Below are 57,671 nucleotides of genomic sequence, written 5' to 3'. Positions count from 1 at the left end.
ACCGATGAACGGCACGCCGACCGCCCCGACCTCCGCGGTCCTCACCGCGGCCCTCACCCTCAAGCCGGCCCAGCCCGAGCACTTCGACCTGGCCTTCACCGCCACCACCCAGCCCTGTCCCTGGCCGAAGGCGTACGGCGGCGACATGGTCGCCCAGGCGGCCGCCGCCGCCATGCGGTCGGTCGAGGGCAAGACGCTGCACTCGATGCACTCCTACTTCCTGCGGCCGGTCGACATCGGCGCCGAGGTCCGTTACGAGGTGGAGCTGCTGCGCGACGGCCGCGGCTACGCCACCCGGCAGGTCCGCGGCTTCCAGAACGGCAAACCCGTCTACGTCTGCCTGGCCAACTTCGCGGCGGGCGAGCCGGGTTCGGCCGCGTTCGCGACACCTCCGCCCGGCGGTGTGCCGGAACCCGGCGCGCTGCCCAGCTCCGCGTCGTACCTCTCCGGCACCGGTCCGCAGGCTCCCCGGGGCACGATGACCGACGAGTCGCAGGCGTACTGGAGCGGCGGCCGCAGCTTCGACATGCGGCACGTGCCCGGCCCCGTCTACCTCACCGTCGAGGGCGAGCGCCTTCCCCAACAGGCCGTGTGGGTAAGGCCGTTCGACCGGCTCAGGTCGGTCGACGGGCTGACCGACGCACAGCGCGACCTCGCCGCGCTCGCCTACGTCTGCGACTACACGATCCTCGAACCCGTCCTGCGGGTGCTCGGCCTCGCCTGGGCCGATCCGGGACTGGTCACCGCCAGCCTCGACCACGCCATGTGGTTCCACCGGCCCGGCCCGGTCGACGGCTGGCTCCTCTACGCCCAGGAGGCCGTCGCCGCCGAGTCCGGCCGCGGTCTCGCCACCGGCAGGTTCTTCACCGCCGACGGGGTCCACCTGGCCACCGTCGTCCAGGAAGGCCTGATCCGCTCCACCTCCTGAACTCCTGCCCTCTGCACGGCCCGCACCCGGTGCACGGGACCCCGGCAGCCCCCGCAGAAAGGAATTCCCATGGCTCTGTCGCCGTCCGCCTACCCGGACACCTTCGCCCGCGACCACCTCCCGCCGCACCGGCTGTGGCCGGTCATCGAGTTCACCACGGACGAACTCCAGTACCCCGAGCGCCTCAACGCCGCCGCCGAGATCATCGACGTGCCCACCGCCGCCCTCGGCCCCGACCGCCCCGCCCTGCGCACCCCGGACGGCGAGGTGTGGACCTACGGCGAACTGCTGCGCCGCGCCAACCAGATCGCCCATGTGCTCACCGACGACCTCGGCCTGACGCCCGGCAACCGGGTGCTGCTGCGCTCCCCCAACAACCCCTGGACGGTCGCGGCCTGGCTCGGCGTGCTCAAGGCCGGCGGCATCGTCGTGACGACCATGGCGGCCCTGCGCGCCCGTGAGCTCACCCCGATCGTGGCGAAGACCCGGCCGGCCGTCGCCCTGGTCGACCACCGGTTCACCGAGGACGTCGCGGCCGTCCGCGACACCACCGCGCCGGACCTCACGATAGTGGCGTACGGCGGTGACGCACCCGACGACCTGACCCGCAGGGCGGCGGCGAAGCCGGCGGAGTTCACCGCGGTGGACACCGCCGCCGACGACGTCGCCCTGTTCGGGCCCACGTCCGGCAGCACCGGCGTACCGAAGATCACCACCCACTTCCACCGGGACATCCTGTCCATCGACAACACCTTCGGCCGGCACGTCCTGCGGCTGCGGCCGGACGACCTGGTCGCCTGCACCGCGCCGTTCGCGTTCACCTTCGGCCTCGGCATCCTCGTCGTCTGCGCCCTGCGGGCCGGCGCCTGCGCGCTGCTGACCGAGGCCGTCGCACCGGAGCCGCTCGCCGAACTCGTCGCCGGGGCCGGGGTCACCGTCCTCGCCACCGCGCCGACGGCGTACAAGCAGATCCTCAAGGCGGGCAAGGCCGACCGGCTGCGCGGCCTGCGCACCGCGGTCAGCGCCGGGGAGCACATAGCGGACGAGGTGTGGCAGCGGCTGCACGCCGACACCGGGATCAAGGTCATCGACGGCATCGGGGCCACCGAGATGATCCACATCTTCATCTCCGCCGCCGGTGACGACATCCGCCCCGGAGCGACCGGACGGCCGGTACCCGGCTACCGCGCCACCGTCCTCGGCCCCGACGGCGAGGAGGTCGGCCCCGGTGTCGAGGGGCGGCTGGCCGTGATCGGTCCGGTCGGCTGCCGCTACCTCGACGACCGGCGCCAGGAGGACTACGTGGTCAACGGCTGGAACGTCACGGGTGACACCTATGTCCGCGACGAGGACGGCTACTTCTACTACCGCACCCGTACCGACAACATGATCGTCTCCTCCGGCTACAACATCGGTGGCCCCGAGGTGGAGGCCGCGATCGACACCCACCCGGACGTCGTCGAGTGCGCGGTGGTCGCCAAGCCCGACCCCGAACGCGGCTCGGTCGTCTGCGCCTTCGTCGTGCTGCGCGAGGGGGTCACCGGCGACGACGCCAAGGCCAAGGACATCCAGGACTACGTCAAGACCCAGCTGGCGCCCTACAAGTACCCGCGCGCGGTGCGCTTCACCGACGCCCTGCCCCGCAACACCAGCGGAAAGCTCCAGCACTACCTGCTGCGCCGCCTGATCGAGAAGGAGAACCAGGCATGAGGATCGCGATCGTGGGCGGCGGCCCGGGCGGGCTCTACTTCGCCGCACTGACCAAACAGCTCAGCCCCGCCCACGAGATCACCGTCTGGGAGCGCAACGCGCCCGACGACACCTTCGGCTTCGGGGTGGTCTTCTCCGACGAGACCCTCGGGGGGATCGAGAACGCCGACACCGTCGTCCACGAGGCGATGGAGAGCCGCTTCGCCCGGTGGACCGACATCGACATCGAGTTCGACGGGCACCCGTTCACCGTCGGCGGCCAGGGCTTCGCGGCCATGGCCCGCAAGGACCTGCTGCACATCCTCCAGGAGCGGGTCGCGGAGCTCGGTGTCACGGTGCACTACCGGACCCTCGCCCCCGACGTGGACGAGCTGCGTCAGACCCACGACCTCGTCATCGCGGCGGACGGTCTCAACTCGGCCGTACGGACCAAGTACGCCGACGCATTCGGCCCGACGCTGGACCCGCGGGCGAACAAGTACATGTGGCTGGGCACCGACCGGGTCTTCGAGGCCTTCCAGTTCTTCGTCAAGCAGACGGAGTTCGGGACCATGCAGATCCACGGGTACCCGTACTCCGACGGCGGCTCGACCTTCATCGTCGAGATGGCGGAGGACGTGTGGCGCCGGGCCGGCTTCGACGCGAGCGAGGGCGAGGAGTTCCCGCCCGGTGTCTCCGACGAGCGGTCGGTCGCCCGCGTCCGTGAGATCTTCGCCGCGGAACTGGCCGGTCACGAACTCCTCACCAACAACTCCAAGTGGCTCAACTTCACCACCGTCCGCAACCGGCACTGGCACCACCACAACGTGGTGCTGCTCGGCGACGCCGCCCACACCGCGCACTTCTCGATCGGCTCCGGTACCAAGCTGGCGATGGAGGACGCCCTGGCGCTCGCCGCGTGCCTGCACGAACACCCCACCGTGGACGAGGCGTTGACGGCGTACGAGACCGAGCGCCGGCCCGTGGTGGAGTCCACCCAGCGGGCCGCCCAGGCCTCCCTGGAGTGGTTCGAGAACATCGGCAGGTACGCCGGTCAGGACCCCGCGCAGTTCTGCTTCAACCTGCTCACCCGCTCCCGCCGGATCACCTTCGACAACCTCCGGTCCCGCGACCCCGGCTTCGCCGAGCTGATCGAGCGCGGCTTCGCCGAGGCGCAGGGGCTGCCGGAGCCGGCCCCGGCGATGTTCCAGCCGTTCTCGATCGGCGGCCTGGAGCTGAAGAACCGGATCGTGGTCTCCCCGATGGACATGTACTCGGCGGTGGACGGCATGCCGGGCGACTTCCACCTGGTCCACCTGGGCTCCAAGGCGCTCGGCGGGGCGGGCCTCGTGATGACGGAGATGGTCTGCGTCTCGCCCGAGGCCCGGATCACCCCCGGCTGCACCGGCCTGTGGAACGACGCCCAGCGCGACGCCTGGGCCCGGGTCACCGCCTTCGTCCACGACCGCAGCACGGCACGGATCGGCCTCCAGCTCGGCCACGCCGGCCGCAAGGGCTCGACCAGGCTGATGTGGGAGGGCATGGACGAGCCGCTCGCCGAGGGCAACTGGGAGGTCGTCGGCCCCTCCGCGCTCCCGTACGGCGCCGGCTGCCACGTGCCCCGGGAGATGACCCGGCAGGACATGGACGCGGTCGTCGCCGACTTCGCGGCGGCGGCGCGCAGGGCCGCGGCGGCGGGCTTCGACCTGCTCGAAGTGCACGCGGCCCACGGCTACCTGCTCTCCTCCTTCCTCTCCCCGCTCGCGAACCACCGCACGGACGAGTACGGCGGCGACCTGGCGAACCGCCTGCGCTTCCCCCTGGAGGTGTTCGACGCGGTCCGCGCCGCCTTCCCGGCCGACCGTCCGGTCACGGTCCGGATCTCGGCGACCGACTGGGTCCCCGACGGCAACACCGAGCACGACGCGGTCGAGATCGCGCGTGCCTTCGTCGCCCACGGGGCGGCGGCCGTCGACGTGTCGTCCGGCCAGGTCACCAAGGACGAGAAGCCCGCGTTCGGGCGCTCCTACCAGACCCCGTTCGCCGACCGGATCCGCCACGAGGTCGCCGCCCCGGCGGGGGCGGCCGTGATCGCGGTCGGTGCGATCTCGTCGTACGACGACGTCAACTCGATCCTGCTGGCCGGGCGCGCCGACCTGTGCGCGCTGGGCCGTACCCACCTCTACAACCCGCAGTGGACCCTCCAGGCGGCCGCCGAGCAGGAGTACCGCGGGTCCGGCGCCGAGTGGCCGGTGCAGTTCGCCGCCGGGCGCCGCAAGCCGCCGACGTCACGGACGGACGCGGTCCGGCCGCGCCTGGCGCTGCTGCGCGAGACCGCCCAGGACACGGTTCACCTGCGGTGGACGCCCGGCCGGACGCCGGCCTGAGCCGCCGGTCCGGCGGCTGGCGCCCGCGGGGCGGCTCCTGGAGAGCCGGTGGACCGGTCGGCGTGCGGTGTCGGGACAATCGTGGTCATGACCGACCGAATGTCCGATGCCGAGAACCGACTGACCCGGATCGAGGGGCTGCTGGAGAGCGGCGAGCACGAAGTGGTGCCCGCGTGGCGCCGGGCGACGCAGGGCGAGCCGCGGTGGGCGGTGACCGCCGTGATCGGGGTGGCGATCGCGCTCCAGCTGATGCTGCCGCACCGGCTCGCCTTCCAGCCGTTCTGGGCCCTGCCGGTCCTGGAGGCGGCGCTGCTGGCCGGCCTGATCGCCGGCAACCCCCGGCGGGTCGAGCCCAGCACCCGGTGGCTGCGGCTGCTGGGGCTGGTGCTGATGGGGGTGATCAGCCTGGCCAACGGCTGGGCGGCGGTCCGGCTGGTGGCGGGGCTGGTGAACGGCACCGAGGGCAGCGACGCCGGGCCGCTGCTGCTGACCGGCGGCGGCATCTGGCTGACGAACGTCATCGTGTTCGCCCTCTGGTACTGGGAGTGGGACCGCGGCGGGCCGATGGCACGGGTCCTCGGCCGGCACCAGTTCGCGGACTTCCTCTTCGTGCAGATGCAGAGTCCGGAGACCGCGCCGCCGGACTGGGAGCCGGGCTTCCTCGACTACCTGTACCTGTCCTTCACCAACTCCACCGCCTTCAGCCCGACCGACGTGATGCCGTTGTCGCACTGGGCCAAGATGCTGATGATGGTGCAGTCCTCGGTCTCTCTGGTGACGGTGGTCCTGGTGGTGGCGCGGGCCGTCAACATCCTGCACTGACGGCACTGACGGCCGGGCTGCCTTAGGTTCGTCTCCATGAGCGAAGACTCCCTGCGCCTGGTCACGGTCGAGCGCACCGGCACCGGCCGCTTCACGGCCACCAACGCCCGTGGCGGCACGATCGACTTCGGCACCGGCGACGGCACGGAATTCACCCCGGTCGAGCTGCTGCTCGCCGCGATCGGGGGCTGTACCGCGGCCGACGTCGACGTCGCCACCGCCCGCCACGCGGAGCCGGTCACCTTCACCGTCACCGTCAGCGGCGACAAGGTCACCGACGAGGGCGGCAACCGGCTGACGGACCTCGCGGTCGCCTTCTCCGTCGCCTTCCCGGAGGGCGCGGCCGGCGACCGGGCCCGCACGATCCTGCCCCGGGCGGTCGCCGTCTCCCACGACCGGCTGTGCACGGTCAGCCGCACGATCGAGGCCGGGACGCCGGTCGCCGTGTCGGTCGAGGACGCCTGACGTCCGTCGCGGTACGGGCCCGGGCTGCGTGGCGGTGACAAGCGGGGCGCCGGGCGCTGCGCTGTTGTGAGCAGTTCCTGAAAGCTCCTGCTCAGCGGGCCTACGGTCCGGCCATGAGGACTACTCGCAACACAGGAAGGACATGGCGCGGCGCCGCGCTGGCGGTGCTGCTGGCCGCGGGGTCGCTCGCCGCGGTGGCCCCGCAGGCCCAGGGAGCGGACGCCCGGACCGAGACACCCGTGGCGTCGACGCATCCGGCCGACGGTGTGGCCGAGTCGGTGGTACGGGTGAAGGTGCCGTTGCCGCAGTCGTTCGGGACCCGTCCGGCGGCCTGCGACTGGCTGTCGTACCTGCGCTACCGCGCCGCCGACGGGCCGAGCCGGTCGGCCGACGCCGACCGGATCCTGGTGGCCCAGCCGGGCATCCTGGAGGGCGCCGGGGCGTTCGACAGCGTCGCCCGCGACACCGTCGCGCGGGCCGCCGCGCAGGGGCAGCACATCGAGTTCTGGGCCCTGGACCGGCGCTCCGACTGCCTGGAGGACCACACCGGCATCGAGTCGGGCGACGAGCACACCGCCGTCGACTACTACTACCGCGGCCGGGAGGTCGCCGGCCGCACCTTCGCCGGGTTCGTCGGCAACGACCAGCAGGGCTGGATGGCGAAGCTCGGCATCGAGCAGACCGTCCGGGACGAGTACGACCTGCTCACCGCCGAGTTGCCCGACCAGGGGCTGCGCAGGCGCAAGGTGCTGTGCGGCGGGCACTCGCTGGGCGGGGTGATCACCGGGTACTTCGCGGCCGCCGACTTCGACGGCGACCCCGCCACCACGGCGGACGCCGGGGAGAACCAGTGCGCCGGGTACTTCGCCCTGGACACCACGGTCTCCACCTCGCTGGCCGACCTGAGCGGCAGCATTCCCGACGACACCGACCTGCCGGACGTCGGCCTCGGTTACGCGGCCGTGCAGGCGGGCCTGGACAGCGGCCTGCTGTCCCGCTCGCTGTCCGCGCCCGTGCTGCTCAACCCCGAGACCATGACCCTGCTCGCCATCGCCGGCGTGGGGGCCCTGCAGGCTCCGGACGCCGAGTCCGACCTGCCCTCCTACCTCCCCTCCGACGTCGACATCGAGGCCACCAACAGGTTCCTGTTCTCCAAGGACACCGCCACGTTCCTCACCGGCTCCCCCGCGGTGAAGGACTTCCGGCTCACCGGCGACGCCGTGCTCGGAGCACTCATGGACGACGACTCCGTACCGCTGGCGTTCCTGCAGAGCAGCGTGGGCTTCTTCGACGGCGGCCCGATCACCGACAAGAACTTCCCTGCCGCCAACGGGAGTTCGCAGCCGACGCAGCTGTTCGGCGTGGAGTACAAGGCCATTCCGGCACAGCCGCACGGGCCCCTGTACACCTGGCGCGACTACGACCGGGTGGGCGCCGCCGACGACCCGGGGTACCGGTCGGCCGACCGCACACCGTTCACCGACGCCTCGAAGGAGGTCACCGACATCAGGGAGCTGGCCCGGAGCCTGGCGGAGCAGCCGCTGGACTTCACCGAGCAGTACTTCCCGACCAAGCTGGTCACCGACCTCGAACTGGCCGACTCGCCGCAGGTGAAGCAGCTCCTCGTGCACCCCGAGGGGCTGACCGCCGATCCGACGCTCACGGTGCTGGCCGGCGACGGACTGCTGGCCGGGCGGATCCCGGCCGGCCTGCATCCGGTGGTCGCCGCCGGGTACCAGCACCTCGACGTGCTGACCGCGGCGCCCGTGCAGAACAACGGCCTGCCCGAACCCGTCTCCACCAGCCTCGCGGCGTTCGCGCGGACTCCGCAGTAGCCGTCTCCGCACGGCAGGAGGGCCCGGGAGATCCTCCCGGGCCCTTCGCGGCGTGGTGATGCGGTACGGCTCAGACCTTGCCGGCGGCGAACGTGGCCGCCGCGTCGGCGTCGGACGTGTAGCCGAGGTGGGCCAGTACGTCGTCCCCGCCGTTCTGGCAGACGGGGTCACCGGTGGCGCAGAAGTCGATGGTGCGGCTCTGGTAGGTGCCGGTGATGCTCTTGCCGAGGGCTCGGATCGGGTTGCCGAACTGCAGCACCGCGGCGACCCTCGGCTCGACCGCGGCCGGGATGGTCGCCACGATGGGGCTGCCGACCAGGGCTCCGGCGCTGCTGACTCCCACCGAGTTGTCGACGACGTTCGCACCCTGCGAGTAACCGACCAGAATGAAACGCTGGGCGGGGCAGGCGGCCGCCTGCGCGGTGACGTGGTTCACCAGATCCGCGTTTCCCTGCGCGGCCGATGTCAGGGAAAGGTCCGCGGGATAGTCCACGGCATAACTGGAGAGGTTCTTGCCGGTCAGTTTCTTCTGCAGCGCCGAATACACCGGGTCGCCCACGATCAGGCCGAGGGTGCCCGGTTCGAAGGTGCCGCGGGCCGCCACGACGTCGATGTCCGAGCAGGTGGCGGCCGATGCCGTGGGCGTCGAGAGAGCGGTCAGTCCGGCCCCGCCGACCAGGGAGAGGGCGGCGAGACACAAGCGGATACGCATGGGGGATCCTTTGCGGGTCGGGCGCATTTGGCGCCTGCGGAAAAGGACGTTCCCGAAGGTATTCGCGTTTCCTGACGGGGTGTTATGGACGGTTATTCAGAAATCCGCCGGATTTTTGACCTGTGGTGAGTGGGACCTGGTTCTGCCCGAGGCGCAGCGAGAAGCGCAGGGAAAGGATCAGATCCAGGCGGGCGTCGGGGTCGTGGAGGCGGTCGCCGAAGAGTTTCTCCAGCTGGCGCAGGCGGTAGCGGACCGTCTGGGGGTGGATGTGGAGGCGGGCGGCGACGTCGGGGACGTTGCCGCCGCTCAGCAGCCAGGTCAGCAGGGTCTCGGCCAGCCGGGGGCGCTGGCCCTCGGAGACGGCGTCCAGCGGGGCGAGGACCCGGGACTCCAGCCGGGCGAGCAGCGGCTCGTCGCTGTGCAGGAGCAGGGTCGACAGGTGGTCGGCGCAGCGGACCACGCCCTGCCGGGGCAGGATCCCGCGGCCCATCAGGCCGAGGGCCCGGGTGGCCCAGCGCAGCGACTGCGCGGCCTCGGTGACCGGGACCGTCGGGCCGATCGCCGCCGGGCGGCCCTGCAGGCCGAGCAGGAGGGAACGGCCGCCGAACCGGCCGGCGCCCTCCGGGTCGGGGACCAGGACGCGCGGGGGCCGGGAGTCCATGTCCACGAGGGCCCCGGGCATCGCCGGCGGCCGCTCCTCGGCCCGCGGATCCGCCGCCAGGGCGACCACGGCGACCTGTTTCGGCACCCGCCAGCGCGCGCCGTGCGCCAGGTCCTGCACGGCCTCGGGGGCCACCGGTCCCTCCTCAAGGAGCAGAGCGAGCAGCCGCCTGCGCCGCCGCTCCAGCTCGTCCGTGCTGTGCGACCTGGCCTCCGCGTAACCGGCGGCGGCCGCCTCGGCGACCTCGTGCACCGTCCGGAAGGCCAGTTCACCGAGCGCGGCCACGATCGTCGAGTCCAGGCCGAGCTGCTCGGCCGTGCGCCCCATCAGCCGCCAGGCGTGCAGGCCGCCCACCCGTAACGCGGACTGCAACGCGTCGAGGCCGCGGCCCGCCAGCGCCTCGCCGCGCCCGAGTTCGTAGTACGTGGCGGCGATCGCGTCGCCCTGGCCGCGCGGGTCGGCGATGTGGTCGACGAACAGGGTGAGCGCCTGCACCACCCCGGCCCTGAGGTTGCGCCCGTACGCCTCGTCGGCCGGCCGGGCGTACTCGGGGACCTGCCGGCGCACCTCCGCCTCCACCTCGTCCGCGACCCCCTCCAGCTGGGCGCGCAGCAGTTCGGCGAGCTCGGGCGGGACCGGGGCGGTGACCGCGGCGGTTCCGGGTTCGGTGGGCATGCCGCGTGGGGTGGGGACGGCCACGGCGGACACTCCTTTCACCCGGAGGCGGCTCCCCCATGGGCCGTTGCCCGTGGGGCGAGAGGGACGCCCCGGGTTGGACGGGCGTCCCCTCCGCTCCGTTCCGTGCCCTGGCTGCGCGGACGTCACTCCGGCACTCCCAGCGCACCGGCGAGCATCGGCCACGAGGCGGTGAACTCCTGTTTCCAGTAGTCCCAGCTGTGTCCGCCGCCCGCGTAGAAGTGGGTGGTGGCCGGAATGCCGAGGAGGGCGAGGGCGGTGGTGAAGCTGTGCGCGCAGGGCCACAGCAGGCCTTCCAGGACCCCGGCCGACCAGTCGCCGACGGCACCGCCGCCGATCCCGCTGCCCTGGGACACGTACAGGGGTGTGCCGCGCAGTCCGGTGGCGCGGGCCCGCGGGTCGAAGTCCTGCCAGACGAGGGCGTTCAGGAGCGGGTTGCCCCAGAGGGAGTCGGGCAGCAGGCTCTCGCGGGCCACGATGGCGCCCACGAGGGTGGGCACGCCGGCCGCCGTGGTGTCGAGGATGCCGCTGTAGGAGGCGGCCGCGGTGAACGCGCCCGGGTGGCGGGCCGCGTGCGCCATCGCCCCGTAGCCGCCCGTGGAGACCCCGGCCACCGCCCGTACCCCGGACGCCCGGTAGTCGCGGGCGAGCAGCGCGGGGACCTCCTGGAGCTGGAAGGTCTCGTAGTCGGGGCCGCCGCGCCAGGCGCTGGGGATGCCCGTGGGGCCCGCGTCCGGCATCGCCACGATCAGGTCCCGGCCCTCGGTGAAGGTCTCGATGTCCGTCTCCCGGGTCCAGGACGTGTAGTCGTCGTGGGCGCCGTGCAGGAGGTACAGGACGGGGTAGGTCCGGGTGGTCTGCGTGCCGAAGTCCGACGGGAGGACGAGCCGGACCGGTGCGCTGCGGCCCAGCGCGGACGACGTGACGGACACGTCGAAGGTGCGCGGCCCGACCTGGGTGGCGGCCCGGGCGCGGCCCGCGGCGGCCGTGGCGCCGAACAGGGCGGCCAGGCCGGTGGCCGCCACGGCCCTGGCGGCGGCGCGTCGGGAGATTCCGGCGGCGCGTCGCGGGATCCCGGTGGTGCGCCGGGGGATTCCGGCGGCGCGCCGCGGGATTCCGGCGGAGTGGTGCGGCATGGCGGCTCCTCAGTCCGGTTGTGGGGGTCCGTCCGGCGCGGCGAGCAGCCGCCGCAGCCGGGCGGCGATCTCGTCGACGTGCGGCGGGTCGAGCAGGGACAGGTGGTGTCCGGGGACCGGTACGACCTCCAGCCGCGGGCACACCTCGTCCCAGCCGAGGGTGTCGTCGTCCCGTTCGTAGGCCGGGTCGCGCACGGTGTGCGGGGCGGGTTCGGTGGCCCGGAAGAGGACGACCCGGCCGTCGTGGCGGCCCGGACGGTGCGCCTCGCCGATCCTCAGGTCCAGGTAGGAGGCGCGCTGGTGGGCCAGCGCGGCGGGCGGCAGCACCGCGGCCTCCCGCAGGGCGCGCAGCACGCGGTCGATGCGCTCGCCGTCGTCGGCCGTGGCCACGAGGTCGTCGTACGGCAGATCGAGCCGGACTCCGTAGGTGTCGGCGATGTGCCGGGCGAAGCCGAGGAGATGGGCGCGGACACGGTCGGCCTCGGTGGTGCCGGGTCTCGGGAGCGGGCGTACGGAGTCGATGAGCACGACCAGTTCCACGTCCCGTCCGGCGGCGGTGAGCTGCCGTGCCGTCTCCTGGGCGAGGAAGCCGCCGAAGGACCAGCCGCCCAGCACGCACGGCCCGTCGGGGTGGGCGGCGTTGATCGCCTCGGCGTAGCGGCGGGCCTTCTCCGGCACGGTACGGGAGTCCTCCAGCCGCTCCAGTCCGTACACCGGGCGGTCGCTGCCACCAGGCTGCTCGGTGAGCCGTTCGGCGAGTGCGCGGTAGACGGTGGTGGGGCTGCCGGCCGCGTGGCACAGGAACAGGGGCGGCCGGGTGCCGGTGGTGCGGTGCAGCGGCCGCAGCGGGGTGGGCCCGACCGGCGCCGACTGCCGGATGCGGGCGGCCGCCTCGCCGACGGTCGTGGCGGCGAGGAGGTCGCGCAGGGGCAGCTCGGTCCCGGACTCCCGTTCCAGGGCGGTGCGGATGCGGGTCGCCATCAGGGAGTCCAGACCCAGGTCGGCCAGTGCGGTGCCGGGTGTGATGCGGGCGGCCGGATGGCCGGTGACGGCGGCGATGTGGCGGCGCAGGCGGGCGACGGCCGAGGTGCCGTCGAGCGAGGTGTCCTCGACCGAAGCGCCCGCGGCCGAAGCATCCTCGGCAGGAGCGTCCGTGGCAGGAGCCGGCCCGGGCTCGTCCCACCGCGCCGGCCCCGAGCCGGTGGGGCGGCCGTCCGTCCACCAGTACCGGGTGTGCCGCCAGCGTGGTGCGGGCAGGTCGACCACCCGGCCGGGCGGCATCACCAGGGGCAGTCCCGCCGTGTACAGGGCGCCCAACTGCTTCAGGAACGCGGCGGATCCGTCGGCGTCGCGGTGCAGCGTGCCCACCGCGAGGGCGCCGGGCACGTTGTCGGTCACGGCCCGGGTCAGCACCGGGTGGGGCGAGATCTCCACGAAGGCGGTGTGCCCGTCGGCCGCGGCCGCTGCCAGGGCCCGGTCCAGGCGCACCGGCCGGCGCAGGTTGGCGGCCCAGTGGGCGGCGTCGAACGCGCTGTCGCCGCGGGGGTCGTCCAGGACCGTGGAGTAGACGGGCACCCGGGGCGGCCGCCCGCGGACGTCCGACAGGGCCTCGGTCAGCTCCGGCAGCAGCGGGTCAACCCGCGGCGAGTGTCCGGCACCGACGACCCGCATGGCCCGCACGGCGCGGCCCTGTTCCTCCAGCAGGCGCACCAGCGGGGCGACCGCCGCCTCGTCCCCGGTGACGACCTTCTGCCGGGGCGAGGAGTGCACCGCGACCTGGACGCCGGGGAAGTCCCGTTCCAGCATGGGCAATTCGTCGTCGGTCAGGTCGGCCACCGCCATCGCGCCGCCCCGCAGCCCGCCGAGCAGCCGGGCCCGTACGGCGATGACCCGCGCCGCCTCCGGCACGTCGAGGGCGCCCGCGCACACGGCCGCGGCCACCTCGCCCATGGAGTGTCCGATGACGGCGACCGGCTCGCCCGCATACCAGCGCCACAGCTCGGCGAGCGCCAACTGGATGCCGAAAAGCGCAGGTTGGGCCACCTCCAGCCGGTCGAGCGCGCGTCCGGAGACGAGCTGTTCGTGGAGGGAGAAGCCGCATGCGGCGGCGAGCGGTGCGTCGAGCCGCTCGACGGCGGCGGCGAAGGCCGGTTCCTCGGCGAGCAGTCCGCGTGCCATGCCGGGCCACTGACCGCCGTAGCCGGAGAACACCCATACCGGCCCGCGTCCGACGCGGTCGCGGTCGCCGGTCAGTACGCTCGCGTGCGGGAGTCCGCCGCCCAACGCGCCCATCGCGTCGGCCAGTTCGTCGTGGTCGTGGGCGATGACCGCGGCGCGCACCGGCCCGCGCCCGGTACGGCCCGCGAGGGTGCGCGCCACATCGGCCGGGCGGGTCCGGCCGCCCTCGGGGGACCGGAGCCACCCGGCCAGCCGGCCCGCGGTGTCCCGGACCCGCTCGGTGTCGGCGTCGGACAGGAGGTAGAGGCGGGCGGCCGGTTCGGGCCCGGTCGGCGGCGGGGTGCCGGGGCGCCGCTCCGCCAGTACGGCATGGGCGTTGGTGCCGGCGAACCCGAAGCCCGAGACACCTGCGGTGGCCGTGCCGCCGTAGCGGGGCCAGGGCTCGGGCTCGGTCACCACCCGCAGCCGTACGTCCTTGAGCGCGCTGCCGTCGGCGCAGTGCAGCGACGGCGGAATGCTGTCGTGGTGCAGGGCGAGCACCGTCTTCACCAGGCCGGCCAGGCCGGCGGCGGATTCCAGATGGCCCAGGTTGCCCTTCACCGAGCCGAGCAGCAGCGGCTGTTCGGGATCTCGGTGCGCGCCCAGCACGGCGTCGAGTGCCGCCGCCTCGATGGGGTCGCCGAGCGGGGTGCCGGTGCCGTGCGCCTCGACGTGGTCGATGCGGGCCGGGTCCAGACCGGCGCGTGCGTAGGCGGTGGTCAACAGGGCTTGCTGGGCGCCGGGGTTGGGGGCCAGGAGGCCGTTGGAACGGCCGTCGGAGTTGACGGCGGTGGCCCGGACCACGGCGAGCACCCGGTCGCCGTCCCGTTCGGCGTCGGAGAGCCGTTTCAGCAGGACGGCCGCACAGCCCTCGCCGCGCCCGATGCCGTCGGCCGCCCGGGCGAACGGCTTGCAGCGGCCGTCCGGCGCGAGCGCTCCGGCCCGTCCGAACGCGACGCCGACGGCGGGCGACAGCAGTACGTTGACCCCGGCGGCGATCGCCGTGTCGCACTCGCCGGTGCGCAGAGCGGCGCAGGCCTGGTGCAGGGCGACCAGCGACGACGAACAGGCCGTGTCGACGGCGAGGGCCGGTCCATGAGTGTCCAGGACGTACGCCAGCCGGCCCGCGGTCACGCTCAGCGCCGCGCCCGCCGGGGCCCAGGGGTCCACGGCGGCCGGGTCGGCGCCGGTGAGCTGCCCGTACTCCGGGGCGGACACGCCGACGTAGATCCCGGTGGCCGTACCGGCGAGGGCGGTGACCGGGACGGCGGCGTGGTCGAGCGTCTCCTGGACGACCTCCAGCAGGATCCGCTGCTGGGGGTCGAGCACGGCGGCCTCGCGCGGTGTGATGCGGAAGAAGGCGGCGTCGAACCCCGCGATGTCGTCGAGAAAGCCGCCGGACGCGGGCGCGTCCGCGGGCGCGAAGGCGGTGACATCGCGCCACCGGTCCGCGGGGACGCGGCCGATCGCGTCGACGCCGTCGCGCAGCAGCCGCCAGTAGTCGGCGGGCCCGTGCACGCCGCCGGGCAGCCGGCACCCGACGCCGATGACCGCGACCGGTTCGGCCGTCGCAGCCGGTTCGGCGGGCTCGGCGGGCTCGGCGGGCTCGGCGGGCTCTTCGAGCAGCGGCGGCGCGGGCGCTGGGATGTGCTGCGCGGCGGTGTCGCACAGGTACGCCACCAGCGCGTCCCCGGTCGGCGCTTCCCACAGCAGGGTCGCCGGAAGCTCGCGCCCCGTCAGCCGGGACAGCTCCCCGGCCAGCACGACCGCGTCCCGGGAGGACATGCCGAGGTCGGCCAGCGGCAGGTCCATCGGCACGTCGGCGGGGGCGGTGCCGTGCCAGGCGGCCGCCCGTTCCGCGACCAGACGGCGTACCGCGGCCGCGTCCACGGCCGTCATGCCACCGTCTCCGGCGCGTAGGCCCCCGCCAGGTACCGGGCCCGGGTCAGCGCCCGTGACACCTTGCCGCTGGAGGTCCGGGGGACCGTGCCCGGGGCGACCAGGACGACGTCGGCCAGCCGCAGTCCGTGCCGGGCGGAGACGGCCGCGCGCACGGCCCGCACCAGGGCCGGTACGTCGATCTCGCCGAGGCCCGTGGTCCGCGCGTGCTCGGCCACGACCACCACCTCCTCCCCCGCGCGGCCCGGCACCCCGAAGGCGGCGAGCCGGTCGCGCCGCACGGCCGGGTGCGCGTTCTGGGCGGTGGCCTCAACGTCCTGCGGGTAGTGGTTGCGGCCGTCGACCACGATGAGGTCCTTGAGGCGGCCCGTGACGATCAGCTCGCCGTCCAGCACCGTCCCCAGGTCGCCGGTACGCAGCCAGCCGCCCGGCGCCGCCGCCTCCGCGCCCGCGCCGTCGCCCTCGCTGAGGGTGGCGCCGAAGACGCGCATGGTCTGTGCCGCGTTGTTCCAGTAGCCACGCCCCACGTTGGGCCCCTGCACCCAGATCTCGCCGACCTCACCGTCCGCCAGGACGGCTCGGGAGGCCGTGTCGACGATGCGGACGCGCTGTTCGACGGGGGTGCCGCAGCCGGCCAGGAGCACGGCCGCGGGGTCGTCGGGCCGCGCGGGCAGTGCCTTGCCGGCGGCCAGCGCGTCCCGGTCGAGGGCGAACCGGGCGATCGGCTCGCCCGGCCGGGCGGCGCTGACGAAGACGGTGGCCTCGGCGAGCCCGTACGACGGACAGTGGGCCTCCGCGGCGAGCCCCTGCCCGGCGAACGCGGCGTGGAAGCGGTCGGCGGTGCCCGGCCGTACCGGTTCGCTGCCGTTGATCAGCGCGGCGACACCGTCCAGCCGCAGCTCCGCCTTCTGCGCGTCGGTGACGGCGGCGGCGCAGTAGTCGTAGGCGAAGTTGGGCGCCGCGCTCAGCGCACGCGGATGGGCGGCCAGCAGCCGCAGCCAGCGCGCCGGCTCGTGCAGGAACGCCGCCGGGTCCATGAGGACCGACAGCAGACCCCGCACGACCGGCGCCGCGACGCTCAGCACCAGTCCCATGTCGTGGTAGAGCGGCAGCCAGCCCACGCAGGTCACCGGCTGTGTGTCGGCGCCGTAGGCGGTCAGCGCCTGGCGGGCGTTGGCGACCACGTTGGCGTGGGTGATCTCCACGCCCGCCGGGGTGCGGGTGGAGCCGGAGGTGTACTGGAGGTAGGCGGTGGACTCGGGCGCGGGCGCCGGCCGGTCGCGGGCGCCGGTGTCGGGGATCCGGTCCGCCACGACGGCCGGGACCCGCACGCGCTCGCAGAGGTCCCGGACCTCCACCGCGACCCGGGCCGTGGTGACGACGGCCGCGGGCCGCGCGTCGGCCAGCACCGCCACGAGCCGGTCACCGTGCCCGGGCAGGCCCGGCGGATACAGGGGTACGGCCACCAGTCCGGCGGTGAGGGCCGCCAGGAACCCGGTGACGTAGTCCGTGCCCTGGGGACACAGCAGCGCGACCCGGTCGCCCGGCTCCGCCACTTCGGCGAGCCGGGCGGCCAGCGCCCGCACCCGCAGGTCCAGGTGCTGCCAGGTGAGGGTGCGGTGCACGCCGCGCGCGTGCGGGGCGGGGTGGTCGACGAAGCTGAACGCCCGGCGGTCGGGGGTGGTTTCGGCCCAGTGCCGCACGTACTCGGGCAGGGTCCGGTACGTGGGCGCGAGCGGGGGGCGGCGGCTGTCCATGCGGGCGTGGCTCCTCACATCGCGGGTTCGGCTGACGAGCGGGACGAGCTGTGTGCGCAGGGAGATCGGAGCAGGCCGATCAGAGGGGGATGTTGCCGTGCCGGCGCTCCGGCATCGGGGCCCGCTTGCCGCGCAGGGCGCGCAGGGCGCGGCACAGGTGGGCGCGGGTGTCGCGGGGGGCGATGACCGCGTCGACGTATCCGCGTTCGGCGGCGGGGTACGGGGTCCCGTGAATGGACTCGTACGCGGCGACGAGACGGGCGCGCAGCGCCTCGGGGTCGTCGGCGGCGGCCAGTTCACGCCGGTGCAGCAGGCCGACGGCGCCCTGCGCGCCCATGACGGCGATCCGGGCGGTGGGCCAGGCGAGGTTGACGTCGGCGCCGAGGTGCTTGGAGCCCATCACCGCGTACCCGCCGCCGTACGCCTTGCGGACCACGACGGTGACCTTCGGGACGGTCGCCTCGGCGTAGGCGTACAGAAGTTTGGCGCCGCGCCGGATGATGCCGGCGCGTTCCTGGCCGACGCCGGACAGGTAGCCGGGGACGTCGGCGAAGGTCAGCAGCGGGATGCCGAACGCGTCGCAGAACCGGACGAAGCGCGCGGCCTTCTCGGAGGCGTCGATGTCGAGGACGCCGGCGGCGTGCAGCGGCTGGTTGGCGACGATCCCGACCGTACTGCCCTCGATCCGCCCGAGCGCGCAGACGATGTTCGGCGCGAACAGCTCCTGCACGGGGAGGAGTTCGCCGTCGTCGACGACCGAGCGCAGGATGCCGAGCATGTCGTAGGCGTGGTCGGTCCGGTCGGGGACCATCCGGTCGAGCGGGTCTCCGGCGGACGCGGCCCCGGGCGCGTACTCGGGCGGCCGTTCCAGGTTGTTGCCGGGCAGGTACGACAGGAGGTCGCGTACGGTGTCGAGGGCGTCCTCCTCGTCGGCGGCGAGGAAGTGGGCGTTGCCGTTGACGGCGTTGCTGGCGCGGGCGCCGCCCAGTTCCTCGGCGGTGGTGCGCTCTCCGGTGACCGTCTCGATGACGTCGGGGCCGGTGACGAACATGTGCGAGGTGCGGTCGACCATCACCGTGAAGTCGGTGATCGCCGGTGAGTAGGCGGCGCCGCCCGCGCACGGGCCGAGGATGACGGAGATCTGCGGGATCACCCCGGACGCCTGGACGTTGCGGCGCACCAGTTCGGCGTAGAGGGCGAGGGCGGCGACGCCCTCCTGGATGCGGGCGCCGCCGGAGTCGTTGAGGCCGATGACGGGGCAGCCGGTCTTCAGCGCCAGGTCCATGAGGGCCACGGTCTTCTCGCCGAAGGCCTCGCCCATGCTGCCGCCGAAGACCGTGGAGTCCTGGGCGAACACGCAGACCCGGCGTCCGTCGACCGTGCCGTACCCGGTGACGACCCCGTCGCCGTAGGGGCGGCGGGCGCGGTCCTCCGTCGGCCGGGCGCGGACGAACAGACCGGTCTCGGTGAACGAGCCCTCGTCGAGGAGCCGTTCGATCCGCTGCCGGGCGCCGAGCGCCCCGCGTCTTCTCGGCACCCCCGGTGCGCATGCCTGTGCCGTGCGGCGGTCCAGGTCGGCGATGCGTTCGGCGGTGCGGTCCGTGGCGTGGTCCGCGGCGGATCTCGCCGCCGCAGCCGTAGCCGTCACCGCCGTAGCCGTCACCGCCGCGGCCGCGGCCGCCGCCGCCGCAGGGGATGTGCTCGTCTCTCGCCTCACAGCCACCTCCGAGATTGTTCTCGAATGTGGCAGTGATGCGGGAGGGGAGCCGGTCGATTGCCGTGCTGTTTGCGGGAGTTGAGTGCCCGGAGCCGGAGGTTCGTGCGGACGTGACAAGGCCGGGGCCCCGCCGCCGCTACGGAGCGGGGTAGCCGTCCAGTTCGGCGAGATAGGCGTCCTTGACGGCGCCGGGCAGCCAGGCGATCTCGAACGCGTTGCGCTGGAGCCGTACGAGTTCCGCCGGCGTGAGCGGAGTGGCGGCCTGCACCGCGAGGAGGTTCTCGGTCACGTAGCCGTTCATGTAGGCGGGGTCGTCGGAGCTGACGGTGACGCGCAGTCCCGCGTCGAGCAGCTTCCGAACGGCGTCCTGCCAACTGGCGCCGCGCACATAGCCGTTGGAGATCGGACACACGGTCAGGCCCAGTCCGCGCCGCCTGATCTCGTCCTGGAGCTCGGCGCTCTCCAGGCAGTTCACGCCATGGTCGATGCGGTCGACGCCGATGTCGTCCAGGCACTGGCGGATGTGGTCGAGGGAGTTCTCCTGGTCCAGGTCGCAGTGCATCGTCAGCTGGTAGCCCTCGGCCCGGGCCCGGGCGAAGACGGCGGCGAACTTGGCCGGCGGGTTGTCCCGTTCGTCGGAGTCCAGTCCCACGCCGATGATCCAGTCCCGGTAGGGCAGGGACTCCATCAGCGTGGCCATGGCGAACTCGGCGGAGAGGTCCCGCATGAAGCACATGATGAGCTGGGCCCGTACGTCGAGCAGCCGGCGTGCGTCCATGACCGCCCGGCGCAGCCCGCGGATCACCGTGCCGAACTCGACGCCGCGGGAGGTGTGCGCCTGCGGGTCGAAGAAGATCTCCGCGTACCTGACGTTCTGCTCCTTCGCCCTGGTGAGATACGCCCACGTCAGGTCGTAGAAGTCGGCCTCGGTCAGCAGGACCGACATGCCCTCGTAGTACACGGCCAGGAACGAGGGCAGGTCGTGGAACGCGTAACTGGCCCGCATCCCGGCCGCGTCGGCGTACGGCAGCGTGACGTTGTTGCGTGCGGCCAGGTCGAACTTCAGTTCCGGTTCGAGGGTGCCCTCGATGTGCAGATGCAGTTCGCACTTGGGCAGGCGGGTGATGAACTCGGTCAGGTCGTCGTCGGTCACAGGTCCTCCGCTCGCAGGCTAGGCAGGCCACGGAGCCGGAGTCAACGAGGCTCGAGGGCACCGCTCCCGCACCCCCGCCCGGCGCGAACTGTCACCGGCTGATGGCCAAGGGGTTACCGTTCGAATCAACTCCTTTTTCAGCACGCCCAGTTGACACAGGATGGCGCTACGTTCGACGTGCGGCCGCCAGGGGAGGGCCGTACGGCGGTCTGCTGGGGGTGAGCGTGATGGGACGGGGACCGGTCCTGTCCGCGGCGGCAGTGGCACTGCTGCTCGCGGGCTGCACGAACGGCGGACAGGACGACGGCGGCGCGACGCCGAAGGACACGGCGGGTGCGACAGCCGGGGGGAGTCCGAGCGCCTCGGCGGGCGCGGGTGCTTCAGGGGGCGCGAGTGCGTCTCCGTCCGCGTCGAGCCGGCCGTACACGCTGTCCGAGGCCGCCGCGCCGAAGACGCGGGCCGAGGCCGTGGCGTTCGTCCGCGGGCTCACCGTGCAGCCCGACTACTTCGGCACCGGGTACCGCAGACGGGACCCGTACGAACTGGGGCCGACCGACTGGGCCGTGCTCGGCGAGGACTGCCTGTGGCGCCGCGAGGCGCTCCCGTCCACCGTGCTGGCCAGTCTGACCAGGTCGTTCGTCCGGCCGGGCACCGACGGCGCGGGCGCGGTGTACGTGTCCCTCACCGTCACCGTGCACATCTCGACGCGCCAGGCCCGCCGGGACATGGCGTCCTCGCTGGACGAACCGCTGCGCTGCCCGGAGGAACGGCTCAACGCGACCGACACCGTGCAGAAGATGACCTCACGCGGCGACCCGTTCGACGAACAGCGCAACGCCACCACCGACGACGACCTCACCGAGTTCGGCCAGTACGTCGTCGACGGTGACGCGAAGTCGCGCCGCTTCGACTGGTTCAAGCACCGGCTCGGCCCGGTGACCGTGGCGGCGACCGTGCGGCATGCCGCCGGTGAGAGCGACGAGGAGCAGACGGCCCTCACCGACGCCGCGCTGACGGGCGTCGGCTATGTGACGGCGGACGTGGACCGCTACGGCCGGGACCGGGCCTCCGCCACCCCGTCCACCGCTCCGTCCACCGAGGTGAAGGGAGCGGGCGATGAGTGAGGCGCTGCGGCCGTCCGACCCGTCGTCGGTCGGGGGCTTCCGACTGCTGCGGCGGCTCGGCGCCGGCGGTATGGGCGTGGTCTACCTGGGCCGTTCCGAGGCGGGTGCGCTGGCCGCCGTGAAGGTGATCCAGGCGCAGAGCGCCGCCGACGACGGCTTCCGGGCCCGGTTCGCGCGGGAGGCGGAGCTGGCGGCCCGGGCCGACAGCCCCTGGGTGGTACCGGTGCTCGGCGCGGACGCCACGGCCCGCGAGCCGTGGCTGGCGACCGGGTTCGTGGCGGGTCCCTCGCTCGCGGAGGCGGTCGCCGCGCACGGACCGCTGCCACCGGCCGCCGTACGCGTGCTGGGCGCGCTGCTCGGCGAGGCGCTGGCCGCCGTGCACGCGGCGGGACTCGTCCACCGGGACGTGAAGCCGGGCAATGTGCTGCTCGCGGTCGACGGCCCCCGCCTGATCGACTTCGGCATCGCACGGTCCGCCGACGACACCGCCCTGACCGCCTCCGGCATGGTGGTCGGCACCCCGGGCTTCCTCGCCCCCGAGCAGGCGCGCGGCGAGGCGGCCACAGCGGCGAGCGACGTCTTCGCGCTGGGCTGTGTGCTGGCGTACGCGGGCACGGGCCGCCCGCCGTTCGGCACCGGCGCACCGGACGCGCTGCTCTACCGCACGGTGCACGACGAGCCCGACCTCGACGGCGTCACCGGCGGGCTCCGCGAGACGCTGGACGCCTGCCTCGTCAAGGACCCCGGCGAGCGGCCGGGCGCCGGGGACCTGCGGCTGCGGCTCGCCGAGGACTTTCCGTTACGGCCGCCCGCCGGCGCACCGGAGTCGCCGTCGGCCTGGCTGCCGGACCCGGTCGCCCGCATGGTGGCGGCCCGGTCGGCGGAGAGCCTCGCCCTGCCGGACATCGAACCCACGGTGGTCGACGACCCCGGCACCGGGCAGCCGGCCCGCCCCTCCCGGCGGCGCCTGCTGCTGGCCGGGGGCGCGGTGCTGCTGGCGGGCGGCGGTACCGGGGCGGCGCTGTGGGCGGCGGGACGCGACGGCGGCTCGGGGCAGAAGACGGCGGCCCGGCCGTCGTACGTGCTCGGTGTGCAGGTGACGAAGAGCGGGGCGGCGGCGCCCCTGGCGCGGGCCTGTGAACGGGCCGCGCGACTGGCCGTCGCCCAGCACAACGCGACCGCGGGCCGCGCCTTCGACCTCGGCGTACGGGTCCTCGACGACCACGGCACCGTCGACGGGGCCACCGCGGTCGCCCACGAACTGGCCGCGGACCGCGCTGTCGTGGCCGTGCTCGGCCCGGTCACCGAGCTGACGTTGCGGGCTGCCTCACGCGTCTACGCGTCGGCGAAGCTCACCCACATCACCAGCACCACCGGGCAGAACGACTACTACGTCTGGTCGCCGACCGTCACCTTCCAGACCGGCACCGGCCAGCAGGCGGCGGGCACCGCGATCGCCCTGCAAGCGCTGGTGGGCGGCCTGGTCGCCCCGGCGGGCATCGTCATCGACCGCTCCGGGGGCTCTGTCGAGTACGACCAGGGCAGTGTCCTGGCCACCCAGTGGTGGAGTGCGCTGCGCTCTCAGGTGGTCCCGGAGGTCGTCGCCGAGGACACCGGCGACGCCCCGGCCGCCGTGGCCTCCGTCCTCGCCCGCAAGGTCCGCGACTTCGTGTACCTGGGCCCGCTGGACGCGACGGTCCGGGCGGCCCGGCAACTGTCGGCGGCCGGCTTCACCGGACCGCGCTGGATGTCCCATCTCCTGTACGGCTCCGACTTCCCGAAGCTCGCGGGCGCGGCGGGCGAGGGCTGGTTCGTGGTGACACCCGCCGTCGACGCGAGCGCCCTGAAGACCAAGGCGGCCGAGCGGTTCACGGCGGCCTGGCGCAAGCGGTACGGCGGCATCCCGGACCCGTACGGCGCCGAGGCGTACGACAGCGTCCGGATGGTGCTGCGCGAGTTCGCCCGGACCGTACCGTCCGGCGGCGGCCGCCCCGACCGGCTCGCCCTCGCCCTGCGTCTCCACAAGGCCACCTACCAGGGCATCGCGCGCACCTACACCTTCAACGACTACAACCAGTTCAACGCCGACGCGCGGACCATGGGCGGTGAGACCTACGTCCACCAGGTGCACGACGGGCGGTTCCGACAGGTCGGGCCGATCCTGGCCAAGCAGACGAAGGGGTAGCGGAGTTGGAGCGGCTCCAGGCCGCCGACCCCTCGTCGGTCGGCGGGCACCGGCTGGTGGGCCGGCTCGGGGCGGGCGGCATGGGTGTGGTGTACCTGGCCCGGTCGCCGCACGGCGCCTGGGTGGCGCTGAAGGTGATCCGCGAGGAGTACGCCGGGGACCCCGGCTTCCGGGCCCGGTTCCGCCGGGAGACGGAGCTGGCGTCCCGGCTCACCAGCCGCTGGACCGTACCCGTGCTCACCGCCGACGCGGACGCCCGCGCGCCCTGGCTGGCCACCGCCTACGTGCCCGGCCTGCCGCTGTCCGAGGCGCTGGCGCGGCACGGCCCCTGGCCGCCCGCACAGCTCCGGACCCTGGGCGCCGCCCTCACCGCGGCGCTGGACGACGTGCACCGCGCCGGACTGGTCCACCGTGACGTGAAACCCGCGAACGTCCTGCTCGCCGCCGACGGACCGCGCCTGATCGACTTCGGCATCGCCCGCGCCATGGGCGCCACGGCACTCACCACGGACGGCTCGGTCATCGGTTCCCCCGGCTATCTGTCACCGGAGCAGGCCCGCGGCAGGACCGTGGGACCGCCCAGTGACGTCTTCTCCCTGGGGTGCGTACTCGCCCATACGGCCACCGGACGGCCGCCGTTCGGCACCGGGGGCGCGGCGGCCGTCCTGTACCGGACGGTGCGTGAAGCCCCGGACCTGACCGGCCTGTCCGACGAGTTCGCGCCGACGCTGCGCGCCTGTCTGACGAAGGAACCCGGCAACCGGCCCACGGTGCGTCAACTAGGGTCTTTCTTCGGCGAGTTCGCTGCGGAGTCGTGGCTGCCTGCGGGTCTGCCGGCGGTGGTCGCGGACCGTGCCGCGCGGGTGCTCGACCTGCCGGTGCCGGAGCCCACCGCCCTCTCCGAGGTGCCCTTCACCGACGCCCCGGCCGCCCCGTCCCGGCGGTGGCTGCTGATCTCCTCGGCGGCGGTCGGCGTCGGCGCGGTGGGCGGCGGCACCGCCTGGTGGCGCCTGGCGCGGTCCGGGACGCCGAGGGCAGCCAAGGGCCTGCTGCCGACCCGTACGATCGCGCTGCTCGGCGACCTGTCCAGCGCCGTCGTCCAGGCCCAGGCGCGCGGCGCGGAGATGGCGGTCGACGCGCACAACGCCCGCTCCGACCGGACCTTCGAGCTGGCCCTGCGCACAGCCGACGATCGGGGCACCGCGGCCGGTTCCGCCGCCGCGGCCGCCCGGCTCGTCGCCGCCCGCGAGGTGTACGCGGTGATCGGCGCCGGCACCAACACGGCCGTGCCCGCCGCCGTGCCGGTGTGCACCGCGGCCGGGCTCTGCCTGCTGATCACCCGCGCCGACACGGACGCGCTCGACGTCACGAACATCACCAGCTCCCTGATCCTGCGCAGCACCCGCACCGCGGGGCCCGGCTCCGTGCTGAGATACCTCAACCGGGTGGTACGACCGGCCCGGACCGTCGTCGTGCACGACCTCACCGACGCCGACGAGGGCGAGGCCACCGTCCGGATCGTCACCGTGTACGGGGATCTGCTGGTGGGCACCGTCGAGGTGGCCCAGGTCGCCAAGGGTGCCGGCTTCACCGACGTGGCCCAGAGCCTCGCCGCCCACCCGGACACGGCCGTCCTGTTCGCGGGCGGCCTCCCGGCCCGCGCCGCCGCCTGCGCCCAGGCCCTGACCGACACCGGGCACCGCGGATTCCGCGGCGGCGACGAACACATCCTGGGCACGCCCTTCCTGACGGCGGGCGGAGGCTGGTGGATCAGCGCGGGGTACTGCGACCCGGCCACCGACCCGAAGACCCGGACGTTCGCCACCGCCTACCGCACCCGCTACCGCACGGCTCCGCCCCCGTGGGCGGCCGAGGCGTACGACGCCGTCGGCTACGCCGCCCACGGCCTCGCCGCGCCCGGCGGCGACCAACGCGAGTCCCTGCGCGCGGAGTTGCTGCGCAGGCCCTGGCAGGGCATCACCCGCCGGTACAGCTACGAGAGCCAGGACCAGTACCTGGAGACCGGCCAGGACGGGGGTTGGTTCCTCTACCGCGTCGAGGACGGCGGGGCCCGGTTCGTGGCCCGGTACGACGACATCGGGAAGAAGAAGTCGTAGGCCCTCCAGTGGGGACGCGGGACGGGCCGGACTAGAGGCCGTCCGATGCGCCGAGGCCGGTCAGCGCGCCCACCGGGTCCAGGTCGGGGGTGCCTCTGGGCCACCAGTCGTCGTGGCCCGGCTCCGACTCGTAGGCGTACCACAGGCCGTCGCGGCCGAAGCGGAGCTGGAGGTGGCCGCCGGGGTGGGTGAGGTGGTTGCGCCACGGCCGGAAGGCCGGGAGGTCGGCGGCGAGCAGCAGCGGCCGGGCCCGGTCGAAGCGGCCGGCCGGCGGGTCCCAGGGCTCCTCCAGCACGGCCAGCCCCTCCAGGCCGCCCTGCCGCCAGGCGGCGACCGCACGCGCCAGGTCGCCCGGGGTCCGGCCCACGGCGTCGGCGAGCGTGGCGTAGAGGGCGCGGGTGGACGCGGTCAGGCCGGAACCGGGGCGGGCCGCGGCGAGCCGCACCGCGTCCTGCCAGAGGGTCAGGTCGCCGACCGGGTCGCGTCCGGTGCTGAGCAGAGCGTGGGCGCGGGCCGACGCGTCGGTGGCCAGCTGGTCCAGCGCGAAGGGGTCCGGACCGCCGGGCACCCCCGGATAGACCGGGGGCTGCTCGGGGTGCGCAGGAACCGGCAACGGGGGTGGCAGCGGCGGGAGTTGACGGGGGACGAGGGCTTCGGTGGCCCGGACGCCCGGCAGCGAGGCCGGCCGCCGCTCCCGGGCCGCGCGGGCGGCGCTGCGCCGGGACAGCGCGTCGAGCACCTCGCGCTCCCCGCGGCCGCGCAGCAGGAGCAGCACGAACGGGTCGGCGTCCAGCAGCCGCGCGGTCTGGTAGCAGAGGGCGGCCGCGTGCTTGCAGGGGTGGCCGAAGTCCGGGCAGCTGCACCGGGGTTCGAGCTCACCGGGCCCCGGCAGCAACGGAACCCCGCTGTCGGCGAGGGTCTGCGGCAGCTCCTTGTCGAGCAGCGCGGCGATGTCGGCGGGCCGGTCGGCGGCGGCCTCCAGCAGCCGCTCCCACTCGTCCTCGCCGAAGGTCCGCAGCGGCAGCTGCACGCGGTACGGCCGGGGCCGGCTCCCCTGCACATACGCCAGGACCAGTCCCGGGGTCACGGTGATGGCGTCCACATGCCCGCGCTCGGCGTAACCCCGCCCCCGCGCGAGCCGCTTGACGTCCAGCGCGCCCTCCTCCAGCGCCCGCACCCAGGCATTGCCCCACCAGGTCTCCGCGAAGCCGGAAGCAGAGGAGGAGGCGGAGGCGGAGGCGGAGGCACGGGGCGAGAGGGAAGGGAAGGTGCGGCGGAGTTCGGTGTCGCGGTGCGGGGTGGCCATGGTGGAGGGAAGGCGGGGACCGGTCGGTGTGCTCCCGGTGGCCGGGGCGGGAGGCACGGCGGGGACGGGAGCGGGGGTGTTCGGCTCCGGGTGGTGCGAAGCCTCGGCGGGAGCGGGCGATTCGGCCGCCGCGGGCTGCCGTGAGGGAGCGGCTGGCGCGTCCTCGGCCGGCTCGGAAAGCGCGGAGGCCGAGGCGTGCGGCGGAGCCGCATCGGTGGCCCGGGGAAGCCGACCGAGCGTGGGCCGCACGCCCTCGGTGTGTTCCGCCGGAGGTTCCTGATCCGCCCGGACGTCCGTCTGCTCCGGCTCGTCCGGCCCATCCGGTTCGGCCGCCTCCCTCGGCATCAGGAACGCCGTCGCCAGGAACTGCTTCAGGTCGCGGGCGGTGCGGCCGCGAACCGCGGACGCCGGGGCCGGGGAGGGGGACGGCGAGGGCGGTCGGCGTACCGCGCGGGGCGGGGAGGATTCCAGGGCGTCCGCAGCGGCGGCCTCCTCGTCCCGCCGTGCCTCCGCGCGCGCCGCCCGCAGCGCCGCCCGCGCGACGTCCCCGGGACGACCGCCCGGCCGGACGACGGCGGAAGCGCCGATGTCGGCACGGTCGGCACCAGCCCCGGCACCGGCCGCGGCACCGGCCGCGGTTTCCGGGTCCGGCTCGGGTTCGGCGTCCCGCTGCTCCGCCTCCTTCGCCGCGGCGGCCACCCGCAGCGCCCGACGTGCCGCGTCCCCCGGCCTGGGCGCCCGCTCCGCCCGCTCCCCCGGTGCCCCGGCCGGAACGGTCCCGTCGCCCCCGGTCTCCGCCCCCTGCCCGCGCGCCGCCCGCAGCGCCCGCCGGGCCGCGTCCCCGGGACGCTGCTCGCCGTCGCCGCTCATGACGTCCTCCGCAACGACACCAGGTCGGACAGCTCGCGGTCCGTCAGCTCGGTCAGGGCGGCCTCGCCGGAGCCGAGGATCGCGTCGGCGAGGGCCCGCTTCGACTCCAGCATCTCGGCGATGCGGTCCTCGACGGTGCCCTCGGTGACCAGGCGGTGCACCTGGACCGGCTGGGTCTGGCCGATGCGGTAGGCGCGGTCGGTGGCCTGCTCCTCCACCGCCGGGTTCCACCAGCGGTCGAAGTGGACGACATGGCCGGCGCGGGTGAGGTTGAGGCCGGTGCCCGCGGCCTTCAGGGAGAGGACGAGGACCGGGGTCGCGCCGGCCTGGAAGCGGTCCACCATGCGCTCGCGCTCCGGTACCGGTGTGCCGCCGTGGAGAAGGTCGACGGGAACCGCGCGGGCCTGGAGGTGCGCGGTGATCATGCGGGCCATGCCGACGTACTGCGTGAAGACGAGCGCCGAGCCGTCCTCGGCGAGCACGGTGTCCAGCAGCTCGTCGAGCAGGGTGAGCTTGCCGGAGCGGGCGGCCAGACCCTCGATACGGGACTCCTCCTTGAGATACAGCCCGGGGTGGTCGCAGATCTGCTTCAGGGCGCCGAGGAGCTTGAGCACCAGGCCGCGGCGTGCGATGCCGTCCGCCGTCTCGATGGCGAGCAGCGACTCGCGCACCACCGCCTCGTACAGCGCGGCCTGCTCACGGGTGAGCGGGACGGGGTGGTCGGTCTCCGTCTTCGGCGGGAGCTCGGGAACGATGCCCGGGTCGGACTTCTTGCGGCGCAGCAGGAACGGGCGGACCAGGCGGGCCAGCCGGGCCACCGCCTCCTCGTCCTCACCGTTCTCGACGGCACGCGCATGCCGGGCGCGGAAGGACTTGAGCGGGCCGAGGAGTCCGGGGGTGGTCCAGTCGAGGAGGGCCCAGAGTTCGGAGAGGTTGTTCTCCACGGGGGTGCCGGTGAGGGCCACGCGCGCGGGGGTGGGGATGGTGCGCAGTGCCTTGGCGGTGGCCGAGTAGGGGTTCTTGACGTGCTGTGCCTCGTCGGCGACGACCATGCTCCAGGGCTGTTCGGCGAGCGTGGCCGCGGTGGCGCGCATGGTGCCGTACGTGGTGAGGACGAAGCCGCCGTCGAGGCCGTCCAGGGAGCGGTCGGGGCCGTGGAAGCGGCGGACCGGGACACCGGGCGCGAACCGGGCGATCTCCCGCTGCCAGTTGCCGAGCAGCGAGGCCGGGCAGACCACCAGGGTCGACTCGGTGCGGGCCCGCTTCAGGTGCAGGGCGATGACGGTGATCGTCTTGCCGAGGCCCATGTCGTCGGCGAGGCAGCCGCCGAGGCCGAGGGAGGTCATCAGGTCGAGCCAGGCCAGGCCCCGGAGCTGGTAGTCGCGCAGGGTGGCGTGCAGACCGGCGGGCGGCTCGGCCGGCCGGATGCCGGCGGTGAGGCGGTCGCGCAGGGCCGCGAGGACGCCGACGGGGACCGCCTCGACACTCTCGCCGTCCACCTCGGCCTCGCCGGTGAGCGCCACGGAGAGCGCGTCGACCGGGTCGAGCAGGCCCAGTTCGCGCTTGCGCGCCTTGCGGACCAGGGCGGGGTCGACGAGCACCCAGCGGTCCCGCAGCCGTACGACGGGGCGGTGGGCCTCGGCGAGGGCGTCCATCTCGGCGTCGCTGAGCGGGTCGCCGCCGAGCGCCAGCTGCCAGCGGAACTGGAGCAGTTCCTCGCTCTCGAAGAAGCCGGTGCCGTCGGTGGCCGAGCCGGGTGCGGTGCGGACCACGGCCGCGGCGGTCAGGTCCTGGGCCAGGTCCCGGGGCCAGTGCACGGCGACCCCGGCCGCCCCGAGCCTGGTCGCCGCCGTCCCCAGCAGCTGCCCCAGCTCCTCCTCGGAGAGCGCGAGCACGTCCGGTACGTCCTGCTCCGCAAGCCGGTCCAGCGGCGGCCACACCCGGGCGGCCCGGCGCACGGCCAGCGCCGCGTCCACACGCGCGCGGGGGCCGAAGGCAGTGTCGGACGCCCCCGCCCACAGTGCCGCCGCGTCGGTCACCAGGGTCGGGTCGGCCAGGCTGTGCACCTGGACGATCGCCGCTCCCGCGCGGTGCGCGTCCTCCCCGTCGTCGAACAGGTCGTACGCCGACAGGTCCAGGCGCAGCGAGATCCGCACGCCCGCGTCCATGCCGGCGGCGACCTCCGCGGCCCACTCGTGGGCGTCGGGCAGCCGCTGGGGTTCGCGGGCGGCGAAGGGCCGGCCGGAGGTGTGCGGGGCGGCCGGGGTGCGGGGCAGGGTGTCGGCGACCGCGTCCAGGAAGGAGCGGACCAGCGCTTCCGGCTGGGGCAGCAGGAGCGGGCCGGGGCCCGGCAGCGGGACGGCGTGCCCCTCGGCGGGCAGGGCGGCGGCCACCGCGCGCAGGTGGGCGATGTCGGCGGGCTCCAGGGGCCCGGCCCGCCAGGCGTCGTGGCCGGCCGGGGTGAGGCCGGGCAGCAGCCGGCCGCGGGCGGCCAGCCGCAGGGCGTGCAGGGCGGCGGCGCCCCAGCAGGCGGTGGCGGGATGGGCGGCCGGGTCGCGGCGGGCCCCGACGAGCAGCGGGAGGGCGTCGGCGAGCGGCAGGGTGAGCGCGGGCACCTGCCGGCGCCTGACTCCGGCGGTGCCGTGCGGCCGTACGACCGTCAGCTCCTCGGTCGCGGCGGCGGGCAGCGGGTCCCCGGCGGGGTCCCAGAAGGCGATCCGGCCCTGACGGGGGAGGTCGGCGGGCAGATAGACCGCGGCCAGGCGCACCGGTACGCCCGGATCGGCCTCGGCCGTCGTGCCGCTCATACGTTCTGCCACCTCCCGCCCACCTGTCGGATCAGACGTCTTCGACTGTACGGGCGGGGTCTGACAATCGGCCCCGGCGACCGGCCGGGGCGGGGCGTCACGGGACGGTGCGCGAGACGACGTAGATCATCGGGTAGTTGGGGTCGGCCGTGTTCACGACCACGTCCTGGGTGGGCGCCGGGTTCTTCTGCTTGTGCGTCAGGCCCGACCAGGTGCCGGGGCCGGTGAACTTCCAGCCGGAGATCTTCTGGTCGCGGGAGCTGATGCTGATGTCGTTCTTCTTGAGCTCGTCCCGGTTGACGCCCATGCCCTCCAGGAAGCTGTCCAGTCCGGCGCTGTTGGTGCGGAACTGGACGTAGAGACGGCTGGTCTTCCAGTTGTTCGTCTCGTAGTAGGCGATCGTGTCGGCCGGGTGCGGGACCGGCACCTGGTAGAGGCGCCGCTGCACCTTCGACGGCCAGCCCGCGGTGAGGCCGGTCGCCGAGTACTTGGACTCCTTGTCCTTGCCGCTGTCGCGGCTCTGGGCGGCGGAGATCACCAGATAGCCGGCCGGTACGCCGATGAGCAGGCCGATGATCAGCAGCGTCAGCGCTCGGCGCTTGGCCTTGTGCCCCGGGGTCTCGGGCGGGCGCTGCGGTTCCTCCGGGGACGCGGCCTGGCGGGGCAGCGAAGCGGTCATGCGGTGTCCCTGGTTCGGCGGGCCTCCGCGAACCGCTCGTAGCGCTCGTACCGCTCGACCCGGCGCCGCTTGGCGCGCCGGAACCGGCGGGCGACCAGGCGGGCGAGGTCGGCGGCGCCGACCATGCCGGCCTCGGGACCCAGCTGGGCGCGCGCGATCCGGGCCTCGGGGCGGTAGCCGCGGCCGGTGAGCTGGCGCTTGAAGGCGTCCCGGGCGGGGCCGATGAGCAGGTCGTCGGCGGCGCTGACACCGCCGCCGATCACGAAGCAGGAGGGGTCCAGGGCGGCGGCGAGGTTGGCGATGCCGACGCCGAGCCACTGACCGATGTCCTGGAGCAGCTCGATGCACATCGCGTCGCCCTCGCGGGCCAGCTCGGTGATCATCGGGCCGGTGATCTCGTTGATGTTGCCCTTGACGTGCTCGATGATCCCGTACGCCACCGGGGAGTCGGCGGCCGCCAGCTCCTTGGCCTCGCGGACCAGCGCGTTGCCGGAGCTGTACTGCTCCCAGCAGCCGCGGTTGCCGCACGGGCAGCGGTGGCCGCCGGGCACCACCTGCATGTGGCCGAACTCGCCGGCGACGCCGTACTTGCCGCGCTTGACCTGGCCGTCCTCCAGGATCGCGCCGCCGATGCCGGTACCGAGCGTGATCATGACCAGGTGGTCCTCGCCGCGGCCGGCGCCGAAGCGCCACTCCGCCCAGGCGGCGGTGTTGGCGTCGTTGTCGACGAGGACAGGGACCGAGAGCCGGCCGGAGAGGCGGTCGCGCAGCGGTTCGTTCCGCCAGGACAGGTGCGGCGCGAAGAGCACGCGGTTGCGGTCGGCGTCGACCCAGCCGGCGGCGCCGATGCCCACGGCGTGCACGTCGTGCCGGTCGGACAGGTCGAGGACCAGTTCGACGATCGTGTCCTCGACGACCTTCGGGCTCTTGGACTTGTCCGGGGTCTCCGTGCGGAGCTTCTCCAGGATGTTGCCGTCGGCGTCCACGACGCCCGCCATGACCTTGGTGCCGCCGATGTCGATACCGACCGTGGGCACGCGGGGGGCCGTCAGGTGGGACCGGCGCTCCCGGGTGCCGACGGTTCGCAGGACCGGGGCTCGGCGGGAGCCGATGGGGGCGGTGAGGTCGCGGTAGGTGCTCATCGGGCTCGATTCTGCCGTACGCGTGCGGGTAACGCCGTTCGGGGGACATAAAGGGGGGTGCGCGTGCGTCGCCGGATGCAGCTTCGTCGTGGCTGGTCGCGCCCACGCGGCGGAGCCGCACATGTCACAGCCCCGCGCCCCTTTCGGGGCGCCGCAGCTCGTGGCGTGGAGAGTGCGGGGCGCCTCCGCCTGCAATCCGCCGAGTCAGCCCACACATCGGTCAGATTGTCCGGACATTACGACCAGAACGGCGGCATCCTCACGACCGTACGAGCAGCTGGAACTCGAAGGAGTAGCGGGTCGGGCGGTAGATGTGGTCGCCGAACTCGACGGCGCGGCCGGTGTCGTCGTACGTGGTGCGCTGCATGGTGAGCAGCGGGGCGCCCTCCGGCTCGGCGAGCCGGTCCGCCTCGGCGGCCGCGGCGCCGCGCGCGCCGATGGACTGGCGGGCGCTGTGCAGGGTGATTCCGGCGGCCCGCATGAGCCGGTACAGGCCGGTCGCCTCCAGCTGGGCGGTGTCCAGGTCGAGCAGGCCGGGAGGCAGGTAGTTGGTGAGGTACGCCATCGGCTCGCCGTGCGCCAGCCGCAGCCGCTCGATCCGGTGCACCTCGGTGCCCTCGGCCACCGCGAGCGCGGCCGCGACCTCGGCGGACGCCGGGACGACGGTGTTGACCAGCACCTTCGTCGCGGGGCGCTGGCCGGCCGACTCCAGGTCGTCGTAGAGGCTGCTGAGTTCCAGCGGGCGTTTGACCTGGCTGTGCACGACCTGGGTGCCGACACCCCGACGGCGGACGAGCAGGCCCTTGTCCACGAGGGACTGGATGGCCTGGCGGACGGTCGGGCGGGACAGGCCGAGCCGTGCGGCGAGCTCGATCTCGTTGCCCAGCAGGCTGCCGGGGGTGAGCGAGCCGTGCTCGATGGCCGCCTCCAGCTGCTGGGCGAGCTGGAAGTACAACGGCACCGGGGAGCTCCGGTCCACACTGAGGTCGAGCGACACGGTCGGGTCCACATCTGGTTTCGGCACGGGCCCGAGCGTATCCCCGTGACGGGTTGACGGGAAGTTGTGTAGTTCGATTGTCCGGACATACGGATTGACAGCGCACGGGGTGCACCAGCACCTTGTTCCCATGCGCATCGGGGTCATCGGGACGGGCCGCATAGGCACCATTCACGCGAACACGCTCAGCCGTAATCGCGAGGTCGGATCGTTGATCCTCACGGACGTGGATCCCAGGCGGGCCCAGGATCTGGCGCACCGGCTGGGAGAGACGGCGGCACCCAGTACGGACGAGATCTTCCGGTGGGGCGTGGACGCCGTGGTGATCACCGCCGCCACCTCGGCCCATGCCGACCTGATCGGCCGGGCGGCGCGGTCCGGACTGCCGGTCTTCTGCGAGAAGCCGATCGCCCTCGACCTGCCGGGCACCCTGCACGCCCTGGCGGAGGTGGAGAAGGCCGGGACGGTGCTTCAGATGGGCTTCCAGCGCCGCTTCGACAAGGGGTACGTCGGTGCGCGGGAGGCGGTGCGCTCGGGCCGCCTCGGGCGGCTGCACACCGTGCGGGCGCTGACCTGCGACCAGTCGCCGCCCCAGCCGGAGTGGCTGCCGCTGTCCGGCGGGCTCTTCCGGGACACGTTAATCCACGACTTCGACGTGCTGCGCTGGGTGACCGGCCGCGAGGTCGTCGACGTGTACGCGACGGGCTCGGACGCCGGGCCCGCGATGTTCCGCGAGGCCGGCGACGTCGACACGGGCGCCGCGGTGCTCACCCTGGACGACGGCACACTGGCCACCGCGACCGCGGCCCGGCTGAACGGCGCCGGCTACGACGTCCGGATGGAACTGGCCGGCGAGCGGGACACCGTGGTGGTGGGCCTGGACGACCGTACGCCGGTGGCCTCGACCGAGCCGACCGGGCCGCCGCCCGCGGACAAGCCGTGGCCCGGCTTCCTGGAGCGGTTCGGGCCCGCCTACGAGGCCGAGCTGTGCGCCTTCGTCGACGTGGTGCGGGGCCAGCTGGCCAACCCCTGCGACGGGCGCGAGGCGCTCCAGGCGCTGCGGATCGCGGAGGCCTGTGAGATCTCCCGGCACGAGCGCAGACCGGTGGCGCTCGCTGAGATCCCGGACCGCCTGGCCTGACCCGATCCGATCTGCCCGCCCGACCTGATCCGATCTGCCGCAGCGGCTACCAGCGCACCGGGAGACTGCGCACCCCTCGCATCAGGGTGCCCGGCAGCCACTCCCCGTGCGGGCCGTCAAGAGCGAGGCCCGGGGCCCGCTCCAGGAGCGTGCGCAGGGCGATCCGGCCCTCCAGGCGGGCCAGGGGTGCGCCCAGGCAGTAGTGGATGCCGTGGCCGAAGGCCAGATGGCCGCGGTGGTCGCGGCGGATGTCGAAGCGGCCGGGCCCGGGAAAGCGGTCCGCGTCCCGGTCGGCGCCGGCCAGGCTGATCATCACGGGGTCGCCCCGGTCGATGGCGGTGCCGGCGATCTCCAGGGGCTCGGCGGCGTACCGGTACGTGGCGTTCTCCACCGGGCCCTCCCAGCGCAGGGTCTCCTCGACCGCGCCGTCCACGAGGCTCATGTCGGCGCGCAGGGCGGCGAGTTGGTCCGGGTGGGTGAGCAGGGCGAGGACGCCGTTGCCGATGAGGTTGACGGTGGTCTCGTGGCCGGCGATCAGCAGGACGAAGGCCATCCCGCGCAGTTCCCCGGCGGAGAGCCGGTCGCCGTCCTCGGCGGTGGTCCGGATCAGGTCGCTGAGCAGGTCGCCGCTCGGGCCGGCGCACCGCTTGTCCTCGATCAGCTCCGCCAGATAGTCGGCGAGCGCGACGAAGGCGTCGTACTCGCTGCCCGGGCTGCTGGACGCCACCACCTCGTTGGACAGCTTCCGGAAGCGCGCGCGGTCCAGCTCGGGGACGCCGAGCAGTTCGCTGATCACCGTGATCGGCAGCGGGTAGGCGAGGGCGTCGACGAGGTCGGCGCGGCCGCGCGGGAGCATCTCGTCGAGCAGGTGGTCGGTGATCTCCTGGATTCTCGGCTCCAGTCCGGCCACCCGGCGGGCGGTGAACGCGCGCGTGATCAGGCCGCGCAGCCTGGTGTGCTGGGGCGGGTCGGCGAGCAGCAGGTACTTGCCGATCAGCTCCTCGTCGAGGAACTTGAAACCGATCTTCTCGGTGTCCTTGGCCAGCCTGGGGTCGGCGAGCGCCGCGCGTGCCTCCTCGTAGCCCACGACCAGCCAGGTCTCGTGGTACTGGTCGGGAGGGGGCCACCGCACCCGGTGCACCGGGCCGCGCTCGCGCAGCCGCGCGTACACGGTGTGCGGGTCCGTGCGCAGAGCGTCGCCGTACTCGCCGAGATCGGTCACCTGCATGCCCAGCTCCCCCTTCAGGAGACCCCCGAGGCCGTCCCGTACCCGGAGAACGCACGAGCCGCCCCGGAGGTGCCCTATTCCTCCAGCAATCCCGCGTCGTAGGCGAGCAGGGCGATCTGGACGCGGTTGTTGAGGCCGAGCTTGGCCAGGATGCGGGAGACATGGGTCTTGACGGTGGCGACGCTCATGAAGAGGCCGGTGGCGATCTCGGCGTTGGCGAGGCCCCGGCCGACCGCGACGGCGACCTCCCGCTCGCGGTCGTTGAGGGCGGCGAGCCGGTCACGCGCGTGTGCCTGCCGGGTGTCGGCCTGGGTACCGGCCGCGTGCCGCATCAGCTGCCGGGTGACGGCGGGCGACAGCACGGGGTCGCCGGCCGCGACCCGGCGCACCGCGGTGACGATCTCGGCGGGCGGGGTGTCCTTGAGGACGAACCCGGCGGCTCCCGCGCGCAGCGCGTGCAACACCTGTTCGTCGGCGTGGAAGGTGGTCAGGACGACGACCTGCGGGGCGTCGGCACGCGCGCGCAGCCGCTCGGTGGCGGTGAGTCCGTCCACGGAGGGCATCCGGATGTCCATCAGGACGACGTCCGGGTGGGTGCGGTCCACGAGCGCCTCGACCTCGTCGCCGTCGGCGCCCTCCCCGACGATCTCGATGTCCCCGGCTCCGCCCATCATGAGGGCCAGCCCCGCCCGTACCAGCGGATCGTCGTCGACGAGCAGCAGTCTGATCGCGGTCATGTCTCCTACGTAACCATGCGGCTACGGCCGCGGTGGCCGTAGCGCGGGGGTCGTGTGGTCGGCGGGGGGGCGTCACGTGCCCGTCAGGCGGCACTCCAGGGCAGCCAGGCCCGTACCTCGAAGCCGCCGTCGCCGGTGGCCCGGTGCTCCAGCCGTCCCCCGGCCAGCGTGGCGCGTTCGGTCAGCCCGATCAGGCCCTGGCCGGAGCCGGGGACGTGCGGGGCCTCGGCCGCGGGGGCGGGGTTGTGCACGGTGATGTCCAGGCCGTCGCCCGGGGCGCCGGTGACGCGGACGGTGACCTCGGCGCCGGGGGCGTGCTTGCGGGCGTTGGTGAGGCCCTCCTGGGCGATGCGGTAGGCGGTGCGGCCGACGGAGGCGGGGACGGCGGCCGGGTCGCCGACGCTGTTGTCGAGGGCGACCGCCATGCCGGCCTGGCGGGACTCGGCGACCAGCGCGTCCAGGGCCGCGAGGGTCGGCTGCGGCCGGCCGCCCGCCTCGTCGCCGTCGGTCGCGCGCAGCACGCCGATGATCTCGCGCAGGTCCTGGAGGGCCTCGTGGGCGCTCTCACGGATGACCCCGGCCGCCCGGGCGATCTCCACCTGGGGCGCGTCGGGCCGGAACTCCAGTGCCCCGGCGTGCACGCTGAGCAGGGTCAGCCGGTGGGCGAGGACGTCGTGCATCTCGCGGGCGATGGCCTCCCGGGCCAGCCGCTGGGCCCGCTCGGCGCGCAGCCCGGCCTCGGTCTCGGCCCGCCGGGCACGGTCGCGCAGGCTGACCATGAGCTGCCGCTTGGAGCGTACGAACATGCCGAGGCTGAGGACCAGGAGGGTGAAGAGCACGACCAGGATGACGACCGCCAGGTAGGGCAGGTCGGGGTCGGGGCGCAGCCAGTAGAAGAGCGGGACCAGCGCGAGGTTGGCGCCCGCGATCCAGGCGACGTACCGGAACGGGCGGTGCACGGCCAGCGTGAACAGCGCGACCATGGCGGCGCCGCCCGCGGTGTCGGAGGCGAAGCCGACCGGGATCATGGCGATGGCCAGGCCCGTCGGCCAGCGGCGGCGCAGCCAGACCGCGGCGCAGGCGAGGCCGCCGATCAGCTGGTCGGCGACGGCCAGGCCGTGCGAGACGTTCGGGTCCTGGCGCATCGTGTTGGCGGCCGCCACGCCGAGGAGGACGGCCAGCAGGAAACAGCTGAAGTCGACCAGCCAGTCCCGCGCGGTGCGCCGGGGCCGGCGGCCGGCCGGACCCGCGTCGGGGTCGAGTTCATGGATCACGGCGGACGGGAAGAGCCACCGCCGCCCCTCGAACGTCCGTATGGAAAGGTCACCGCTCACGGTCGACAAATCTACGCAGGACCGGCCCGCGACACCTACCCGGGCACGGGATCGTCGACCAAAGTTGTGCTCTCGTGGACTTTCGGTGTGCCACGCGCGCGTGCGGACCGTCTTCCGGCGGGTACGACTCGCCCCACGGCCGATGGCATGGGGGGAGGCCGTGGGGCGAGGGTCGTACCGTGAAACAGCTGCTGGAACTGCTCGGATTCGTCGCTCTGGTGCAGGGTGTGCTGGGCCTGCTGCACGAGTTCACCCACTGGCGGGTGGGCCTCCTGCAACGGCTCGGCTTCCTCGACGGTTACGGCGTCTACGCGAGCGTGGCGCTGATCGTGCTGGCGTGCGCGCTGTTCGCCGTCGCGGAGAGCCGACGCCGATGATCCGACGTCGATGATCCGACGTCGACGAGCCGGCCCGGTCAGCGACTCAGCAACCGAAGTCGATCAGGTCGAACGTGACGTAGTGGTCCGCCGTGTAGTAGTCCTCCTCGTTCTCCTCGCCGGTCACGATGCGCCGTGCACCGCGCGTGGAGGAGCCGGGCGTCTTCACGGTGTACTCGTGGTAGTAGCCGCTGGACTGGCTCGGCAGGACGCCCTCCTGGTTGCGGAAGACGACCCCGTCCTGCGAGTACGGGAACGGCCCGTTCGACGCGATCAGGTCGAGCGTGTCGTACGCCTGCGACGGCAGGTCGCCGTAGCAGATGCTGCCGACCGAGGCGGCAGCGGCGTCCGCCGTGGTGACGGAGACCGTACCGCCGACGAGGAGGGCGGACAGCAGGGCGCCCGCGGCGCCGATGCGGGTGATTCGTGGGGGGAATCTCATGGCTCCATGATGACGCGCGTAGACAGTGGCATGTCAATGACAAGTCCGAAGAATTTCCCGTCAAGTCCCGTTCGTTTTCAGGGAATTAACCTGCGACCCAGGGCCTTCACGGGCGGTCCCCGACCTGGGGGAAGATCGGGGCCGGGCCGTTAGGCCGTCGCTTCCGCCGCGTAGGAGCCGTATTCGGGACGGCCCGCCAGGTCGTACGACTGGATGGAGACGCCCGTCGAGGTGATCCGCCCGCCGGTGTGCCGGAACTTCGTCGGCACGGCGCCCTCCTGGAAGAAGCGGCGGCCGGAACCCAGCACGACGGGGAAGGTCACGAGGTGCAGGGTGTCGAGGAGGCCGAGGTCCAGCAGGGAGCGGACCAGCGCGCCGCTGCCGTGCACCTGGAGCTCGCCGTCGGTGCGCTCCTTGAGGGCCGTGACCTCCTTGGCGAGGTCGCCGGCCAGGACCGTGGTGCCGGACCAGCCGGGGTCGGTCAGGGTCGCGGACAGGACGTACTTCGGGAGGGCGTTGAGCCTGGAGGCGATCGGGTTGCCGGGGTCGGTGATCTTCGGCCAGTACGCCGCGAAGATGTCGTACGTGCGGCGGCCGAGCAGGAAGGCGCCGGCCCGCTCGAAGACCTCGGCGACGAACCGGCCGAAGTCCTCGTCGCCGTACGTGAAGCTCCAGCCGCCGTGGGTGAAGCCGCCGCTGGGGTCCTCCTCGGGGCCGCCGGGTGCCTGGTAGACGCCGTCGAGGGTGACGAACATGGTGGAGACGAGATTGCCCATGGGGTGCCTGCTTCCCGGGGTGCGGTCTGCGGTCTGTGGTCATCAGCTCAGACCCTCGGGGCACCGGCAACTCATCGGTCGGCGGGGCGCCTCATCCCGCGTGGGTCGAGAACAGTCCGCCGGTCGGCCCCTGCTTGTCGCCGCCCTGCGCCTTCTTCAGGGCGTTGGCGAGGCTCTCGATGGTGAGCGACTGGAGGATCACCCGGCCGTTGCCCTCCAGCGTGGCCAGGGAGAGGCCCTCGCCGCCGAAGACCGCGTTCATCAGGCCCTGGCGGTTGAGGCCGCCGACGCGCTGGACGCCGTACTGGATGCCCTCCTCGAAGGCGACGACGCAGCCCGTGTCGACCTCGATACGGCCGCCGAAGTCGGCGGGGTTCAGGTCGATGAAGTTGCCCGCGCCGGCGATGATCACCGTGCCGTGACCGGTGAACTTCTCCAGGATGAAGCCCTCGCCGCCGCTCATGCCGGTACGGCCGCCGGCGAAGGCGATGCCGAACTCGACGGTGGACTCGGCCGCGACGAAGGCGTCCTTCTCGGCGAACCACGCGCGCGTGCCGTTCAGCTCCAGGGCGCGCATCTCGCCCGGGAGCACGCCCGCGAACCCGACGGTGCCCTCGCCGCCCTGGGAGGTGAAGTACTGGAACGCCAGCGACTCGCCGGCGAGCATGCGCTGGCCGACCTGCATGGCGGTGCCCATGGCCTGGCGCAGCATGCCGCCCATGCCGCCACCGCCGCCGCCCTGCGCCTGACCGCCGTTGCCCTGCGGGCCGCTCAGCCGGGTCTCCATGGTCACGTTCGTCGTCTTGAACAGGAACTTGCCGGCCTCGCAGTAGACGGTCTGGCCGGGGTGCAGGTTGACGATCGCCATCTGCATGGCGTTGCCGACGATTTCTTGCTGAAGAGTCACGGCAGAAGAACGTAGCCGACGGTCCGGCGGTTCCCCTCGCCCACCCACCCACCCGACTCGGTCCCCTGAGCAGCGAGGCCTCAAAAGACCAAGACACCCCCCTCGAAGAGTGTCCCGCTCCAGGCCCCCGCCGACCTCCCGCGCGGGACGAAGCGCCTACCCGGACACCGCGGCCGCGCATCGGCACACCCCCGCCCCGTACCCGGCCCTGACGACACATCCCCAACCCCCTCATCCCGACGGCCTTCATCCGGCCATCCCAGCTCCCCCAACCACCCCATCCGACCATCCCGGCTCCCCCAGCCGCCCCATCCGGACGGCCTCGGCCGACGGCCCCGGCTCCCCCGACCACCCCACCCCGACGGAACCCGACCAACGGCCCCGGCTCCCCCAGCCGCCCCATCCGGACGAACCCGACCGACGGGCCCGGCTCCCCCGACCACCCCACCCCGACCGAACCCGACCAACGGCCCCGGCTCCCCCAGCCGCACCATCCGACCGAACCCGACCGACGGTCCCGGCTCCCCCAGCCGCACCGTCCGGACGATCCCGGCCACCCCATCCCGACCGAACCCGACCGACGGCCCCGCTTCTCCGACCACCCCATCCGGACGGGCCCAGCCGCCCCATCCGGACGGCCTCGGCCGCCCCGTCCGGACGGGTCCGGCTGTCTCCTCTCCCGGCAGCCTCGGTCGCCCCACCCCGACAGCCTCGGGCGCTGTGTTCTGTCGTCGCTTTTCGAGTTCGTCCTGTGAGAAGGCGAGTCGGGTGGGTGGGTGGGCGAAGAGGTCAGGACAGTTCGCGGTGCCGTGTGGTCAGGGCCGCTGCTCCCGCTTCCGTCGGCGTACCGAACAGCCGCAGGCGGGAGATTCCGCCGTCCGGGAAGATGTCCACGCGCACGTGCGTGCCGACGGCCGGGGTCGGAAGGGCGAAGCGGTGGTTGGTGTCCGGCTGGAGGCGGGTGCGCGGGAGGATCTCCGTCCAGGGGCCGTCCTCGCCGTCCTGTACCGACACCGACGCCCAGCCCGCGCTGTTGCCCTTCAGGTACGCCGTGTCGATCTCGATCGCGCGGAGCTGGCACTGGGCGGCGAGCCGGTAGCGGATCCAGTCGTTGCCCTGGTCGCGGCGGCGGCGCGTCTCCCAGCCGTCGTCCATCTTCCGGGAGCGGCCCGGCTGGATGGTGTTGGTGGCCGGCGAGTAGAAGAGGTCGGAGGCGTCCTCGACCCGGCCGCCGTTCTCCAGGGCGACCACGTCGAAGGTGCCGAGCACGGCGAGCCACTCGGGGTCGGGCACGACCTCGCCGTACACGCGCAGGCGCGCGATGCCGCCGTCGGGGTGCTGGTTGACGCGGAGGTGGGTGAAGCGCTGTTCCAGGGACACCGCGAAGCCGTTCGCCGCGTGGCCGCCGACGGGGGTGCGGGGGACGAGGGTCGTCCACTTCACGTCGTCGCCGAGGAGCTCCGCCGGGGACGGCGAGCCGGCGACCGACGTGCCCTCGACGGACACCGCCTGCGGGTAGTTGCCGCGGAAGTGGGCTGTGTCGACGACGATCCCGCGGACCACCCCGGCGGCGCCGAGCCGGACCAGCGCCCAGTCGTGGTCCTCGGCGGTGGGCCAGGGCCGACCGGCCGAGGCCCCGCGGCGGCGGCGCGTCTCCCAGCCGTCCATGATCTTGCCCTTGTGCCCGAAGTGCTCGGGGTCGAACTCGGCCCGCCCGGGTACCAGCAGGTTCTCCCGCTGGGCGAAGAACTCGTCGTTGGCGGCGACGACCCCGGCACCGAGCTGCCGGCCGGCGAGGTCGGCGTACTGGGTGAAGGGGAAGTCGGCGGTGCGGTAGTCCGCGTACGGGTCGCCGCCGGAGTAGGGGTGCGCGTCGCCGGTGAAGGTCGGGATCGCCGTCAAAGGTGTTCCTTTCGGTGTCGGCCGCTGCGGGTGCGGGAGGAGAAGGGGGTCAGGGGGTGCGGGTGAGGAGGTGGCCCTTCGGGGGCGTGAACTCGCCGTCCGCGACGATGCGTTCGCCGCGCAGCCAGGTGGACTTCACGACGCCGTACAGGGTCTTGCCCGCGTATGCGGTGACCCGGTTGCGGTGTTGCAGTCCCGCCGGGTCCACCGTGAAGGTCTCGTCGGGCGCGAGGACGGCGAAGTCGGCGTCCCGGCCGGCCGCGATGGCGCCCTTGCGGTCGTCGAGGCCGGCCAGCGCGGCCGTACGGGCGGACATCCAGCGGACCACGTCCTCAAGGCCGTGGCCGCGCCTGCGGGCTTCCGTCCACACGGCGGCGAGGCTGAGCTGGAGGCCGGAGATGCCGCCCCAGGCGGTCGCGAAGTCGCTCGTCTTGAGGTCGGCCGTGGAGGGCGAGTGGTCGGTGACCACGCAGTCGACGGTGCCGTCGGCCAGCGCCTGCCAGAGCAGGTCCTGGTTGGCCGCCTCCCGGATGGGCGGGCAGCACTTGAACTCGCTGGCGCCGTCCGGGACTTCCTCGGCGGTGAGGGTGAGGTAGTGCGGGCAGGTCTCGACGGTGAGACGGACACCGTCCGCCTTGGCCGCCGCGATCAGCGGCAGCGCGTCGGACGAGGAGAGGTGCAGGACGTGCACGCGCGCGTGCAGGCGTTTCGCCTGGGCGATCAGCTGGGCGATGGCCGTGTCCTCGGCGTCGCGCGGACGGGAGGCGAGGAAGTCGGCGTACTTCGGGCCGCCCTGCTGCGGGGCGGCCGCCAGGTGGCGCGGGTCCTCCGCGTGCACGATCAGCAGGCCGTCGAAGGAGGCGATCTCGGCCAAGGACCGGGCCAGCTGCTCCTGGTCGAGATGCGGGAACTCGTCCACGCCGGACGGCGACAGGAACGCCTTGAAGCCGAAGACTCCGGCCTCGTGCAGCGGGCGCAGGTCCTTGACGTTGTCGGGCAGCGCTCCGCCCCAGAAGCCGACGTCGATGTGCGCCTTGTCGGCCGCGACCCGTTGCTTGACGCGCAGGTTCTCGACGGTGGTGGTCGGCGGGAGGGAGTTGAGCGGCATGTCGACCAGCGTGGTGATGCCGCCGGCCGCCGCGGCGCGGGTGGCGGTCCAGAAGCCCTCCCACTCGGTGCGGCCGGGATCGTTCACGTGGACGTGGGTGTCGACCAGGCCGGGCAGCAGGACGTCGTCACCGAGGTCCTCCAGCCGGGCGCCCTCGGGGACGGGGGCGTCGTACGGCAGTACGGCCGTGATCGTCCCGGCGGACACGGCGACCGAGGCGGCCCGTGTCCCCTCCGGGGTGATGACGCGCGTCGAGCGCAGCACCAGTTCAGCGTCGGACACCCGGACCCCTCTCTCTGCCGCCGTTTTACTTCCGCGAAACGGGATTTACGCCCACGTAACGGAGTTCAACGTTCTGTTGAAGGAGTCTTCACTCCCGCCCTAGCGCCGTCAAGGGCACACTGGCCACTCGGCTCCCCGGAGGCATCCACTCTGGACGTTTCCACAAAGCGGAATTACAATTCCGGCAAGCAGAACGTAGCTACCTACGACCGGGGAGTCAACCGACCGCCGGGTAGGCTTCTGCCCTTCCCGCCAGTCCGAAAGGAACGCGCCGTGCCGACGTCCAGCGCCAGCACCTCCGACTCCGCCAGGTCCAACGCCGGCGGCGTCCAGTCCCTCGAGCGCGCCTTCGATCTGCTGGAGCGGATGGCGGACGCGGGCGGCGAGGTGGGCCTCAGCGAGCTGTCCGCGAGCAGCGGGCTGCCGTTGCCGACGATCCACCGGCTGATGCGCACGCTGGTCGTCTGCGGCTATGTGCGGCAGCAGGCGAACCGGCGGTACGCGCTCGGGCCCCGGCTGATCCGGCTCGGCGAGTCGGCGTCCCGGCTGCTCGGCACCTGGGCGCGGCCGTACCTCGCGCGGCTGGTCGAGGAGACCGGCGAGACGGCGAACATGGCGCTGCTCGACGGGGACGAGATCGTGTACGTGGCGCAGGTGCCGTCGAAGCACAGCATGCGGATGTTCACCGAGGTGGGCCGGCGGGTGCTGCCGCACTCCACGGGGGTGGGCAAGGCCTTGCTGGCGAACGTGCCGGACGCGGAGGTGCGGGCGCTGCTGGGGCGGACCGGGATGCCGGCGGCGACGGAGAAGACGATCACCACGCCGGAGGGGTTCCTGGCGGCCCTGGCGGAGGTGCGGGAGCTCGGGTACGCCGTGGACGACAACGAGCAGGAGGTGGGGGTGCGGTGCCTCGCGGTGTCCGTGCCGGACTCGCCCACGGCGGCGGCCATTTCGATCTCCGGGCCGGCGGGGCGGGTGACGGAGGCGGCGGTCGAGAAGATCGTGCCGGTGCTGCAGCAGGTGGCCGTTGAGTTGTCTCAGGCGTTGGTGAGTTCAGGAGCCTGAGGGGTAGGGCCGACAGGAGCGTTGGCGGGTGCGGATGGTGCGTGGTTGCTCGCGCAGTTCCCCGCGCCCCCAGGTCGGCGATCTTGGCGGCGTCTTAACGTCTCGGTTCTCCGAACAGGTCCACCGCCTGGCGTACGTCCGACAGGCCCCGGGAGAGGGCGCTCATCGAACCGATCGCGCCCGCGATCAGTAACAGGGAGCGGCGCAGGCGGGGGATCTCCGGGATGCCGCCCGTCGCCATCGCCGCCAGGGCCGCCAGTTCGTCCTCGGCTATCGCGCGGTCCGGGAACTCGGCCGGATGTGCGGCCAGTTCACGGCGCAGCCGGGAGACGGCCGTGCGCAGTTCTGTCACCCTCGGATCCTCGTCACTGCCGGTCACTGGCCTCTGCCCCAAGCTCTGCAACACAGCCCTCCCCCCTCGCCAGGTGCCCCAGGACGACGGTCGGGCGCCCGGGGACGCGGGTCAGTAAACGCCCTGCCGTACGGAAAGCGCTACAGCGCGGACCGAATTTCAGTCCTTCGGAACCGGCCGCCCGCTCCGGCGTCGGGTATGCAGGACGCATGACGGACACGCATGACCAGATCGCCGGGCTGCTGCTCGCCGCCGGCGGCGGCAGACGGCTCGGCGGGCGGCCCAAGGCACTGCTGACGCATCGGGGGCGGCCCCTGGTGGAGTACGCGGTCGGGGTGCTGCGCGCGGGCGGCTGCAGGCCGGTGCACGTGGTGCTGGGGGCCCGTGCGGACGACGTGCGGGAGCGGGCCGAGCTCGGCGGCTGCGTGGTCGTCGAGAACCCGGACTGGGCGGCGGGCATGGGGTCCTCGTTGCGGGCGGGGCTGGAGTCGCTCGCCGGAGCGGGGGTGCGGGCGGCCCTGGTGTCGCTGGTGGACCAGCCCGGGATCGGGGGCGCGGCGGTGGCCCGGGTGCTGGGCGGGTACCGGGACGAGGACTCGCTGGTGTCGGCCGCCTACGACGGGGTGCGCGGGCATCCCGTGCTGTTCGGTGCCCGGCACTGGGCCGGGATCGCCGCGAGCGCGACCGGGGACCGGGGCGCCCGCGCCTACCTGAAGGCCCACCAGGACGCGATCACGCTCGTCGAGTGCGGGGACGTGGCCGAGCCGTACGACATCGACACGGAGGCCGACCTGGGTCACCTTGAGTGAAAGAGATGGCACTCGGCGCCATCTTCGCTCGACCCGAAGAATCTCGACATCAACAAACCATTGAACTTCCACAATGAGGAAACTAGTATCCACTGTTCAGAAGCGCCCGTCCCCTGATCGGGTGCGTTTCGCTCTACCCGGAACGACTGGCACCCGGTGCCACCGCCGAAGGAAGTGACAGCTCATGTCCGCACCAGCGCCGTCTCCGCCGGCCATCGTCGACGCCGAGCCCCTGCCCCGGCAGGAGGAGGTCCTCACCGACGCGGCGCTCGCCTTCGTGGCCGAGCTGCACCGGCGGTTCTCGCCGCGCCGTGCCGAACTCCTCGCCCGCCGTGCCGAGCGCCGCGCCGAGATCGCCCGCACCTCGACCCTGGACTTCCTCCCGGAGACCGCCGCCGTCCGCGCGGACGACTCCTGGCGGGTGGCCCCCTCCCCCGCCGCGCTCAATGACCGGCGGGTCGAGATCACCGGTCCGACCGACCGCAAGATGACCATCAACGCCCTCAACTCGGGCGCCCGGATCTGGCTCGCCGACTTCGAGGACGCCTCCGCCCCGACCTGGGAGAACGTCGTCCTGGGCCAGCTGAACCTGATCGACGCCTACACCCGGGCCATCGACTTCACGGACCCGGCGAGCGGCAAGTCGTACGCCCTGCGCCCCAGCGAGGAGCTCGCGACGGTCGTGATGCGGCCGCGCGGCTGGCACCTGAACGAGCGGCACGTCCAGGTCGACGGCGAGCAGGTGCCCGGCGCCTTCGTCGACTTCGGGCTCTACTTCTTCCACAACGCGCAGCGGCTGCTCGACCTCGGCAAGGGACCGTACTTCTACCTCCCGAAGACCGAGTCGCACCTCGAAGCCCGGCTCTGGAACGACGTGTTCGTCTTCGCGCAGGACTACGTCGGCATCCCGCAGGGCACCGTCCGCGCCACCGTGCTGATCGAGACGATCACGGCCGCGTACGAGATGGAGGAGATCCTCTACGAACTGCGCGACCACGCCTCGGGGTTGAACGCCGGGCGCTGGGACTACCTGTTCTCCATCGTGAAGAACTTCCGTGACGGCGGGCCCCGGTTCGTCCTGCCGGACCGCAACGCGGTGACGATGACCGCCCCGTTCATGCGGGCGTACACCGAACTCCTCGTCCGTACCTGCCACAAGCGCGGCGCGCACGCGATCGGCGGCATGGCGGCCTTCATCCCGTCCCGCCGGGACGCCGAGGTCAACAAGGTGGCCTTCGAGAAGGTCCGCGCCGACAAGGACCGCGAGGCGAACGACGGCTTCGACGGCTCCTGGGTCGCCCACCCCGACCTGGTCCCGATCGCCATGGAGTCCTTCGACAAGGTCCTCGGCGACAAGCCGAACCAGAAGGACCGGCTGCGCGAGGACGTCCACGTCGAGGCCGCCGACCTCATCGCGGTCGACTCGCTGGAGGCGAAGCCGACCTACGCCGGTCTGGTCAACGCCGTCCAGGTGGGCATCCGCTACATCGAGGCGTGGCTGCGCGGGCTCGGTGCGGTGGCCATCTTCAACCTCATGGAGGACGCGGCCACCGCCGAGATCTCGCGTTCGCAGATCTGGCAGTGGATCAACGCCGGTGTCGAGTTCGAGAACGGCGAGAAGGCCACGCCGGAGCTGGCCCGCAGGATCGCCGCCGAGGAACTCGACGCCATCCGCGCGGAGACCGGCGACGAGGCCTTCGCGGCCGGCCACTGGCAGCAGGCCCACGATCTGCTGCTCACCGTCTCCCTCGACGAGAACTACGCGGACTTCCTGACGCTGCCCGCGTACGAACAGCTGCGCGGCTGACCTACTCCGGTGCCGGCTTGTCCGAGTGGCCCAGGGACTTCCCCGGGGCCACTCGGTCGCGTACCGCCTGCTTCACGGCCGTGGGCTCGGGGAAGCCCTGCTCGCGCCGGTCCCACACCACCTCGTCGCCGACCCGTACGACGAAGACGCCGCCCTTGCCCGGCTTCAGCGCCAGCTCCGTCAGCTCGGTCTCGAAGGTGGTCAGCAGCTCCTGCGCCAGCCAGGCCGCCCTCGGCAGCCAGCGGCACTGGGTGCAGTACTCGATCTCGACGCGCCGACTGTCACTCATCGGGCCATGGTAACCGGACGTGATCACACGACGAGTTCACCGGCGAAGTGGCAGGCGGCCCGCTGTCCGGCCGGCGTACGCACCAGCCGCGGGTCGGTCTCCGTGCAGACCGTCCGCTCCGGGTGCGCCAGCGGGCCGATCGGGCAGCGGGTGCGGAACCGGCAGCCGGAGGGCGGGTTCGCCGGGCTCGGCAGGTCGCCCCGCAGGACGATGCGCTTCCGGTCGGGTGCAGCGATGAACAGGTGGCCCGGGCCGAGTAGGCCCTGCAGCCGCTGCGGCAGGCTGCAGGTCCGGGCCTGGGAGCGACGTGTCCAGCGCGGAGACCGACCGACGGTCATCCGAGGTGCACGGACCAGTCCTGCTCCGCGGCGGGCTCGCCGTGCAGGTCGGGAACCCGCTTCAGCCAGTCCGGGCGTCCCCGCCGGGTCCTGGCCGCGCGGGCGGCCTCCTCGGCCGCGAGCTGGTCGCGGCCCGGGAAATCGGTGGGGAGCCACTCGGCGGAGGCCCGCACCCGGGCCAGCAGATAGCCGATGTAGGCCTCGCGCATCTCGTCGGGTGTGCCGAAGCCGGTGAGCCAGGCGTCCGGGACCTCGGCGAGGACGTCCCTGAGCAGTTGTTCGGTCACCCGAGGTGCGAGTTCGGCGTCGGCGGCGCGGGTGTCGGGGGCGTACCGGCCGAGGGCGTGGTGGCGGAAGTCGTACGCCTTCTCGGGCGCCGAGGTGTCCCAGCGGTGGTGGAAGACGAGGGCGGCGCCGTGGTCGATGAGCCACAGGCGCGGGGGTGCGATGCCCAGGGTCGGCCAGACCATGAGGTTGGAGCTGTGCACGGTGCGGTCGACGTTGACGGTGAGCGCGTCCAGCCAGACGATCCGGCCCGCCTCCACCGGGTCCACCGGGAAGAGCTCGGCGATCTGCGGGGTGAAGTCCTGCGCGCCGGGCAGGAAGTCCATCCCGAGGTTCACCCCGCCGCTGGCCGCGTGCAGGTCGCGCACCTCCTGGTACGGCTCGTCCCCGGCGATCGCCGGGTCGAAGTGCACCAGGACCAGCTCGGGGAACCGCAGCCCGAGCGCCCGCGCCAGCTCCCCCACGATCACCTCGGCGACCAGCGCCTTGTGCCCCTGCGCGGATCCGGTGAACTTGACGACGTAGGTACCGAGGTCGTCGGCCTCGACGATCCCGGGCACGGAGCCGCCGGAGCGCAGGGGCTCAATGTAGCGGGTCGCGGTGACCTCTCTCAGCACTTCCTCAGGTCACCTCGCTCTTCAGCCTTGCAATCCATGGGTGACCCTGGGGGTGTCGAGGAATGAGACAGTCGGCCATCAGCCCTGGGGAGAATCTGGGGAGTTTCGAATGGCATGCGGATCTCCCTGCCTCCCCAGCAGTCCGTCGATTGCCGTCCGGCCCTTGCTTCCGGCCTCCGGCATGAAGTGAGCATAGTAACCGAGGGTGATTGCCGGCGAGGAGTGTCCGGGCCACCGAGCCAGGGTCACGACGGACTCTCCCGCCTCCAGCATGATGGAGGCGTAGGTGTGCCTTGTGTCCGCAGAGGTCGTGTGCGGTGAGCTCGTGTCGCCATCAAGCAGGTCCGTTGCCGGGACCACTTTCGCGATGCTGGGAACGACACGTGTTGCATTCCGACCTTGTTGGTGTGCTGTAGATCACCGGCTGGGGGTGGGCGGGGACACCGTCTGCGGAGCCCCGCCCAATAGTCGATCAGTTCCAGGTCATGTTGATCTCACGTCCGAAATTGATGTATCCAGCGCGCCGGAAGGCGTTCGCCATCGGGATGTTGCCGAGGTCTGTGGACGCGCGGATGCGGGGGACGTCCTGCCCGGCAAGGATTCGGGTGCCCTCGGCAAGGATGTCGTCGATGTAGCCGTTGCCGCGGTGTGAGGGCAGGACCGCGATGTAGGCGATGATCGCGTTGTAGTCGTTGCGGGCCGGGATGACGAACCCCACTGGCTCTCCGTGGGGCAGTGCTGCGATGCGCCACCAGTCCCGCGGGCTCGCGTAACGCGCCAGCTCGTCCTCGTAGTGCCGGACGGCCGCTTCGTGCACTGACATCCGGGTCAGGTCGTCACGGCCATGTGCGTCCAAGGTCCCGTCAAGAACCGAGGCCATCAGAGCCACGAGTTCCTCGCCATCGTGGACCGGCCGGAAGATGAGGCACCCGTTGGGCTCGGGGACTGGCGATTCCGGACGCCATTCCAGGCGTAGTCGTTCGACGAAGAGGCGGGCACCGGTCCGTTCAAGTACCGTCATGCGGTCTTCGACGGCTTGTCTCGTCACCGCGTTCTCACGCCAGTCCGGCGGGATGAATCGGCTGTACTCAGGGTGACGGGACCCCTTCGGGAGGGTGGCGGCCATCGCGGTCTGCAGAAGTCGCACCCCGATGTCCACGTGATCGGAGCCCGAGGCGCTGTCTTCGATGTCGAGGATGTCCAGGATGAGCGGTGCGTCGCCGGCTGATCGGCTCCACCAGGCTGCCCTGGCGAGCAGGCGGTCACCGCGCAAGGCGACCCACATCCACTCAGGACGTCGGCGGCCGTCGGACAGGTCGTCCGCCAATTCCTCGTTGAGGTCGTAAGGCAGTTGGGAGAAGAGGTCGAGTTCTTCACGTCCGGTGATCGGACGCATGGTCAGGTCGTTCGTTTTCACGGTCAAGGCACGCTCCGGTGAAGGCGCCCGTCCGCTCCGGGGTCAGACGCGGTCAGCACCCCGGGAGGACACAAGCGCGGTGATCATGGGGATCATGGGCTTATCCCTCCTCTCGCTGTCGTGGCCCCCCAACCCTCGTGGCGGGGGTCCAGCGGTAACGTCTATCCAACCGCAGCCCTCGTCCGCAAACCCTTTTCGAGCACCCTGCTTCCGGCAGTGCCGAACAGCGAGCCCGGGGCTGTCAGCTGCAGGTTCCAATCACCGTGGTTCGCGGAGCGGGAAGGCGGCTCACCCGGCTTGTCCCGGCGGTGGACTCTCGCAGGCGAACGATCCGACCAGCGGACGGTCGGCCGTCGGGGTGCCGGCCAGCTTGAGGCAGAGGGCCCGGGACGGGTCGGTGAACCAGCAGTGGTCTGCGGGCCCGAGGTGCAGGACCTTGGCACGTTTGGTCAGGAGGTTCAGCACGTCACGGTCACTGCGCTGTGTCTTGGGTGCCGTTGCTGCCGTTGCGTCGAGCTTCTCGTCGATGCCGGCAAAGAACTCGGCGAGGTGCCGGGCGCCGGGGCCGGCCGGGATTGCAAGACCGTCGCGGTAGTGGCCGGCCTGGTAGCGGGACTCATGTCAGGGGGCCTGTGGACGATAGCCGGGTACATCGGCTGGGTCGACAGCCTGGGTTACCATCGCGGAACCAAGATCAAGTTCACCAGCGCGGGCAAGGTCCCGTATGAGTTCTGGCACCAGTGAGAAGTTCCTGGACCCAGGGCCGGAAACTGTCGATATGTGTCAACAGATACTCCCCGTCAGGAACGCTGAGAATGAAGCTTGCACGAATAGCACTCGCTGTCTCAGTCTTCTGGGGCGTGATCTCGGGACTATGCCTCATCGCGGCGCTCGTCTCCTGGGCCGGAAACCTCGGACCGCACCGCACGCCGATCGTGCTGGCCGAGTATGGGGCGAAATTCCTTCTCATCGCCGCTATCTGCTGGGCACTCCAGCGGATAAAGCGATAAGACGGGAGCCGTCTCATCAGGCCGTTGTCTTGCCAGCGTCGTGGGTGAGATCCGAGCCGATGTTCATCCGGGCGGCATCCTCGGACCCGGAGATGAGAGCGGTGAGCATTGCGGCGCGAACCACACCAGCTCCGTGACCAGCCGTTGCGGGTCAGGACGTTGGTGACGTGAGTTGTTGGCAGATCAGCTGGTGAGCAAGTTGTGCCGTCGCGAGCAGGTCCTCGCGAGCCGTGTCGGCGTTGGACCGCACTGACAATCCGTGCCAGACGGATTGGATGAGCCCGGTCAGGACCGCTGCGTTGGTGCACGCGGCCAGTTCCCCGTCCTGGATCGCTCGTTCGATGCGCACGAGGAGGGCCTGCTCGTTCGAGCTGTGCAGTTCGGCGACGTAGGCGCTGGTATCGAGCGTGCTCGTGCTGTCGGTCATCACGGCGCTGCTGATGAGACATCCGGGGTGCGTGTCGCTTGGCTGGGTGAACTCGTGGACCGAGTCGGTGAGGATGCGTTCGATGACCGTCTGGATGTCCTTCTCGGCGACAGCCTGCTGGTAGATCTCGCGGTAACGCTCGGCGTAGGTCCGCACCGCTTCCTCGAACAGTCCGGCCTTGCTGCCGAAGGCGGCGTAGAGGCTGGAGGTGGAAAGCCCGAGGGTCGCGGCCAGGGTGCGGGTCGAGGTGCCGGAGTAGCCGCGTCGCCAGAAGAGGCGAGCGGCGTCAAGGACGGCACGGTCGCGGTCGAAGGCTCGAGGGCGTCCACGGTTGCGTTCGGTCACGCTTGCATTGTAGATCGTTCGCTCCATAATGGATTTATGGAGCGAACGATTCAGAAGAAGCTTGCAGTCAGCGGGGGCAGCTGGGTCACGGTCGATGTGTACGGGGAGCCGGATGCCCCGGGCCTCGTCGTCGTCCCGGGCGTGATGAGCGATGCGCATACGTGGCGCCACGTTGCGGCCGCCATCGACGCTTGGCCCTCAGTGGTAGTCGTAAACCGTCGGGGACGTGCCTCCTCAGGGCCGTTGACCCATTCCTACTCGCTGCGGACAGAGGTTGGGGACCTCGGCGTGGTCCTTGACGAGTTCGACAACGCGAGGGCCCTCTTCGGCTGGAGCTACGGCGGCTTGATCAGTTTGATGGCCGCCAACGATCGCCCGATTCCCCAGGTGATCGCCTACGAGCCGGTGATGCGGCCATTCGGACGCCATGCACTGCCGGACCTGAAGAACGCGGCGGAGACGGCGGACTGGGATCGCTGCGTCGAGATCGTCAATCGGCAGATCTCCGGCTTCTCCGCTGCGCATGTCGAGGATCTCCGGGCCGATCGGCACGGTTGGGCGATCTTGCGCCGCTTGAGCGGACCGCTGTACGCCGAACTCGGCGCGCTCAACACGACACCGCCTCCGGATGTGATGGCGCGACAGGCAGATCAAGTCGACCTGATCATCGGGCAAAGCAACCGCGGAACGGCCCCCTACGGAACGTCGTTCGACGACGTGCGGCAGCACGTCGCTCACGCCGGAGTCCACGAACTCCCCGGCCAGGGCCACCTGGCCCACATTCAGGCGCCGGCTGAGCTTGGCCACCTGCTCAACATCCTCGCCGCCGTCTGACGGGCACCCATGCCAACCCTGGTCAACGGCGACCTGCCGTCGGCGTTCCTGCGCGCGCGCCATCCCACGTGGCGCTCGCGCCAGGCGCCCAAGGCGCTGTACCAGACGGTCGGGAGCCGGGCCCGGCTGGCTGTGTGGCTCACCGACCGGGGCATCGCCACGCTGGGCGACTGCACCACCCATGTGCTGGGCGAGTACGGCCTTGACCTTCGGGACAGCGGGACGGCCCGCATCACGGTGCGCAGTGGGCTGTCGTCGCTGACTCGACTGTGGGTCTTCGACCAGCTCAGCGGCCGGTCCAGCGGGATCGGCTGCCCGCCCTGGGAGACGGAAGGGGTGGACGACTACCTGCCGCCAGCGACGTCAGGCGGCGAGAACGCCACCGAGGCAATCGCCGAGCAGACCCTGGGCCCCCTGCTCATCTGGGCCATCCGCACCGTCGAGGAATTCAGCGACGACATCCTGACCGCCTGGACCGAAAGGAACCGCCTACGCGACGCGGCCACGGCCAACGTCGCCACGCCCGCCTCGCAGGCCTCACTCAGGACCTTCATGGACCGGATCGACACCGACCGGCTGCCCATCCCTCGCATGGATTGGCCGGGCAGAACCACGCCCGCGGGCACCTGCATCGCCGCGCTCGCCGGCGCCTCGCTCAACCAGGTCTACAACGCCTCCCGTGATCGAGGATGGCGTCAGGCCGCCCTGCGACGGCCCGGTCCCTGCCCGCTCGATGTCCTGGTCACCGGCCTGCTCGGCGACACCGCGTGGCGAGAGGCCATCGACTACACCGAAGCAGCCATCCTGATGCGCCGGTTGGGCACGGCCTGCTTTATCGTCATCGCCTACCTGACCGGGATGCGCCCCGGCGAGGCGGCCGGACTGCGCAGCTGCTGCTGCCCCGACCCGGAGCCGGACAACACAGGGCTGCAGGGACACCACTTGATCACAAGCACCGTGTACAAGACCGCCCGCGACGAAGACGGCAACCACCGCTCCGAGGGCGAAATCCGCGATGTTCCCTGGGTGGCCATCGCCCCCGTCGCGAACGCCATCCGCGTCCTGGAACGCAGGATTCCCCAAGGGCAGCTGCTGTTCGACCACCACGCCCACGACCTGCGCGGCACCCGGGCCGGCACCGGCTCCCTCACCGTCCACACGCTAGGAATCCGGGTGGAGGACTTCGTCACGTGGCCAACTACGAGGCGACTGCCCGCGGGTTGGTTCATGAGGTCATCCCGCCGGATCCACACGGCAAGATCGGTACTTAGCGGTTCCGCAGAAGTCTGGCTTGGCACATCGCCCGTCGGCCTGGCGGGCTTGTCGCTCTCGCGATTCAGTACGGCCATCTGCGGACTTCCGTATCAGCCGGCTACGCCGCGCGCAGCCGGGACGGCATCCACGACCTCCTCGACGTCGAGACCGCTCGCGCCACCATCGACACCGTCGCCGACCTGAACGCCGCTCTCAAGGACGGCGTCGGCATCTCCGGGCCCGCTGCCCGCCGGGCCATCAAGGCCGCCGCCACCGCGGCCCAGTACACCGCCAACGTCATCACCGCCCGGCAGGCCCGCCAGATCTTCGTCAACCCTCAACTGGCCGTCTACGACAACCCCAACACGGACCAGAGCAGGTGAGATCGTCGGCGCCGGGGCGCCGCTCGATCACAGCCCCTATGGCTGGGCGGGGCAGGCTGACGGGACACCTTGTCGGCGCAGGAGTCGGCCTGCGGGCCGCCACAGGGCGAAGGCCAGGCCGAGGACGAGTGGGATCTGCAGGGACTGCTGGATCACCGGGGGCCCGGGCTTGTCCCCCCGCCTGAGCGGGGCACGGCCCTGCGGATCGACGGTCACCGTGTAAGTGCCGCCTACCGCCCACTTCCAGCCCATGAGCCCGTTCTCCTCGATCGGAGCCAGCGGTGGGCCGTCGAGGACGGTGACCGTGTAGAGGTGGGCGCTGTCACCCATGCCGTCGCCGGCGGACCACTGAATCTGTCGGACCCTGACGTGTTCGGTACGCCCGTGCTGGTGCAGTTCCTGCTGATCCAGCTCCTTGTTCTGCAGGAACAGCACCCCGAAGAGGCACACCGCACACAGCAGCCACCTGATGTCCAACCACCAGCACGTGCCCAGGAACACGCAGGCTAGGAGGAGCGCCAGCGCGCACAGCACGTCGATCCGCTGGGCGTGCGCGACGACGGCTGTGCGCACGATCGCCCACAGCGCCAACGCTGTGCCGGTGCTTGCGGCGCCCACCAGCACCCGCCAAGCCACGCCTGTCCGCCCTGTGCCCGCTTCCTCCGCGCTCACCCTCACCCCTGCTCTCGACGAAACCGCCGGCCTGATGGTGCACGCGCTCCAATGTATGGATTGTTCAACGATCCTTCAATAGGATGGTTCAACATCCAGCCGTCCGCCTCGCGGACGCGGAACGGCAACCAACCGGAGGGCTGCAGGAGATGAGCGGGCGTCAGTACGGTCAGTACGAAGAGGTCGACGACCTCGGGGAGATCCTGTTCTGCGACGACCCCGCGCTGCTGCTCGGGGGCATCCTCATGGGTCTGGAGACCGCGGAAGGCACAGTCACCCTCGATCACGCGCAGACACGTCACATGCCCGCTGCCCTCTTCGAGTTCAGGCGTAGCCTGAGGGTGAACGGCTACGGAATCCAGTACGCCGTGCCGCAGGCAGCCTCAATCGACGAGGTACCCAAGGAACCGCAGATCGAAGGCGCCATCCTGTTCGGCATGCAGCGCCTACCGCCCGAATTCTCCGACGTGCGCCTGCCCGACCCGCCAAGATCCGACGATGACGGCGTCTGCCTCGACAACAAGCGGCCCACCATATTCGACGAGCTGCGCATGCGTGAACCACCGCGACGCGACCCCGACGAGGTCTATTTCGGCATGAAACGAAGGCCGCCCGGCTACGCCGACCTGCGCTCGGTCCCCGGATGGGAGCTGCACGAGATACCCGATGACCAGCCAGGACCGTGGCAGAACTTCGGACACACCTACTCCAGGCTGGAACTGCGGACGCCCGACGGGGACATCTACTCCCGGACCTGGGTCCCGCACGACCCCGAGTGGGAGGCCGCCGCCCTGCGTCACGGATACGTCGTGTGCCTGTGCGGCGTGACACTGGGCGTCCGCGCACCGTACGGGATGACCGACGCGCAGTACACCCCGGACATGCGCCACGAATACTTCCGCAGCGGATGCGCAGTGGGTCTGACCGTCGGCGGACTCGTCGCCTACGTCGACCACCGCTGACGCGCAACACCAAGGCGGCATGCATCGAGTACGAGCTGGGCCCCCGCCCACGACCGAAGACACAGCACGAAGCGCAGGCCGTTAGGAGGCGGGCGTCGGCATCCGATCACGCCGCCGTGCAGCCCGCCCGGAACAGATCCTGTGCTCGCTCCACGTCCCTCGGCGTACGGAGCTGCACCTCCAGATCGCCCGTCCCGTGGTGACCGAGCCCGGACACGTCCCGGGTGAAGCCCGAAACGAGGTCGACGTCCGTCGGATCGACCTTCAGGTAGACCAGCAGCCTGCTGCGCTGCGGCGGGCACAGTCAGGCGAAGTTCCGCAGCCGCTGATACGCCCGGTACGGTCTTGCGATCCACGCGGTTCACGCCGTCCCCGAGCCCGAGCAGAACCTCGTCGACCGCGCCCGCCAACTCCATCATCGCCGCCCCTGCGGCGCCGGCCGCCGCTCGGGCAACCGGGCGGCGCCGTGCCCGGCGAGCCACCTGCATGCCGCCGCTCATCGAGGCCACGGTCTCAAGCCCGAGCAGGTCGCTGCCGAAGAGTCGGTGGCGGACCAGGTCGATCGAACGCCGGTGCTCGCGCACGGCATGCACGTCGTAGCGGGTGAAATCGCCGGAGGACCTGCGCCGCGGGCGAGGTGGCCTGGCCGGCGCGTGGTTTCCCGGCGACCAAGGACCGCAGGGCGTCGCCGGGGAAGATGAAGATGCGGTTGGCGATCTCGGGGGTGGTGTGGAAGTGCTTCTTCGTCACGACGTGGTGCATGAAGTAGGCGTCGGCCGAGATGTGGGCGTCACCGCCCTGGTCGTGCGGGTCCCGCAGGGTCATCGCACCTCGTACCCCGACGTACAGCCTGAGGTGGTGGTGCTCGTGCGTACCGACCGCCTGGGTGCTCACGGATGAGGAGCCCCAGAGTTCGTTGACGACTGTGTCCTGCAGGGCCACCGAGCACATGGTTCCCTGGAAGCCGTCGACCGTAGAAGCGGTGAATTCCGGCAGCCCAGGTCTCCCACGCGGTCGTTCCAGGTGTCGATTAGCGGCTCCCACGTTCTCCGGCCGGTTCCGGTGGCGTCGGCGGTGAACGTGCCCACCTTGTCGCTCGGTCCAGGGAAGCACGGTCTGCTGCTCATGCGTCCTCCGCGCCGATGAACATGTCGCTGGAACCCCATCTGGTGTCGCAAACGTCCCGTGGCCCAGCCGATGAGGCGGGAACAGGAGGCATGACTTCTGATGCTGCTGGGCAGCCGATTCTCTCTGTACGTCACTTCGTTCC

General features: G+C 72.4%; 46 protein-coding genes and 3 pseudogenes (1 of these 49 running past the window's edge). 18 read left to right on the top strand and 31 right to left on the bottom strand.

Annotation, left to right across the window (positions count from 1 at the left end; genetic code table 11):
- From ACWGKQ_RS26745 to ACWGKQ_RS26715, 7 genes are all read left to right on the top strand, one after another.
- Positions 1-8, top strand: the 3' end of a protein-coding gene (locus ACWGKQ_RS26745; RefSeq protein ID WP_453294491.1) for a cupin domain-containing protein. It extends 475 nt beyond the left edge of the window; only the last 8 of its 483 coding nucleotides appear in the window; its start codon lies off the left edge, out of view; it ends in the stop codon at positions 6-8.
- Positions 5-928, top strand: coding sequence for an acyl-CoA thioesterase (locus ACWGKQ_RS26740; RefSeq protein WP_453294490.1), 924 nt, complete (start codon positions 5-7; stop codon positions 926-928). Before ACWGKQ_RS26745 ends, ACWGKQ_RS26740 begins: the two co-directional genes overlap by 4 nt.
- 69 nt (positions 929-997) lie before the next feature.
- Positions 998-2,638 (top strand): AMP-binding protein, encoded by a 1,641-nt coding sequence (locus ACWGKQ_RS26735; RefSeq protein WP_453294489.1) that lies wholly within the window; start codon positions 998-1,000, stop codon positions 2,636-2,638.
- On the top strand, positions 2,635-5,004 hold the full coding sequence (locus ACWGKQ_RS26730) for a bifunctional salicylyl-CoA 5-hydroxylase/oxidoreductase (protein WP_453294488.1): 2,370 nt from the start codon (positions 2,635-2,637) through the stop codon (positions 5,002-5,004). Before ACWGKQ_RS26735 ends, ACWGKQ_RS26730 begins: the two co-directional genes overlap by 4 nt.
- 87 nt (positions 5,005-5,091) lie before the next feature.
- Positions 5,092-5,826 carry a hypothetical protein gene (locus tag ACWGKQ_RS26725; RefSeq protein ID WP_453294487.1) on the top strand — a complete coding sequence of 245 codons (735 nt, stop codon included), beginning with the start codon at positions 5,092-5,094 and terminating at the stop codon, positions 5,824-5,826.
- A gap of 36 nt (positions 5,827-5,862) precedes the next feature.
- Positions 5,863-6,291: an OsmC family protein gene (locus ACWGKQ_RS26720; protein WP_453294486.1), complete on the top strand. Its 429-nt coding sequence runs from the start codon at positions 5,863-5,865 to the stop codon at positions 6,289-6,291.
- Positions 6,292-6,404: 113 nt separating this feature from the next.
- A complete protein-coding gene (locus ACWGKQ_RS26715) occupies positions 6,405-8,126 on the top strand; it encodes a hypothetical protein (protein ID WP_453294485.1) in 1,722 nt (573 codons plus the stop codon).
- A gap of 70 nt (positions 8,127-8,196) precedes the next feature.
- Here the strand turns inward: ACWGKQ_RS26715 and ACWGKQ_RS26710 are convergent, their stop codons facing one another.
- From ACWGKQ_RS26710 to add, 7 genes are all read right to left on the bottom strand, one after another.
- Positions 8,197-8,838: a cutinase family protein gene (locus ACWGKQ_RS26710; protein ID WP_453294484.1), complete on the bottom strand. Its 642-nt coding sequence runs from the start codon at positions 8,836-8,838 to the stop codon at positions 8,197-8,199.
- Between the two features lie 82 nt (positions 8,839-8,920).
- Positions 8,921-10,198 (bottom strand): PucR family transcriptional regulator, encoded by a 1,278-nt coding sequence (locus tag ACWGKQ_RS26705; RefSeq protein WP_453294483.1) that lies wholly within the window; start codon positions 10,196-10,198, stop codon positions 8,921-8,923.
- A gap of 122 nt (positions 10,199-10,320) precedes the next feature.
- Positions 10,321-11,331: an alpha/beta hydrolase gene (locus ACWGKQ_RS26700; RefSeq protein WP_453294482.1), complete on the bottom strand. Its 1,011-nt coding sequence runs from the start codon at positions 11,329-11,331 to the stop codon at positions 10,321-10,323.
- A 9-nt stretch (positions 11,332-11,340) separates the two neighbouring features.
- Positions 11,341-15,447: a beta-ketoacyl synthase N-terminal-like domain-containing protein gene (locus ACWGKQ_RS26695; RefSeq protein ID WP_453294481.1), complete on the bottom strand. Its 4,107-nt coding sequence runs from the start codon at positions 15,445-15,447 to the stop codon at positions 11,341-11,343.
- Positions 15,444-17,204 (bottom strand): fatty acyl-AMP ligase, encoded by a 1,761-nt coding sequence (locus ACWGKQ_RS26690; RefSeq protein WP_453294480.1) that lies wholly within the window; start codon positions 17,202-17,204, stop codon positions 15,444-15,446. The genes ACWGKQ_RS26695 and ACWGKQ_RS26690 overlap by 4 nt, the downstream gene beginning before the upstream one ends.
- Positions 17,205-17,283: 79 nt before the next feature.
- Positions 17,284-18,852 carry an acyl-CoA carboxylase subunit beta gene (locus ACWGKQ_RS26685; protein WP_453294529.1) on the bottom strand — a complete coding sequence of 523 codons (1,569 nt, stop codon included), beginning with the start codon at positions 18,850-18,852 and terminating at the stop codon, positions 17,284-17,286.
- Between the two features lie 205 nt (positions 18,853-19,057).
- The gene (gene add / locus ACWGKQ_RS26680; RefSeq protein ID WP_453294479.1) at positions 19,058-20,074 is read right to left on the bottom strand and encodes an adenosine deaminase; all 1,017 of its coding nucleotides are present in this window, start codon (positions 20,072-20,074) and stop codon (positions 19,058-19,060) included.
- 227 nt (positions 20,075-20,301) lie between these two features.
- On the opposite strand from add, the gene ACWGKQ_RS26675 reads away from it, so the two are divergent.
- Genes ACWGKQ_RS26675 through ACWGKQ_RS26665 form a run of 3 tightly spaced genes read left to right on the top strand, consistent with a single transcriptional unit; the run spans position 20,302 to position 25,500 of the window.
- Positions 20,302-21,198 (top strand): hypothetical protein, encoded by an 897-nt coding sequence (locus ACWGKQ_RS26675; protein ID WP_453294478.1) that lies wholly within the window; start codon positions 20,302-20,304, stop codon positions 21,196-21,198.
- On the top strand, positions 21,191-23,383 hold the full coding sequence (locus tag ACWGKQ_RS26670; RefSeq protein ID WP_453294477.1) for a bifunctional serine/threonine-protein kinase/ABC transporter substrate-binding protein: 2,193 nt from the start codon (positions 21,191-21,193) through the stop codon (positions 23,381-23,383). Before ACWGKQ_RS26675 ends, ACWGKQ_RS26670 begins: the two co-directional genes overlap by 8 nt.
- A gap of 5 nt (positions 23,384-23,388) precedes the next feature.
- Complete coding sequence (locus ACWGKQ_RS26665) at positions 23,389-25,500, top strand: bifunctional serine/threonine-protein kinase/ABC transporter substrate-binding protein (RefSeq protein WP_453294476.1); 2,112 nt, start codon at positions 23,389-23,391, stop codon at positions 25,498-25,500.
- A 31-nt stretch (positions 25,501-25,531) separates the two neighbouring features.
- Here the strand turns inward: ACWGKQ_RS26665 and ACWGKQ_RS26660 are convergent, their stop codons facing one another.
- The 5 genes from ACWGKQ_RS26660 to ACWGKQ_RS26640 form a co-directional block, all read right to left on the bottom strand.
- Entirely contained in the window at positions 25,532-27,676 is a 2,145-nt protein-coding gene (locus ACWGKQ_RS26660; RefSeq protein WP_453294475.1) for an SWIM zinc finger family protein, read from the bottom strand.
- Positions 27,673-30,483 (bottom strand): SNF2-related protein, encoded by a 2,811-nt coding sequence (locus ACWGKQ_RS26655; RefSeq protein ID WP_453294474.1) that lies wholly within the window; start codon positions 30,481-30,483, stop codon positions 27,673-27,675. Before ACWGKQ_RS26655 ends, ACWGKQ_RS26660 begins: the two co-directional genes overlap by 4 nt.
- A gap of 97 nt (positions 30,484-30,580) precedes the next feature.
- Entirely contained in the window at positions 30,581-31,162 is a 582-nt protein-coding gene (locus ACWGKQ_RS26650) for a sugar kinase (RefSeq protein WP_453294473.1), read from the bottom strand.
- Positions 31,159-32,304, bottom strand: coding sequence for an ROK family glucokinase (locus ACWGKQ_RS26645; protein WP_089106885.1), 1,146 nt, complete (start codon positions 32,302-32,304; stop codon positions 31,159-31,161). Before ACWGKQ_RS26645 ends, ACWGKQ_RS26650 begins: the two co-directional genes overlap by 4 nt.
- 259 nt (positions 32,305-32,563) lie before the next feature.
- Positions 32,564-33,301, bottom strand: coding sequence for a GntR family transcriptional regulator (locus tag ACWGKQ_RS26640; RefSeq protein WP_453294528.1), 738 nt, complete (start codon positions 33,299-33,301; stop codon positions 32,564-32,566).
- Between the two features lie 130 nt (positions 33,302-33,431).
- On the opposite strand from ACWGKQ_RS26640, the gene ACWGKQ_RS26635 reads away from it, so the two are divergent.
- Entirely contained in the window at positions 33,432-34,442 is a 1,011-nt protein-coding gene (locus tag ACWGKQ_RS26635) for a Gfo/Idh/MocA family protein (protein WP_453294472.1), read from the top strand.
- Between the two features lie 46 nt (positions 34,443-34,488).
- Here the strand turns inward: ACWGKQ_RS26635 and ACWGKQ_RS26630 are convergent, their stop codons facing one another.
- The 3 genes from ACWGKQ_RS26630 to ACWGKQ_RS26620 all read right to left on the bottom strand — a co-directional run bounded on the left by ACWGKQ_RS26630 (position 34,489) and on the right by ACWGKQ_RS26620 (position 37,750).
- Entirely contained in the window at positions 34,489-35,670 is a 1,182-nt protein-coding gene (locus ACWGKQ_RS26630; protein ID WP_453294471.1) for a cytochrome P450 family protein, read from the bottom strand.
- A gap of 74 nt (positions 35,671-35,744) precedes the next feature.
- Complete coding sequence (locus ACWGKQ_RS26625) at positions 35,745-36,407, bottom strand: response regulator (RefSeq protein ID WP_453294470.1); 663 nt, start codon at positions 36,405-36,407, stop codon at positions 35,745-35,747.
- An 83-nt stretch (positions 36,408-36,490) separates the two neighbouring features.
- The gene (locus ACWGKQ_RS26620) at positions 36,491-37,750 is read right to left on the bottom strand and encodes a sensor histidine kinase (protein WP_453294469.1); all 1,260 of its coding nucleotides are present in this window, start codon (positions 37,748-37,750) and stop codon (positions 36,491-36,493) included.
- Positions 37,751-37,920: 170 nt separating this feature from the next.
- Between ACWGKQ_RS26620 and ACWGKQ_RS26615 the strand changes: the two genes are divergently transcribed.
- Positions 37,921-38,118, top strand: coding sequence for a hypothetical protein (locus ACWGKQ_RS26615; RefSeq protein ID WP_453294468.1), 198 nt, complete (start codon positions 37,921-37,923; stop codon positions 38,116-38,118).
- Between the two features lie 46 nt (positions 38,119-38,164).
- On the opposite strand, the gene ACWGKQ_RS26610 is transcribed toward ACWGKQ_RS26615, so the two are convergent.
- The 5 genes from ACWGKQ_RS26610 to allB form a co-directional block, all read right to left on the bottom strand.
- Complete coding sequence (locus ACWGKQ_RS26610; protein ID WP_453294467.1) at positions 38,165-38,560, bottom strand: ribonuclease domain-containing protein; 396 nt, start codon at positions 38,558-38,560, stop codon at positions 38,165-38,167.
- A gap of 149 nt (positions 38,561-38,709) precedes the next feature.
- Positions 38,710-39,336, bottom strand: coding sequence for a dihydrofolate reductase family protein (locus ACWGKQ_RS26605; protein WP_453294466.1), 627 nt, complete (start codon positions 39,334-39,336; stop codon positions 38,710-38,712).
- Between the two features lie 91 nt (positions 39,337-39,427).
- Entirely contained in the window at positions 39,428-40,243 is an 816-nt protein-coding gene (locus ACWGKQ_RS26600; RefSeq protein WP_453294465.1) for an AIM24 family protein, read from the bottom strand.
- Positions 40,244-41,032: 789 nt separating this feature from the next.
- On the bottom strand, positions 41,033-42,145 hold the full coding sequence (gene alc / locus ACWGKQ_RS26595) for an allantoicase (RefSeq protein ID WP_453294464.1): 1,113 nt from the start codon (positions 42,143-42,145) through the stop codon (positions 41,033-41,035).
- Positions 42,146-42,194: 49 nt separating this feature from the next.
- A complete protein-coding gene (gene allB / locus ACWGKQ_RS26590) occupies positions 42,195-43,535 on the bottom strand; it encodes an allantoinase AllB (protein ID WP_453294463.1) in 1,341 nt (446 codons plus the stop codon).
- A gap of 273 nt (positions 43,536-43,808) precedes the next feature.
- On the opposite strand from allB, the gene ACWGKQ_RS26585 reads away from it, so the two are divergent.
- Positions 43,809-44,600 carry an IclR family transcriptional regulator gene (locus ACWGKQ_RS26585; RefSeq protein ID WP_453294462.1) on the top strand — a complete coding sequence of 264 codons (792 nt, stop codon included), beginning with the start codon at positions 43,809-43,811 and terminating at the stop codon, positions 44,598-44,600.
- Between the two features lie 94 nt (positions 44,601-44,694).
- Here the strand turns inward: ACWGKQ_RS26585 and ACWGKQ_RS26580 are convergent, their stop codons facing one another.
- Positions 44,695-45,006, bottom strand: a complete 312-nt coding sequence (locus ACWGKQ_RS26580) for a DUF5955 family protein (protein WP_453294461.1) — start codon at positions 45,004-45,006, stop codon at positions 44,695-44,697.
- A gap of 155 nt (positions 45,007-45,161) precedes the next feature.
- On the opposite strand from ACWGKQ_RS26580, the gene ACWGKQ_RS26575 reads away from it, so the two are divergent.
- Complete coding sequence (locus ACWGKQ_RS26575; RefSeq protein WP_453294460.1) at positions 45,162-45,761, top strand: nucleotidyltransferase family protein; 600 nt, start codon at positions 45,162-45,164, stop codon at positions 45,759-45,761.
- Between the two features lie 184 nt (positions 45,762-45,945).
- The gene (gene aceB / locus ACWGKQ_RS26570; RefSeq protein ID WP_453294459.1) at positions 45,946-47,568 is read left to right on the top strand and encodes a malate synthase A; all 1,623 of its coding nucleotides are present in this window, start codon (positions 45,946-45,948) and stop codon (positions 47,566-47,568) included.
- 1 nt (position 47,569) lies between these two features.
- On the opposite strand, the gene ACWGKQ_RS26565 is transcribed toward aceB, so the two are convergent.
- The 7 genes and pseudogenes from ACWGKQ_RS26565 to ACWGKQ_RS26535 all read right to left on the bottom strand — a co-directional run bounded on the left by ACWGKQ_RS26565 (position 47,570) and on the right by ACWGKQ_RS26535 (position 52,296).
- Positions 47,570-47,857, bottom strand: coding sequence for a SelT/SelW/SelH family protein (locus ACWGKQ_RS26565; RefSeq protein ID WP_453294458.1), 288 nt, complete (start codon positions 47,855-47,857; stop codon positions 47,570-47,572).
- A 32-nt stretch (positions 47,858-47,889) separates the two neighbouring features.
- Positions 47,890-48,078: pseudogene (locus ACWGKQ_RS26560) on the bottom strand (oligopeptide/dipeptide ABC transporter ATP-binding protein); the annotation flags it as partial.
- A 113-nt stretch (positions 48,079-48,191) separates the two neighbouring features.
- Positions 48,192-49,097 carry a HipA family kinase gene (locus ACWGKQ_RS26555; protein WP_453294457.1) on the bottom strand — a complete coding sequence of 302 codons (906 nt, stop codon included), beginning with the start codon at positions 49,095-49,097 and terminating at the stop codon, positions 48,192-48,194.
- 78 nt (positions 49,098-49,175) lie between these two features.
- A pseudogene (locus ACWGKQ_RS26550) lies at positions 49,176-49,391 on the bottom strand (site-specific integrase); the annotation flags it as partial.
- Between the two features lie 178 nt (positions 49,392-49,569).
- Positions 49,570-50,493, bottom strand: coding sequence for a GNAT family N-acetyltransferase (locus ACWGKQ_RS26545; protein ID WP_453294527.1), 924 nt, complete (start codon positions 50,491-50,493; stop codon positions 49,570-49,572).
- A 309-nt stretch (positions 50,494-50,802) separates the two neighbouring features.
- Positions 50,803-50,979 (bottom strand): hypothetical protein, encoded by a 177-nt coding sequence (locus ACWGKQ_RS26540; protein WP_453294456.1) that lies wholly within the window; start codon positions 50,977-50,979, stop codon positions 50,803-50,805.
- Between the two features lie 696 nt (positions 50,980-51,675).
- Positions 51,676-52,296 (bottom strand): TetR/AcrR family transcriptional regulator, encoded by a 621-nt coding sequence (locus tag ACWGKQ_RS26535; protein WP_453294455.1) that lies wholly within the window; start codon positions 52,294-52,296, stop codon positions 51,676-51,678.
- A gap of 36 nt (positions 52,297-52,332) precedes the next feature.
- On the opposite strand from ACWGKQ_RS26535, the gene ACWGKQ_RS26530 reads away from it, so the two are divergent.
- Positions 52,333-53,130 (top strand): alpha/beta fold hydrolase, encoded by a 798-nt coding sequence (locus ACWGKQ_RS26530; RefSeq protein ID WP_453294454.1) that lies wholly within the window; start codon positions 52,333-52,335, stop codon positions 53,128-53,130.
- Between the two features lie 9 nt (positions 53,131-53,139).
- Positions 53,140-54,588, top strand: a complete 1,449-nt coding sequence (locus ACWGKQ_RS26525) for a hypothetical protein (RefSeq protein ID WP_453294453.1) — start codon at positions 53,140-53,142, stop codon at positions 54,586-54,588.
- 215 nt (positions 54,589-54,803) lie between these two features.
- Here the strand turns inward: ACWGKQ_RS26525 and ACWGKQ_RS26520 are convergent, their stop codons facing one another.
- Positions 54,804-55,403: a hypothetical protein gene (locus tag ACWGKQ_RS26520; protein ID WP_453294452.1), complete on the bottom strand. Its 600-nt coding sequence runs from the start codon at positions 55,401-55,403 to the stop codon at positions 54,804-54,806.
- Positions 55,404-55,588: 185 nt separating this feature from the next.
- Between ACWGKQ_RS26520 and ACWGKQ_RS26515 the strand changes: the two genes are divergently transcribed.
- Entirely contained in the window at positions 55,589-56,401 is an 813-nt protein-coding gene (locus ACWGKQ_RS26515; protein WP_453294451.1) for a hypothetical protein, read from the top strand.
- Positions 56,402-56,507: 106 nt separating this feature from the next.
- Here the strand turns inward: ACWGKQ_RS26515 and ACWGKQ_RS26510 are convergent.
- Both ACWGKQ_RS26510 and ACWGKQ_RS26505 read right to left on the bottom strand, forming a co-directional pair.
- Positions 56,508-57,018 (bottom strand): annotated as a pseudogene (locus ACWGKQ_RS26510) (DUF5655 domain-containing protein); the annotation flags it as partial.
- Positions 56,915-57,343 (bottom strand): hypothetical protein, encoded by a 429-nt coding sequence (locus ACWGKQ_RS26505; RefSeq protein ID WP_453294450.1) that lies wholly within the window; start codon positions 57,341-57,343, stop codon positions 56,915-56,917. The pseudogene ACWGKQ_RS26510 and the gene ACWGKQ_RS26505, both read right to left, overlap by 104 nt.
- Positions 57,344-57,671: the final 328 nt, after the last annotated feature.

This window comes from Streptomyces sp. NPDC054770 (genome assembly GCF_053611985.1).
Note: the sequence above shows the minus strand (reverse complement) of the source record. Positions and strands in the feature narration are given on the sequence as shown.

Excerpts from the sequence above, each read along its gene's own strand:
- ACWGKQ_RS26740 (WP_453294490.1), top strand. The coding sequence starts at position 5 with ATGAACGGCACGCCGACCGCCCCGACCTCCGCGGTCCTCACCGCGGCC.
- ACWGKQ_RS26735 (WP_453294489.1), top strand. The coding sequence starts at position 998 with ATGGCTCTGTCGCCGTCCGCCTACCCGGACACCTTCGCCCGCGACCAC.
- ACWGKQ_RS26730 (WP_453294488.1), top strand. The coding sequence starts at position 2,635 with ATGAGGATCGCGATCGTGGGCGGCGGCCCGGGCGGGCTCTACTTCGCC.
- ACWGKQ_RS26725 (WP_453294487.1), top strand. The coding sequence starts at position 5,092 with ATGACCGACCGAATGTCCGATGCCGAGAACCGACTGACCCGGATCGAG.
- ACWGKQ_RS26720 (WP_453294486.1), top strand. The coding sequence starts at position 5,863 with ATGAGCGAAGACTCCCTGCGCCTGGTCACGGTCGAGCGCACCGGCACC.
- ACWGKQ_RS26715 (WP_453294485.1), top strand. The coding sequence starts at position 6,405 with ATGAGGACTACTCGCAACACAGGAAGGACATGGCGCGGCGCCGCGCTG.
- ACWGKQ_RS26710 (WP_453294484.1), bottom strand. The coding sequence starts at position 8,838 with ATGCGTATCCGCTTGTGTCTCGCCGCCCTCTCCCTGGTCGGCGGGGCC.
- ACWGKQ_RS26700 (WP_453294482.1), bottom strand. The coding sequence starts at position 11,331 with ATGCCGCACCACTCCGCCGGAATCCCGCGGCGCGCCGCCGGAATCCCC.
- ACWGKQ_RS26695 (WP_453294481.1), bottom strand. The coding sequence starts at position 15,447 with ATGACGGCCGTGGACGCGGCCGCGGTACGCCGTCTGGTCGCGGAACGG.
- ACWGKQ_RS26690 (WP_453294480.1), bottom strand. The coding sequence starts at position 17,204 with ATGGACAGCCGCCGCCCCCCGCTCGCGCCCACGTACCGGACCCTGCCC.
- ACWGKQ_RS26675 (WP_453294478.1), top strand. The coding sequence starts at position 20,302 with ATGGGACGGGGACCGGTCCTGTCCGCGGCGGCAGTGGCACTGCTGCTC.
- ACWGKQ_RS26670 (WP_453294477.1), top strand. The coding sequence starts at position 21,191 with ATGAGTGAGGCGCTGCGGCCGTCCGACCCGTCGTCGGTCGGGGGCTTC.
- ACWGKQ_RS26660 (WP_453294475.1), bottom strand. The coding sequence starts at position 27,676 with ATGAGCGGCGACGGCGAGCAGCGTCCCGGGGACGCGGCCCGGCGGGCG.
- ACWGKQ_RS26655 (WP_453294474.1), bottom strand. The coding sequence starts at position 30,483 with ATGAGCGGCACGACGGCCGAGGCCGATCCGGGCGTACCGGTGCGCCTG.
- ACWGKQ_RS26650 (WP_453294473.1), bottom strand. The coding sequence starts at position 31,162 with ATGACCGCTTCGCTGCCCCGCCAGGCCGCGTCCCCGGAGGAACCGCAG.
- ACWGKQ_RS26645 (WP_089106885.1), bottom strand. The coding sequence starts at position 32,304 with ATGAGCACCTACCGCGACCTCACCGCCCCCATCGGCTCCCGCCGAGCC.
- ACWGKQ_RS26635 (WP_453294472.1), top strand. The coding sequence starts at position 33,432 with ATGCGCATCGGGGTCATCGGGACGGGCCGCATAGGCACCATTCACGCG.
- ACWGKQ_RS26630 (WP_453294471.1), bottom strand. The coding sequence starts at position 35,670 with ATGCAGGTGACCGATCTCGGCGAGTACGGCGACGCTCTGCGCACGGAC.
- ACWGKQ_RS26625 (WP_453294470.1), bottom strand. The coding sequence starts at position 36,407 with ATGACCGCGATCAGACTGCTGCTCGTCGACGACGATCCGCTGGTACGG.
- ACWGKQ_RS26610 (WP_453294467.1), bottom strand. The coding sequence starts at position 38,560 with ATGAGATTCCCCCCACGAATCACCCGCATCGGCGCCGCGGGCGCCCTG.
- ACWGKQ_RS26605 (WP_453294466.1), bottom strand. The coding sequence starts at position 39,336 with ATGGGCAATCTCGTCTCCACCATGTTCGTCACCCTCGACGGCGTCTAC.
- ACWGKQ_RS26575 (WP_453294460.1), top strand. The coding sequence starts at position 45,162 with ATGACGGACACGCATGACCAGATCGCCGGGCTGCTGCTCGCCGCCGGC.
- aceB (WP_453294459.1), top strand. The coding sequence starts at position 45,946 with ATGTCCGCACCAGCGCCGTCTCCGCCGGCCATCGTCGACGCCGAGCCC.
- ACWGKQ_RS26565 (WP_453294458.1), bottom strand. The coding sequence starts at position 47,857 with ATGAGTGACAGTCGGCGCGTCGAGATCGAGTACTGCACCCAGTGCCGC.
- ACWGKQ_RS26545 (WP_453294527.1), bottom strand. The coding sequence starts at position 50,493 with ATGCGTCCGATCACCGGACGTGAAGAACTCGACCTCTTCTCCCAACTG.
- ACWGKQ_RS26530 (WP_453294454.1), top strand. The coding sequence starts at position 52,333 with ATGGAGCGAACGATTCAGAAGAAGCTTGCAGTCAGCGGGGGCAGCTGG.
- ACWGKQ_RS26525 (WP_453294453.1), top strand. The coding sequence starts at position 53,140 with ATGCCAACCCTGGTCAACGGCGACCTGCCGTCGGCGTTCCTGCGCGCG.
- ACWGKQ_RS26515 (WP_453294451.1), top strand. The coding sequence starts at position 55,589 with ATGAGCGGGCGTCAGTACGGTCAGTACGAAGAGGTCGACGACCTCGGG.